Source organism: Mycobacterium sp. TY815, assembly GCF_030755135.1.
GTDB lineage: Bacteria > Actinomycetota > Actinomycetes > Mycobacteriales > Mycobacteriaceae > Mycobacterium.
In genome coordinates, this window is sequence record NZ_JAUFRX010000001.1 from 4,482,960 (window position 1) to 4,534,132 (window position 51,173).

At 65.8% G+C, this 51,173-nt stretch carries 47 protein-coding genes, 1 tRNA gene and 1 pseudogene (1 of these 49 only partly in view); 26 read left to right on the forward strand and 23 right to left on the reverse strand.

Going from position 1 to position 51,173, the window contains the following annotated elements; genetic code table 11:
- Nucleotides 1-259 carry the 3' portion of a hypothetical protein gene (locus QXK92_RS19625; protein WP_306243980.1) on the forward strand. 92 nt of this gene lie to the left of the window's left edge, so the window shows 259 of its 351 coding nt (coding positions 93-351); its start codon lies off the left edge, out of view; it ends in the stop codon at nucleotides 257-259.
- A gap of 26 nt (nucleotides 260-285) precedes the next feature.
- On the opposite strand, the gene QXK92_RS19630 is transcribed toward QXK92_RS19625, so the two are convergent.
- A complete protein-coding gene (locus tag QXK92_RS19630; RefSeq protein WP_306244545.1) occupies nucleotides 286-894 on the reverse strand; it encodes a YqgE/AlgH family protein in 609 nt (202 codons plus the stop codon).
- 101 nt (nucleotides 895-995) lie between these two features.
- Here QXK92_RS19630 and QXK92_RS19635 point away from each other — a divergent pair, with 101 nt between their 5' ends.
- Together QXK92_RS19635 and QXK92_RS19640 are read left to right on the forward strand one after the other, a co-directional pair.
- Nucleotides 996-2,324: an MFS transporter gene (locus tag QXK92_RS19635; protein ID WP_306244546.1), complete on the forward strand. Its 1,329-nt coding sequence runs from the start codon at nucleotides 996-998 to the stop codon at nucleotides 2,322-2,324.
- Nucleotides 2,321-3,094, forward strand: a complete 774-nt coding sequence (locus tag QXK92_RS19640) for a TIGR03084 family metal-binding protein (protein WP_306243982.1) — start codon at nucleotides 2,321-2,323, stop codon at nucleotides 3,092-3,094. Before QXK92_RS19635 ends, QXK92_RS19640 begins: the two co-directional genes overlap by 4 nt.
- A 301-nt stretch (nucleotides 3,095-3,395) precedes the next feature.
- Here the strand turns inward: QXK92_RS19640 and QXK92_RS19645 are convergent, their stop codons facing one another.
- The gene (locus tag QXK92_RS19645; protein ID WP_306243984.1) at nucleotides 3,396-3,962 is read right to left on the reverse strand and encodes a hypothetical protein; all 567 of its coding nucleotides are present in this window, start codon (nucleotides 3,960-3,962) and stop codon (nucleotides 3,396-3,398) included.
- A 220-nt stretch (nucleotides 3,963-4,182) separates the two neighbouring features.
- Between QXK92_RS19645 and QXK92_RS19650 the strand changes: the two are divergent.
- The 4 genes and pseudogenes from QXK92_RS19650 to QXK92_RS19665 form a co-directional block, all read left to right on the forward strand.
- Nucleotides 4,183-4,419: pseudogene (locus tag QXK92_RS19650) on the forward strand (transcriptional regulator); the annotation flags it as partial.
- A gap of 108 nt (nucleotides 4,420-4,527) precedes the next feature.
- Nucleotides 4,528-5,910: an acyl-CoA dehydrogenase family protein gene (locus QXK92_RS19655; RefSeq protein ID WP_306243985.1), complete on the forward strand. Its 1,383-nt coding sequence runs from the start codon at nucleotides 4,528-4,530 to the stop codon at nucleotides 5,908-5,910.
- A gap of 22 nt (nucleotides 5,911-5,932) precedes the next feature.
- Complete coding sequence (locus tag QXK92_RS19660) at nucleotides 5,933-6,922, forward strand: pirin family protein (RefSeq protein ID WP_306243986.1); 990 nt, start codon at nucleotides 5,933-5,935, stop codon at nucleotides 6,920-6,922.
- Nucleotides 6,919-7,260, forward strand: coding sequence for a GNAT family N-acetyltransferase (locus QXK92_RS19665; protein ID WP_306243988.1), 342 nt, complete (start codon nucleotides 6,919-6,921; stop codon nucleotides 7,258-7,260). The genes QXK92_RS19660 and QXK92_RS19665 overlap by 4 nt, the downstream gene beginning before the upstream one ends.
- 3 nt (nucleotides 7,261-7,263) lie before the next feature.
- Here the strand turns inward: QXK92_RS19665 and QXK92_RS19670 are convergent, their stop codons facing one another.
- The 3 genes from QXK92_RS19670 to QXK92_RS19680 all read right to left on the reverse strand — a co-directional run bounded on the left by QXK92_RS19670 (nucleotide 7,264) and on the right by QXK92_RS19680 (nucleotide 10,537).
- Nucleotides 7,264-8,745, reverse strand: a complete 1,482-nt coding sequence (locus QXK92_RS19670) for a PPE family protein (protein ID WP_306243989.1) — start codon at nucleotides 8,743-8,745, stop codon at nucleotides 7,264-7,266.
- A gap of 198 nt (nucleotides 8,746-8,943) precedes the next feature.
- Nucleotides 8,944-9,171 (reverse strand): YdeI/OmpD-associated family protein, encoded by a 228-nt coding sequence (locus QXK92_RS19675; RefSeq protein WP_371934568.1) that lies wholly within the window; start codon nucleotides 9,169-9,171, stop codon nucleotides 8,944-8,946.
- A 58-nt stretch (nucleotides 9,172-9,229) separates the two neighbouring features.
- The gene (locus QXK92_RS19680) at nucleotides 9,230-10,537 is read right to left on the reverse strand and encodes an ammonium transporter (RefSeq protein WP_306243993.1); all 1,308 of its coding nucleotides are present in this window, start codon (nucleotides 10,535-10,537) and stop codon (nucleotides 9,230-9,232) included.
- 311 nt (nucleotides 10,538-10,848) lie between these two features.
- On the opposite strand from QXK92_RS19680, the gene QXK92_RS19685 reads away from it, so the two are divergent.
- The 3 genes from QXK92_RS19685 to QXK92_RS19695 are packed head-to-tail and all read left to right on the forward strand — an operon-like array spanning nucleotide 10,849 to nucleotide 13,402.
- Nucleotides 10,849-11,880: a tetratricopeptide repeat protein gene (locus QXK92_RS19685; protein WP_306243995.1), complete on the forward strand. Its 1,032-nt coding sequence runs from the start codon at nucleotides 10,849-10,851 to the stop codon at nucleotides 11,878-11,880.
- A 53-nt stretch (nucleotides 11,881-11,933) separates the two neighbouring features.
- The gene (locus tag QXK92_RS19690) at nucleotides 11,934-12,566 is read left to right on the forward strand and encodes a hypothetical protein (RefSeq protein WP_306243997.1); all 633 of its coding nucleotides are present in this window, start codon (nucleotides 11,934-11,936) and stop codon (nucleotides 12,564-12,566) included.
- Entirely contained in the window at nucleotides 12,563-13,402 is an 840-nt protein-coding gene (locus QXK92_RS19695) for a hypothetical protein (RefSeq protein WP_306243998.1), read from the forward strand. Before QXK92_RS19690 ends, QXK92_RS19695 begins: the two co-directional genes overlap by 4 nt.
- Before the next feature lie 99 nt (nucleotides 13,403-13,501).
- On the opposite strand, the gene QXK92_RS19700 is transcribed toward QXK92_RS19695, so the two are convergent.
- Together QXK92_RS19700 and QXK92_RS19705 are read right to left on the reverse strand one after the other, a co-directional pair.
- On the reverse strand, nucleotides 13,502-14,614 hold the full coding sequence (locus QXK92_RS19700; RefSeq protein WP_172800361.1) for an XRE family transcriptional regulator: 1,113 nt from the start codon (nucleotides 14,612-14,614) through the stop codon (nucleotides 13,502-13,504).
- Nucleotides 14,615-14,649: 35 nt separating this feature from the next.
- Nucleotides 14,650-14,901, reverse strand: coding sequence for a hypothetical protein (locus QXK92_RS19705; RefSeq protein ID WP_306244001.1), 252 nt, complete (start codon nucleotides 14,899-14,901; stop codon nucleotides 14,650-14,652).
- A gap of 235 nt (nucleotides 14,902-15,136) precedes the next feature.
- On the opposite strand from QXK92_RS19705, the gene QXK92_RS19710 reads away from it, so the two are divergent.
- From QXK92_RS19710 to QXK92_RS19725, 4 genes are all read left to right on the forward strand, one after another.
- On the forward strand, nucleotides 15,137-15,790 hold the full coding sequence (locus QXK92_RS19710) for a multiubiquitin domain-containing protein (RefSeq protein ID WP_306244003.1): 654 nt from the start codon (nucleotides 15,137-15,139) through the stop codon (nucleotides 15,788-15,790).
- On the forward strand, nucleotides 15,765-16,949 hold the full coding sequence (locus QXK92_RS19715; RefSeq protein ID WP_306244005.1) for a ThiF family adenylyltransferase: 1,185 nt from the start codon (nucleotides 15,765-15,767) through the stop codon (nucleotides 16,947-16,949). The genes QXK92_RS19710 and QXK92_RS19715 overlap by 26 nt, the downstream gene beginning before the upstream one ends.
- The gene (locus QXK92_RS19720; RefSeq protein ID WP_306244006.1) at nucleotides 16,942-17,403 is read left to right on the forward strand and encodes a DUF6527 family protein; all 462 of its coding nucleotides are present in this window, start codon (nucleotides 16,942-16,944) and stop codon (nucleotides 17,401-17,403) included. Before QXK92_RS19715 ends, QXK92_RS19720 begins: the two co-directional genes overlap by 8 nt.
- A gap of 196 nt (nucleotides 17,404-17,599) precedes the next feature.
- Nucleotides 17,600-19,447: an ATP-dependent endonuclease gene (locus QXK92_RS19725; RefSeq protein ID WP_306244009.1), complete on the forward strand. Its 1,848-nt coding sequence runs from the start codon at nucleotides 17,600-17,602 to the stop codon at nucleotides 19,445-19,447.
- Nucleotides 19,448-19,525: 78 nt separating this feature from the next.
- Here the strand turns inward: QXK92_RS19725 and QXK92_RS19730 are convergent, their stop codons facing one another.
- The 6 genes from QXK92_RS19730 to QXK92_RS19755 form a co-directional block, all read right to left on the reverse strand.
- Complete coding sequence (locus QXK92_RS19730; protein ID WP_306244012.1) at nucleotides 19,526-21,169, reverse strand: RNA-binding domain-containing protein; 1,644 nt, start codon at nucleotides 21,167-21,169, stop codon at nucleotides 19,526-19,528.
- A 58-nt stretch (nucleotides 21,170-21,227) separates the two neighbouring features.
- Nucleotides 21,228-21,848: a DUF262 domain-containing protein gene (locus QXK92_RS19735; protein ID WP_306244013.1), complete on the reverse strand. Its 621-nt coding sequence runs from the start codon at nucleotides 21,846-21,848 to the stop codon at nucleotides 21,228-21,230.
- Nucleotides 21,841-25,296: a DEAD/DEAH box helicase family protein gene (locus QXK92_RS19740; protein WP_306244015.1), complete on the reverse strand. Its 3,456-nt coding sequence runs from the start codon at nucleotides 25,294-25,296 to the stop codon at nucleotides 21,841-21,843. Before QXK92_RS19740 ends, QXK92_RS19735 begins: the two co-directional genes overlap by 8 nt.
- A gap of 9 nt (nucleotides 25,297-25,305) precedes the next feature.
- On the reverse strand, nucleotides 25,306-26,343 hold the full coding sequence (locus tag QXK92_RS19745; protein ID WP_306244016.1) for a restriction endonuclease subunit S: 1,038 nt from the start codon (nucleotides 26,341-26,343) through the stop codon (nucleotides 25,306-25,308).
- A gap of 149 nt (nucleotides 26,344-26,492) precedes the next feature.
- On the reverse strand, nucleotides 26,493-27,947 hold the full coding sequence (locus QXK92_RS19750; protein ID WP_306244018.1) for a class I SAM-dependent DNA methyltransferase: 1,455 nt from the start codon (nucleotides 27,945-27,947) through the stop codon (nucleotides 26,493-26,495).
- 264 nt (nucleotides 27,948-28,211) lie between these two features.
- Nucleotides 28,212-28,294 (reverse strand) — tRNA-Leu (locus QXK92_RS19755).
- 236 nt (nucleotides 28,295-28,530) lie between these two features.
- On the opposite strand from QXK92_RS19755, the gene QXK92_RS19760 reads away from it, so the two are divergent.
- The 7 genes from QXK92_RS19760 to pknB all read left to right on the forward strand — a co-directional run bounded on the left by QXK92_RS19760 (nucleotide 28,531) and on the right by pknB (nucleotide 38,524).
- The gene (locus QXK92_RS19760; protein WP_306244020.1) at nucleotides 28,531-30,177 is read left to right on the forward strand and encodes a DUF3662 and FHA domain-containing protein; all 1,647 of its coding nucleotides are present in this window, start codon (nucleotides 28,531-28,533) and stop codon (nucleotides 30,175-30,177) included.
- A gap of 125 nt (nucleotides 30,178-30,302) precedes the next feature.
- Complete coding sequence (locus QXK92_RS19765; protein WP_055578126.1) at nucleotides 30,303-30,770, forward strand: FHA domain-containing protein; 468 nt, start codon at nucleotides 30,303-30,305, stop codon at nucleotides 30,768-30,770.
- A 79-nt stretch (nucleotides 30,771-30,849) separates the two neighbouring features.
- Nucleotides 30,850-32,409, forward strand: coding sequence for a PP2C family serine/threonine-protein phosphatase (locus QXK92_RS19770; protein WP_306244021.1), 1,560 nt, complete (start codon nucleotides 30,850-30,852; stop codon nucleotides 32,407-32,409).
- A complete protein-coding gene (locus QXK92_RS19775) occupies nucleotides 32,406-33,818 on the forward strand; it encodes an FtsW/RodA/SpoVE family cell cycle protein (protein WP_306244023.1) in 1,413 nt (470 codons plus the stop codon). The genes QXK92_RS19770 and QXK92_RS19775 overlap by 4 nt, the downstream gene beginning before the upstream one ends.
- Entirely contained in the window at nucleotides 33,815-35,293 is a 1,479-nt protein-coding gene (pbpA, locus tag QXK92_RS19780) for a D,D-transpeptidase PbpA (protein WP_306244025.1), read from the forward strand. Before QXK92_RS19775 ends, pbpA begins: the two co-directional genes overlap by 4 nt.
- 115 nt (nucleotides 35,294-35,408) lie before the next feature.
- Nucleotides 35,409-36,647, forward strand: coding sequence for a serine/threonine-protein kinase (locus tag QXK92_RS19785; protein ID WP_371934187.1), 1,239 nt, complete (start codon nucleotides 35,409-35,411; stop codon nucleotides 36,645-36,647).
- Nucleotides 36,644-38,524 (forward strand): Stk1 family PASTA domain-containing Ser/Thr kinase, encoded by a 1,881-nt coding sequence (pknB, locus tag QXK92_RS19790; RefSeq protein WP_306244027.1) that lies wholly within the window; start codon nucleotides 36,644-36,646, stop codon nucleotides 38,522-38,524. The genes QXK92_RS19785 and pknB overlap by 4 nt, the downstream gene beginning before the upstream one ends.
- Here pknB and QXK92_RS19795 read toward each other — a convergent pair.
- Entirely contained in the window at nucleotides 38,502-39,188 is a 687-nt protein-coding gene (locus QXK92_RS19795; RefSeq protein ID WP_306244029.1) for an aminodeoxychorismate/anthranilate synthase component II, read from the reverse strand. The two genes, pknB and QXK92_RS19795, sit on opposite strands and share 23 nt — an antisense overlap.
- A 35-nt stretch (nucleotides 39,189-39,223) precedes the next feature.
- Nucleotides 39,224-39,967: a DUF881 domain-containing protein gene (locus QXK92_RS19800; protein WP_306244031.1), complete on the reverse strand. Its 744-nt coding sequence runs from the start codon at nucleotides 39,965-39,967 to the stop codon at nucleotides 39,224-39,226.
- A gap of 98 nt (nucleotides 39,968-40,065) precedes the next feature.
- On the opposite strand from QXK92_RS19800, the gene crgA reads away from it, so the two are divergent.
- On the forward strand, nucleotides 40,066-40,347 hold the full coding sequence (crgA, locus tag QXK92_RS19805; protein WP_306244033.1) for a cell division protein CrgA: 282 nt from the start codon (nucleotides 40,066-40,068) through the stop codon (nucleotides 40,345-40,347).
- 168 nt (nucleotides 40,348-40,515) lie between these two features.
- Nucleotides 40,516-40,929, forward strand: coding sequence for a PH domain-containing protein (locus QXK92_RS19810; RefSeq protein ID WP_306244035.1), 414 nt, complete (start codon nucleotides 40,516-40,518; stop codon nucleotides 40,927-40,929).
- A gap of 38 nt (nucleotides 40,930-40,967) precedes the next feature.
- Here QXK92_RS19810 and QXK92_RS19815 read toward each other — a convergent pair whose 3' ends face one another.
- On the reverse strand, nucleotides 40,968-41,516 hold the full coding sequence (locus tag QXK92_RS19815; protein WP_306244037.1) for a peptidylprolyl isomerase: 549 nt from the start codon (nucleotides 41,514-41,516) through the stop codon (nucleotides 40,968-40,970).
- Nucleotides 41,517-41,641: 125 nt separating this feature from the next.
- Between QXK92_RS19815 and cwsA the strand changes: the two genes are divergently transcribed.
- Complete coding sequence (gene cwsA / locus QXK92_RS19820; RefSeq protein WP_306244039.1) at nucleotides 41,642-42,070, forward strand: cell wall synthesis protein CwsA; 429 nt, start codon at nucleotides 41,642-41,644, stop codon at nucleotides 42,068-42,070.
- Between the two features lie 53 nt (nucleotides 42,071-42,123).
- Here cwsA and QXK92_RS19825 read toward each other — a convergent pair whose 3' ends face one another.
- The 5 genes from QXK92_RS19825 to QXK92_RS19845 form a co-directional block, all read right to left on the reverse strand.
- Complete coding sequence (locus QXK92_RS19825; protein ID WP_306244041.1) at nucleotides 42,124-42,567, reverse strand: hypothetical protein; 444 nt, start codon at nucleotides 42,565-42,567, stop codon at nucleotides 42,124-42,126.
- A gap of 322 nt (nucleotides 42,568-42,889) precedes the next feature.
- Complete coding sequence (locus QXK92_RS19830) at nucleotides 42,890-43,303, reverse strand: DUF6262 family protein (protein WP_016895229.1); 414 nt, start codon at nucleotides 43,301-43,303, stop codon at nucleotides 42,890-42,892.
- Nucleotides 43,300-45,213 carry a tyrosine-type recombinase/integrase gene (locus tag QXK92_RS19835; protein ID WP_016895228.1) on the reverse strand — a complete coding sequence of 638 codons (1,914 nt, stop codon included), beginning with the start codon at nucleotides 45,211-45,213 and terminating at the stop codon, nucleotides 43,300-43,302. The genes QXK92_RS19830 and QXK92_RS19835 overlap by 4 nt, the downstream gene beginning before the upstream one ends.
- Before the next feature lie 82 nt (nucleotides 45,214-45,295).
- Entirely contained in the window at nucleotides 45,296-46,393 is a 1,098-nt protein-coding gene (locus QXK92_RS19840; protein WP_231752584.1) for a tyrosine-type recombinase/integrase, read from the reverse strand.
- An 11-nt stretch (nucleotides 46,394-46,404) separates the two neighbouring features.
- Nucleotides 46,405-47,106: a hypothetical protein gene (locus tag QXK92_RS19845; RefSeq protein WP_231752585.1), complete on the reverse strand. Its 702-nt coding sequence runs from the start codon at nucleotides 47,104-47,106 to the stop codon at nucleotides 46,405-46,407.
- A 270-nt stretch (nucleotides 47,107-47,376) separates the two neighbouring features.
- Between QXK92_RS19845 and QXK92_RS19850 the strand changes: the two genes are divergently transcribed.
- A complete protein-coding gene (locus QXK92_RS19850; RefSeq protein ID WP_016895225.1) occupies nucleotides 47,377-48,474 on the forward strand; it encodes an XRE family transcriptional regulator in 1,098 nt (365 codons plus the stop codon).
- Between the two features lie 15 nt (nucleotides 48,475-48,489).
- Entirely contained in the window at nucleotides 48,490-48,819 is a 330-nt protein-coding gene (locus QXK92_RS19855) for a hypothetical protein (RefSeq protein WP_016895224.1), read from the forward strand.
- Between the two features lie 72 nt (nucleotides 48,820-48,891).
- Here QXK92_RS19855 and QXK92_RS19860 read toward each other — a convergent pair whose 3' ends face one another.
- Together QXK92_RS19860 and QXK92_RS19865 are read right to left on the reverse strand one after the other, a co-directional pair.
- On the reverse strand, nucleotides 48,892-50,850 hold the full coding sequence (locus QXK92_RS19860) for a cation-translocating P-type ATPase (RefSeq protein WP_016895223.1): 1,959 nt from the start codon (nucleotides 50,848-50,850) through the stop codon (nucleotides 48,892-48,894).
- A complete protein-coding gene (locus tag QXK92_RS19865) occupies nucleotides 50,847-51,164 on the reverse strand; it encodes a helix-turn-helix transcriptional regulator (protein WP_306244548.1) in 318 nt (105 codons plus the stop codon). Before QXK92_RS19865 ends, QXK92_RS19860 begins: the two co-directional genes overlap by 4 nt.
- Between the last annotated feature and the right edge of the window lie 9 nt (nucleotides 51,165-51,173).

Consider the following 51,173-nt stretch of genomic DNA (forward strand, 5'->3'; position numbering starts at 1 on the left):
CACCCAGTTGGCGCTGCGCTCGATGGCACCCACCCAGTTCGCCGCCGCGGTGATGCTGGGCGCTGGGGGAGTGGTAGCGCTCGCCGCATCGCCGCACACCGCGCTGGTCGTGGTAATCGTCTGCATCCTGGGTGCCCTGGGCACACTGGCCACCGGTTCGATGCAGAGCGCGAAGTATGCACTGCGCCGCGAGGCGGCCCCGGTAGAACCGGCCGGATGTGCCGGCAGCTGCGGGGCCTGCACGCTGTCCTGCCACTGACGCGCCGCACGGGCTCGATCGGTTGATCAGTTGCGGCTGAGGTCGATCGGGTGAGTGGCCAGCATGGCCAACGGCAGTGGCTGGCGGCGCAACACCTGCCCCCACAGGTCCGCCCGCGGCGGTGCCAACACGTCAGATGGCAACGCCGACAACACAATCCAATCGTCGCGCTCGATTTCGCCTTCAAGCTGGCCGATGGTCCAACCCGAGTAGCCTGCGAAGATCCGCACGCCTTCCACCACCGGCGCGATCAGATCCGGTTCGGCGTCGAGATCCACCATCACCATGCGCCCCGCGACGTGCCGCAACCCCGGAACTCCGTCGGGCTCGGCACCGATGCGCAGCACCGCCAGGCACAGGGCGGCGTCCCGCTTGACCGGCCCGCCGATGAACATCGTCTTGGGCTTGGCGGCCAGCTTGGCCCATTGCGGCAGCACGTTGTAGACCGCCGTCTCGCTGGACCGGTTCAGCACCACGCCGAGCGTGCCGCCCTCGTTGTGTTCGACGATGTAGATGACGCTGCGCCGAAACGTCGGCTCCAGTAGATCGGTGTTGGCCAGCAGCAACGTACCGGCCCGCACCCGTTGGGCGGCCGGTGCGACATAGTCGTCGGGATCTTCGTGCTGCGCCACTATCACATCATCGCACCAGATGCCCGATCGCCGGTGCAAACAGCCGCGCTCGGCGAAGATTTGTACTGTGATTGGGACGGTGCAGAGCCGACCCGTCCTTGCCTGTGCCGATCGTGGAAGTGGGTTCAGTGATTCGCACCCGGATGCAGGCAAGCGCACCCGTCGAACTGTGGCGGTCGGTGCGCGCACTGCCCGACTTCTGGCGACTTATGCAGCTGCGCATGGCAAGTCAGTTCGGCGACGGCCTGTTCCAGGCGGGGCTGGCCGGCGCGCTGCTGTTCAACCCCGACCGGGCCGCTGATCCGCTGGCGATCGCACGGGCGTTCGCGGTGTTGTTCCTGCCTTACTCATTGCTCGGGCCGTTCGCCGGCGCGCTGATGGACCGGTGGGATCGGCGGCTGGTGCTGGTCGGCGCGAACAGTGCGCGGCTGTGCTTCATCGCCGCGATCGGCACGATTCTCGCGGTCGGCGCCGGCGATTGGGTGCTGCTGTGCGCCGCGCTGCTCGCGAACGGCTTGGCGCGGTTCGTGGCATCCGGTCTGTCGGCGTCGTTGCCGCACGTCGTGCCCAGGCCCCAGGTCGTCACGATGAACTCGGTGGCCACCGCGGCCGGTGCGGTCGCCGCCTTCCTGGGCGCAAACTTCATGCTGCTGCCGCGGTGGCTCGGCGGCGCCGGCGATCACGGCGCGGCCGCGGTCATCTTTACCGCGCTGGTTCCGGTGACACTGGCCCTGCTGCTGTCGCTGCGGTTCGCACCGCGGGTCCTCGGCCCGGACGACACCAAGCGGGCAATTCACGGTTCGGCGGTGTACGCCGTGATCACCGGCTGGCTGCACGGAGTCCGCACGGTGGTTCAGCTGCCGTCGGTGGCCGCGGCGTTGTCCGGGCTGGCTGCGCACCGCATGGTCGTCGGCATCAACTCGCTGCTGATCCTGCTGCTGGTGCACCACATGAAGAATGTGGACGGCGACGGGTTGGGAACTGCGTTGGTGTTCTTCGCCGCCACGGGTCTGGGGGCTTTTCTGGCCAACCTGCTGACCCCGGTGCTGATCCGGCGCTGGGGCCGTTTCGCGACGGCCAACGGTGCCCTGATCGCCGCGGCCGTCATTCAGACGGCCGGCGCCGGGCTCCTGCTGCCGGTGATGGTGGTGTGCGGCTTCCTGCTGGGTGTCGCCGGCCAGGTGGTGAAGTTGTGTGCCGACTCGGCGATGCAGATCGACGTCGACGACGCGTTGCGCGGGCATGTGTTCGCCGTCCAGGACGCCTTGTTCTGGGTGTCGTTCATCGCCTCGGTCACCATTGCCGCCATATTCATTCCCGACGACGGGCGCGCACCCGCCTTCGCGTTGTTCGGTTCGGTGATCTATCTGATGGGGCTGCTGGTGCACAGCCTGGTCGGCCGCCGGGGGCGTGCGAGGGAGGTACTGGGATGAGCGGTTTGGCTGCACTTGTCGCTGATCTGGAAGCGGAGAGTGACGACCTGGACGCGCTGGTGGCACCGCTGCCTGCAGAAAGCTGGGCGACGATGACGCCGGCACCGGGCTGGACCATCGCCCATCAGATCGGGCATCTGCTGTGGACCGACCGGGTGTCGCTGCAGTCGGTCACCGACGAGGCGGCCTTCGGTGAAACGCTGGCCGCGGCCGCCGCCGATCCGATCGGGTTCGTCGATGCGGGCGCCGAGGAGCTGGCGGCCCTGCCGCCCGCGGAGTTGCTTGCCGACTGGCGCGACATCCGTCGGCGGTTGCACAAGGCCCTGTTGGGCGTCGAGGACGGCCGCAAGTTGCCGTGGTTCGGCCCGCCCATGAGCGCGTCGTCGATGGCCACGGCCCGGTTGATGGAGACCTGGGCGCACGGGCTCGATGTCGCCGATGCCCTGGGTGTCACGCCGGTGCCGACGGACAGGTTGCGCTCGATCGCGCATATCGGCGTGCGGGCCCGCGACTACGCGTTCGTCGTCAACGGCCTGACGCCACCCAGTGAGCCGTTCTACGTCGAGCTGCGCGGACCCGGCGGCGACACCTGGTCCTGGGGGCCGGCGGACGCGGCCCAGCGTGTCACGGGCTCGGCGGAGGACTTCTGCTACCTGGTCACCCAGCGGCGGCCGCCGGCGACGCTGGACGTGAGGGCGATGGGGGAGGACGCCCAGCGATGGGTGCAGATCGCCCAGGCCTTCGCGGGCCCGCCCGGCGTCGGGCGATGAGCGCGCGCAGCGCGCGAAGAGAGCCGGCGCCGTTCAGCCGAGCGTCGGGCGATGAGCGCGCGCAGCGCGCGAAGAGAGCCGGCGCCATTCAGCCGAGCGTCGGGCGATGAGCGCGCGCAGCGCGCGAAGAGAGCCGGCGCCATTCAGCCGAGCGTCGGGCGATGAGCGCGCGCAGCGCGCGAAGAGAGCCGGCGCCATTCAGCCGAGCGTCGGGCGATGAGCGCGCGCAGCGCGCGAAGAGAGCCGGCGCCATTCAGCCGAGCGTCGGGCGATCCTGAGGCTCTGCCCCCGCCGAGCGTGCCTACCGCGGGTCGACGACGACGCGAGCGCGCGGCACGTCTTTGCCGTCGTCTCGGCCCTCGCCACCGCGCGCCAGCATGCCGGCCGGCGTCATGGGTAGCGGCGCGCCGCCGGTCGAGACCGTCGGGCCGCGCACTTCGGCAGCGTTGAGCACTCCGGCCCGCAGGCTGGTCGGTTTCCCACCGGTCTCCGGCTCGAAGCTGCTGGTGGGCCGGGTGTAACTGGTCAGTCCGGCGCCGGGGAATCCGCCCGCCGCCCCGATGCCACCGCCTGCCGAGCCAGCGCCGGCCGCGACCACGGGTTCACCGGCAGCCACCGCACCCGGCGCCCCCGCAGCGGGAAACATGCCACCGAACACCTGCGCCATGCTTTGCGGCAGGCTGCTGACGCCCTGCATGGCCTGCATCGGCGCCTGCAGCATCTCCTTGAGCGGTTCGGTGGCCCCCGACACCAGCTGCATCGGCTGTTGCATGAGCGAACCCAGCTGCCCGGTCGCCTCGGCCGGAGAGGACGCGCCCTGGCCGGCCGTCTGCGCGGCCTGACCCGACGCCTGAACCGCGTTCTGCATGCCGGTCTGCGCCGCGGCCTGGGCCACGGCTTCTGCTGCGGCGGCCGGCGCGGCCGGTGAAGCACCCATCGGCGCGATCGGCGGCGGTACCGCCAACGCCGCGATCAAGGCGCTCAGCGCAGCGGAGTACGCCCAGCCCACCCCGGAGTTGTGCGGCCAGTGCTCGCCGAAGTATTCACCGTCCCGCTCGACGATCCCCGGCGTGTTCTGGCCGAACCAAGGCGTCTGGGCCGGCGTCAAGCTGCCCGGCGGGCAGTACCGCAAGCGCGAGCAACTCGCCCACGCCCACGAGGTGCTTCGGCGCATCGCCGCCGGTGAGATCAACGCCCGTGAGCTGCCCGAGAATGCGGCACTGCTGGCGCGCCGGGAAGCCGAGCGGACAACCGACAGAATCCCGGCAAGCGGAGTAGTCGTGCATCTTCCCGCTGCCCAGCTGGGTCCGCGCTCAGCCGCCTGACCCGACGAGGGCAAGTCAGGGGATGGTCAGGGGATAGGTGGCCGACAGCCGGGGTATACGGCGCTCGACAGCAGCCCCGTCCGGGCTCGGGCTTCGAGAGGCGCACTCATGACATTCGACGTCACCCCGACCGCAGCTCAACATGATCTGGCCCGGCGAACCCATGAGTTCGCCGAGCAGGTGATGCGGCCCGTCGCACTGGAATACGACCAGCGCCAGGAGTTTCCCTGGCCCGTGCTGGAGGAGGCCGCCCGGCGTGGCTTCTACAGCCCGCTGTTCTACCGGGATCTGATCGGCGACCCGACCGGCATCTCGCTACCCATGTTCATGGAAGAGCTGTTCTGGGGATGCGCGGGGATCGGTCTGGCCATCGTGATGCCGGCGTTGGCGCTCTCGGCGATCGGCCAGGCCGCCTCCCCGGAGCAGATGCTGCAGTGGGCCCCAGAATGTTTCGGGACGCCGGGGGATCTCAAGCTGGCCGCGCTGGCCATCTCCGAACCCGAGGGTGGCAGCGATGTCCGCAACCTGCGCACTCATGCCCGCCGCGATGGTGACGACTGGATCATCGACGGCCACAAGATGTGGATCGGCAACGGCGGTATCGCCAACGTGCATGTGGTGAACGCGGTGGTCGATGAGGAGCTCGGCCATCGCGGCCAGGCCCTGTTCGTGGTGCCGGGCGGGACCCCGGGGCTGGAGCTGGTCCGCAAGCTCGACAAGTTGGGCTGCCGGGCGTCCCACACCGCTGAACTGCGGTTCAACGGCGTCCGGGTGCCCGGTGCCAATCTGCTCGGCGGACAGGACAAGCTCGAACACAAACTGGCCAAGGCCCGCGAAGTGGTGGCCGGCGCCAAGAAGTCCGGATCCGCCACGTTGGGCACTTTCGAACAGACCCGGCCGATGGTGGCGGCACAAGCGATAGGGATCGCGCGCGCCGCCCTGGAGTACGCGACGGCCTACGCCACGGAGCGAGAAGCGTTCGGCGGACCCATCATCGACAATCAGGGCATCGCATTTCCGTTGGCCGACTTGGCGACTCAGATCGACGCGGCCCGGTTGCTGACGTGGCGTGCCTCCTGGATGGCGGCCAACGGCGTCCCCTTCGAGCGCGGCGAAGGCTCCATGTCCAAACTCGCCGCCAGTGAGGTCGCGGTCAAAGCCACCGAGCGAGCCATTCAGACCATGGGCGGCTGGGGTTACATCACCGATCACCCGGTGGAGAAGTGGTATCGAGATGCCAAGCTGTACACCATCTTTGAGGGCACCAGTGAGATCCAGCGGATGGTCATCTCCAATGCGCTGGGTTCCTCCGTCGATGTCCCGCCCCTGCACGTGACGGTCGAGCCGACCGGCGGGCCCTTGAACCGGATGTTCGGCAGGGGTACACCACTGCGTTCGCGGGCAGCCGACAGAGCCCTGGCACTCAAAGACCGGATCCCCGAGCCGGTGATGCGGGTCGCCATGAAGGCGCTGCAGCCACCCGGCCGGTGATTAGGCGAGTAAGGTCGCCAGAGTGAGCAACCTGGAGACCGCCCCGGTCGAAGTTGCTTGCGGCGCTTGGCAGGTCGCGGCAAACATTCCGGCGGTGAAGATCCTTGCGGCACGGGAGGTTCCCCTGGGTGGGCCGCGGGCGATGCCGGTGCGACGCACCCTGCCGCAACGGCAGCGCTCACTGATCGGCGCCTGGTGCTTCGTCGACCACTACGGGCCCGTGACCGGAAGTGCTGCGCGGATGGATGTTCCGCCGCACCCGCACACCGGCCTGCAGACGGTGAGCTGGTTGTTCAGCGGGGAGGTGGAGCACCGCGACAGTGCCGGCGTACATGCCATGGTGCGGCCCGGTGAGCTCAATCTGATGACGGCCGGCGCGGGCATCTGTCACTCCGAGGTCGCGGTCGGCGGCGGGGTGCTGCACGGCGCCCAGTTGTGGGTGGCACTACCGGATGCGGCGCGCGACACGGGCCGCGATTTCGCGCACTACCGACCCGAACCTGTGTCCGTACCAGGGGCGCGGGCGTCGGTCTTCCTCGGTGAGTTGGCCGGAAGTCGTTCGCCGGTAACAACTTTCACCCCGCTGCTGGGTGCTCAGGTTGACCTGGACGGGCACGCGGACCTCGAATTCGAGATCGACCCGACGTTCGAGCACGCGGTGTTGTCCGACGAGGGAGACATCGCGCTGAATGAAGTTCCGCTGTCGGTTGCCGACCTGGGGTACCAGGCCCCTGGCCATTCCGCACTGCGGCTGCGCAATGTGGGCGAGCGCCCCGCCCGGGTCCTGGTACTCGGGGGTGCTCCGTTCTGCGAAGAGCTGGTGATGTGGTGGAACTTCGTCGGGCGCAACCACGACGAGATCGTCTCTTACCGACAGCTCTGGCACGACGGCGATGAGCGGTTCGGCGCCGTCCGCGGCTACCAGGGTTCGGTCAGCCGACTGCCCGCCCCACCGATGCCCACCACCAGGCTCGTCCCCCGGCCACTTCCGCACACGAAGGAGCGCACATGACAACAGACAAGACCGGCGCAGAGGTCGACATCCGGGCGGAGGACCGGCGCTACACGATCGCCGTCGCCGGCCAGGATGTCGGCTTCGCCGAGTTCGCCGACCGTGGCGATCAGCGGGTCTTTCACCACACCGAAATCGATCCCGCATACGGCGGGCGTGGGTTGGCGACGCTACTGCTAGAGGACGCGCTGCAGGCCACCCGCGCAGACGGCAAGCGGATCGTCCCGGTGTGTTCCATGGTGGTGACGGTGCTCAAGAAGCATCCCGAATACAACGACATCACCGACCCCGTGACCGCCGAAGTCGTCGGCTGGGTCAACACACAGCCGAGCAACTGACACTCACCGTCCTTCCGGCCCCCACGTGTTGGGCAGCATCGGAACGGTTGGGCCGCTGTCGAATTCGTCGGCGGGCAGGGTCACCAGCCCCGCCGCGACGGTATCGGTCCTGGCCTCGGTGCCGGTGAAGCCCATCGCCCCGGAACCGTTGCCGGACGCCGTGACCACGGGCTCTTCGGGGGGCCCCGGGTCGTAGTCGAGGACCTCGTCGGCGTACTGGTGCTCCGGCATGGTGGCCGTGCGCTTACGTCGGGACCGGCGCTTGTCCCGGGCAGCCACGCCCGCAGCGGCAGCCGGGATACCCTGCGCCGGCGCCTTGGCGCTGGATCCCTCGCGGAAGGTCGGCGTGAATCCTTCGCCCGGGTCGATTCCGATGACGGCGTACGGCACGGCCGATGCAGCCGGAGCGGGCGTCGCCGATGCCGGCGCCGAGCCGGCTGACGAGGCTGCCGAGCCGGCGGGGGCGCCGGCCGGTCCGGCGACCGTCGGGGCCAGCGTCGCCAGCGGCCAATTCGACGAATGACTCGGGGCGTTGACCGCCACGGCCGGCGTTTCCGCACCTTCGGCCACCGCGACCGGAAGCTGCTGCAGGTACTCGTAACCCACCCCGATCACCACACCCAGGGTTATCGACAGCAGCGGGTCCAGCAGGAGCTGGGGGTAGGTGAGGCTCGCCGCGATCCACGTCACGACCTGGTAGATGACGGCGAACAGGAACGGGCCCCAGGTGGTCAGCGCCTGCGCCGGGTTCGTCAGGAAGTCGGTGATCAGCTGGAAGGTGTTGCCCACCGGGTTCTGCAGAAAGTTGGTGATGGGTTCATAGATCTGCTGGATCAGCTGCACGTACTGCTGCAGCAACTGGGCGATGATGTCGGCGAGGTTGAGCTGGTTCCCGGCATCGGCGGCCGGAGCGGCCGCGGCGAGCTGGCCGGTGCCAGCGGGCGCGTCGGACTTGACGACCGTCGGAGCCGGGGATGTGGGTGGCACACCCGCCACCGCCGCTGCCGACGCTGCCTCGTAGCCGCCCATCGCGGCCGCGGCCTGCAGCCACATCCGGACATAGTCGGCTTCATTGAGGGTGATCGGAATGGTGTTGATGCCAAAGAAGTTCGTCGCCACCAACACGCCATGGACGAGGTGGTTGGCGGCCAACTCGGGCAGCGTCGGCATCAGCGCCAGCGCGGTCGTATAGGCCGCGGCGGCGGCCTCATGCTGGGCTGCAGCGGCCTGACTGGCTGCCTGTGCCTGCGTCAGCCACCCCAGATATGGCGCGTGCGCGGCAACATACTGCACGGCGCTGGGCCCCTGCCAGGAACTCTGGGCGGCACCCAGCACACCCAGCAACTCGGCAGCCGCCTCGGCGTACTCGGCACTGAGCGCCTGCCACGCACCCGCGGCTGCCACCAGCACCCCCGGGCCCGGCCCGCTGGACAGCAGCGCCGAATGGACTTCGGGGGGTGAGGCCAGCCAGATCGGCGACGTCACGGCGTACTCACCGCCGGCCACCCCCTCGGCGTCACACCCATCAGCGACTGGTCCTTCCCTACGGAACGCTGCGACCACGGCGGTGGCGCAGCGGGCGTGACCCTAAACCGGCGAAGAGGGGGTTACCAGATTAGGATCGCCTAACCAAACACTAGCGTTCGACGACCGGAGCGAGCAACGGGGCCGCCACACAGTGCCCTACTTGCCGTTGCGCTCGCGGTGTTTGCATCCGGGCCAGCAGCAGGGCCGTCGCTTGCCTTCTTCGAGCTCCTCCTGGGTGCGCCGGATGCGGCGCTCGCGGGTCGCCGCTTGTTTGGCGTCCTCCACCCAGCAGATGAACTCGTTGCGCGCCAGCGGGGTGATGTCCTTCCACAGTTCCAACGCCGTCGCGTTAGCGACCAACGCTTTGCGCAGGTCGGTGGGCATCTCGTGCACGACGCCGCCCGGCACTTGCTTGTTGCTCACGTTGGTCAGATTAGCGGCCCTATTCGTCTTCGTCGTCGATCGATCGCGGCCGGGATTCGTCGCGGTCGCCGATGGTCGGACGGCGGGGCGCCTGGTGGCCGTAGACCCCTTCGGGGTAGGCCGTCTCGGCGTGCTCGCTGAGGTCGATGCCGCTCTTCTCGTCCGCGGCACTGAGCCGGAATCCCATCACCCGGTCGATCAGCTTGCCGAGGATGAAACTCACGGCGAAGGCATACACCGCGACCACCACCATCGCCAGCGACTGCTTGCCGAGCTGGCCCAGTCCGCCGCCGTAGAAGAGACCCTTCGGGCCACCGGTCATCACCGCGGTGGCGAGCAGGCCGATCAGGAAAACGCCGACCACACCGCCGACGAAGTGCACGCCCACCACGTCCAGGGAGTCGTCGTAGTTGAGCTTGAACTTGACCAGGATCGCGTAGGAGCACACCACGCCGGCAACCAGCCCGACCACGGCGGCGCCCAGCGTGTTCACCGTGCCGCACGAGGGCGTGATCGCCACCAGTCCCGCCACCACACCGGAGGCGGCACCGAAGGTGGTGGGCTTTCCGTCGCGGAACTGCTCGACCGTGAGCCAGCCGAGCATGCCCAGGCAGCCGGCCACCAGGGTGTTCAGGAAGATCGCCGACGCCAGCCCGTTGGCGGCCAGTGCGGAGCCGGCGTTGAATCCGAACCAGCCGAACCACAGCAGTCCCACCCCGAGCAGCACGAACGGCAGGTTGTGCGGGCGCATGGCTTCGACTTTGAAGCCAATGCGCGGCCCGAGCACCAGCGCCAACGCCAAAGCCGAAGAGCCCGAGACGATTTCGACGACGAGGCCACCCGCGTAATCCAGCACGCCCATTTTGGCCAGCCAGCCGGTGGGCGCCCACACCCAGTGCGCGACCACCGCGTAGACCGCCACCGACCAGACCAGGACGAACACCATCCAGGCAGCGAACTTGGCGCGGTCGGCGATGGCGCCACTGACCAGCGCTGCCGTGATGATCGCGAAGCTCAACTGGAAGGTCGCGTAGAGCAGCTCGGGGACCTGTCCGTGCAGGGTTTCCGGCCCGATGCCGCTCATCCCGGCATGGGCCAGTCCGCCCAGGAAGCCGCCCGCCCCGCCGTCGGAAAAGGCCAGGCTGTAGCCCACCAGCAGCCATGCCACGGTGACCAGCGGTATCGAGATGAAGCTCATCATGATCATGTTGAGCACCCCGGTGGTGCGCATCATGCCGCCGTAGAAGATCGCCAGGCCGGGGGTCATGAGCAGGACGAGCGCGGTGCTGGCGAGCAACCACGCGGTGGCCGCGGGATCGATGTTCAACTCTGTGGCTCCTCGGATCGTCGCCGACGGCGGTGTCGGCGCGGTTTTGTCAGATAGACCGTAGACGGCGCCGATCGTGGCGGATACGGGCGTTGGCACTACCCGTGGATCGACCGGTAGGAACGGGCTGGGTGGGACGCCGGTGACTATGAACTCCGTCTGGGGCACGTCCCGGTCCGCGTACGGTGTTGCCTCATGACGTCGGTCGGGCCGCAGCTTCCCGGGCGCCCCGTGCCTGACCAATTCGGTGTCGCCACACCGCGGTTGGCGCAGCAACGCCTGACGCCCGGCCAGCTCCCGGAGAACGTTCCGTGACAACGGGCGACGACGCGCTCTTTCTGGCCCGTGCGTACCTGGCTTCGCGCAACAATGAACGCGCGGTCGAGGTTCTGATGTCGGCGTTGCGACACCTTCCCAACGACCCGGACCTGCTGACCGAACTGGCGCGCGCCCAGCTGCGGATGGACGAGCCCGAGCGGGCGGAGCTCAGTGCACAGGCAGCGTTATCGGTCGCGCCCGGTCATGTGCGGGCCATGTGCGTGTACGCGCTCGCCCTGGCCGGACTCGAAGAGCGTGACGCTGCGTTGCAAGTCGCCCATCGGGCCGTGCTTGCGGCGCCTGGCGAATCCCGCACGCACCACACCTATGCCTTCGTGCTGTTCCGGGCCTGGCAGTACGAGCCGGCGCTCCGCGCGATCACCGAGGCGCAACGGCTCGAGCCGGACAGCGCCGACATTCACTTCCAGCGTGGACTGATCCTGGGCAAGATGCGTCGGTGGCACGAGTCGAACGCGGCTTATGCCGAAGCTCTGCGCCTGGAACCCGGGTACGCATCAGCGGTACACAACATCGCCGTCAACCACCTCGACAGCGGTGGCTGGCGGGCCGCGCTGCGTGGTTTCCTCGGCGCCGCCCGCATGGACCCTGCACTCGGCACCGTCGCCCGACGCAGTGTGGGGGCGGCGCTGCGGACCCCCTTGAGGTGGACGACCCTGACCAGCGTGGTGCTCTGCTTCGTCGCGGCCGTCGGAGGCACCACCTCGGACATCGACGCGGGCGAACGGTTGGCATTCCGCCTGCTGGCTGCCTGCGGCGTCGTCGTGCTGCTGACGTTGCTGGGGTGGTCGGCCCGAGCGGCGCGGGAGATCCCCGGGCGCGCACGGGCCTCGGTGCTCAAAGCGCAGCCGATGCTCGTCGTGCGACTGGTGATCGCATTCGGCACTCTTGCGGTCGCGACACCGCTGACCCTCGGCCTGCGGACACCGGGGCTGATGATCGCCGCGGTGGTGCTGCTCATCGCGGCGCTACTCGTCGCGGTCGCGGGCTGGAAGGGAGGCGACTGACCGGCCCGGCCTACGGCAACAAAAAACCCCGGCCTATGGCCGGGGAAATCTGTATGCCCGACGACATGGAGAACACACCGGGGAACCGGCGGTGGCGACCAGCAAAGACGCTCCAGGAGCTTTTCGACCAGATGGACGAGTTCTGGCGGTCACCACAGGGCCGGCAGCTTCAGGCCGATCAGCACGCCGCCGAGGCCGACCTGCAAGCGTGGCTGGCCGATCAGCCGGGCGTCGTCGTGGGCCGCCACGGCGGTCAGGTGCCCGAGCAGTGGGAAGGCCGGGTCGACGGGCACAACTTCTACTTCCGCGAACGGGGCGGGGATTGGGACATCGAACTGGACCTGCACGAGCAGCAGCCCTGTATCACCAAGGGAGACCTCATCGCCACCGGCACAATCACCGCCCCCGGATATGGGCAGAGCCCCCGGGAGCGGGCGGCGTTCATCGTCACCACCATCCGCAACCATCTGCGGCACACGCGGACCGCCGAGGATGTCGCCCGGCCGGACTACGCCTACCGGGTCGAGTGGTCGCCAGCGGACAACGAGTTCGTCGGCCTGGTCGCCGAGTTCCCCTCACTGTCCTGGTTCGCACCCACCGAGGACGAAGCGTTACGCGGCATCATTAAGGTCGTCGAGCAGATCGTGGCCGATGACCCCGACACCGCCGGTGGTGGACGCCGATGACCGAGGAGAACGGTGCCGCCACGGGGGTACTGGGACACTCAGCGTTCCATAAGCTCACGCATGGCTTCACGATCCGCGACCGGCTGCGCGGTGTGCTGGCCGAGCAGCAGGCGATCGAGCGGCAGTACCGCCGGCGCGACAACAGCGATGAGTACACCTCGCGCACGGCGTGGGCGGAGTGGGTGCTGGAGTCCGATCTCGACTACACCGAGGCGGCGCTGCTTCTAGGGGATTTCATTCACAATCTGCGTGCCGCGCTGGATCACGCCGTGTGGGCGATAACCCCGGCGCACATTCAGGAGAAGCGACCGACCGAAGTGGCCTTCGGGCTGCGTTCGACCGAGCAGAGCTACACCAAGTGGGCGAAGGCCCGCCGGGACTGGTACGGGCCGGAGGTGTTCGAGGTGTTCAAGAGCAGTCAGCCGTTCAACGCCGTGGGCACCGGTACGCTGCATCCGCTGCACATCCTGCAGTTCCTGTCGAACACCGACAAGCATCAGCTGCTCAACATTGTGGCCAACACCCAGGTCGACCTGGGCGGTGTCACGATTGATCCGGAGCCACCCGGCGGGGTGGTCTCCACCGTCAACCAGGGCGTCGTCGGCAAGGGATCGGTCCTGGCCCGGGTCGAGTTCTCCAGACCCACCCAGCCGGGGAAGACAGAGGTCACGCCGAAGCCGGTCTTTGCGTTCGAACAGGTCTTTCGGTATGTCGACCAAGATGGCGCACAGCAATGGCTGGTCGTCGGCGACGCGTTGAATGAGATCGGCCCGGATGTCGTCGAGGCCGTCACCTCCCTGCTCTCTGCGCACAAGCGAGACCACGATAACCGCTGACTCGTTTCGAGTTACACGGTCCGGGCGCAGCTTTCTTCGTCACTCTCGGCGTGACGGGTGGCAACGGCCTAACGCCATCTGACGCGAATGTTGAGTTTCTTAACGCTCCGAAGGGCCGAGTATGGCCGCAGCCAGATCCACGGATTCTCGAAGTTTGCCGAACCTAGACCAGTTGCCGGTGTAGTGCCCGAACTGTCCTGCGACAACTCCGATGGACACCTTTGCTTTTCGTGCGAACGACTCGGCGTCTGCCTTCGTTTGTAGGAGGGCGAGTTCGCATCGCTGCCGGTCGTTGAAGAACGTGTCGGACGCGAATGCGTCGGCTGCGGTTTCTTGTTGGTCTGCATCGTCATCGACGCGCTTGGAACGTTCGAAGTGTAGAAACGTCACCCTTTTGGGATGTAAGAGCACGTGAGCGACCTCATGGACGAGGGTGAACCAAAAGGCGTCGACAAATCTGTATCGGCCAGTGAGCGCAATGATCGGATGCGATGGCGTATGCCACCAGGTAGCACCAGAGATGCGCGTTTCGTCGATCTCAGGAACAAAGACCAGCAATACCCCGGCGCTCAACAGCATTGCTCGGGCCGCTCGAAAACCTTCCCCCACAGGTAGTCGACTCAGTGCCGGCAGTTGATGCGCGGCGGCCCTCAGCGCACTGGCGTCGTAGTCTGCTGCGCCGCCGAGCAGCGTGTCAGCTTGGACTTCGGCGAGGCGTCGCCATAACGCCGTGGCGTAGGGGTCGACACTAAATTTCTGGCTTCGCCGATAATTGACCTGCGGCGCAAGAAATATGCGATCGAACGACTTCTCGTCGGCAACCCGGAAGAACCGCAACAATGCTTCGACTCGTGCGGAGGCCGGAGCGGAGAAGTCGACGACGCGATACTCCTGCAGGGCCTGCCTCGGAAATTTCGCAACCCAGTGCTGCATTCCTGCCAGCGTCGAGGCCGAGGTTCGGCGCACCTTGTCGGCCTGCCAGGTGGCGTCCATCTGAAGCAGCATTTCAGCGGGGATGTCGAGTACGCGCTCCAAGGCAACGGCGATATCAGGAGACAAAGGCACGTGTCCTTTGATCAGCTGATTGAAGTGCTTAGTGCTGATGTTGGTTCGAGCTGCGACGTCTGCCTGGGAATACTCGAGCGCGTCGAGTTCGGCCTGAATCAGCGTGCCAGGCGCGACGGCCCAATCCGCCTCGAGGCGGTTGGCCACGTAGCGGAGCGTGGAATCCGAGTGCGAGTCTGCCATCAGCCAGCGTGTCGCAGCAGACTGGTTCCAGCGGCGTGGACGTCGTCAACGCGTAGCGCTGCCTGCGTCGACATCCCTGTCCAGTAATTAGCCGGGTCTCCTCGAAGTACGTTCCCGGCCTTGGTCAGGACCACGGCATGCATCGCTGCCTCCTTGTGTTCGACGATGATGCGGCCCACTGCCACATCGATGGGCTGGACGTGCACACTGCGTAGCCGGCTCACCGAGCGCAGGTCGGCGGCGTGCCCCACGACTGACAGCAGAAGCCGTACGGCGTCGGCTGAGGCGGGGCATGCCCGCGTTAGCAGATCCCCAGACGTGCAGATGCGCCGCAGATCGGGTGACATCCAGGCCAAAAAAATGTTATTACCTTTCAGGTAATGAATACTGTCTGTAAGATCGATTACCAGATGCACCAAGACTACCTCGGTGCATAGCTGCATCGTCGACGTGGCGCGCATCGCGAGCCCAAAAGGAAGGATCACCGTGAACGCACCCAGGAAACTGACCGTCTACCTCGACGGATCGCCCCACGCCCTGGCCCCCGGCCGGTACACCGGCGCCCAGATCCGTGCTCTCGTAACTCCGCCGGCTCAGGACCTGTTCTGGGACATCGAAGACGCTGCAGATCCGGCCATCGCCGCCGACGTGGTAATCACGATCAGCGACGAAATGCGGTTCTACACCTCGATGCCGGTGACCATCTACCTCAACACCCAGCCGTACACCGTCCCCGCCGGCGCGATCTCCGAACAGCAGCTGCGCCACCTGCCCACGCCGCCGATTAGCGGCGACGACGCCATCTGGCGCGACATTCCCGACGCCAACGACCGTCGCCTTGCCCACGGCGAGATGCTCGAGATCACCGGCGGCGAGCGATTCTTCTCAGCGCCCGAGCGGCACCGCCCCGTCACCATCATCGTCAACACACGGCCCAAGCGCGTCGAGCACCGCGAGCTGAGCTTCGAGAGCCTCGTGGAATTGGCCTTCGACAACCCACCCACCGGCGAGAACGTCCTCTTCACAATCACCTACAGCAGGGCTGCCGGGCCGAACTCGAAAGGTTCGTTGCCCGTCGGCGGCGTCCTCACCGTCAAGGAAGGCACGATCGTCAGTGTCCAGCATTCCGATAAGTCTTAGCCCCGACCTGCGTCGCCTGCGCGATCAGGGCTACGCAGTCTCGATCGTCGGCGCGCACCTCCTGCTGTCTGATGTGCCCTACGTCACCGCCGACCGCCGGGTAGCGCGCGGCACCCTCGTCTCCGAACTCACCCTGGCCGGACAGGTCACCGCCACACCGAGTGATCACGTCGTACGGTTCATCGGCGAAATGCCCTGCCACCCCGACGGAACCCCGCTGCGTGAAATGGTCATCGACTCCCAACCCCAGCAGATCAACGCTCAGCTGACGACCAATCACACCTTCAGCCACAAGCCAGCAGCCGGCTACCCCGACTACTTCGCCAAGATGACCACCTACGCCAATCTCCTGACCAGCCGAGCGCAGGCCATCGATCCCGCCGTGTCTGCACAGACTTACCCGCCGCTCACCGACGACGCCCACGACTCGCCCCTGGTATACCTCGACACCGCATCCAGCCGTGCCGGCATCACAGCCGTCACCTCCAAGCTGGCCGTGCCGAAGGTCGCAATCATCGGACTCGGCGGCACCGGCAGCTACGTCCTGGACTTCCTAGCGAAGACACCGATCCGCGAAATCCACCTCTTCGACGACGATGACTTTCTCCAGCACAACGCCTTTCGCAGCCCCGGCGCTGCAACACTGGACGAGCTGCTCAATCACGTGGCCAAGGTCGACTACCACACTGCCCGGTACACGGCGATGCACCGCGGAATCGTCCCCCACCAGACTGCACTCGACGAGAACACGATCGATGGCATCGACGACATGGCCTTCGTCTTCGTGTGCATCGACGACGGGCCCGCGAAGAAGATCATCATCGACCGCTGCGAGCAACGCGGCATTCCCTTCGTCGACACCGGCATCGGCGTCGACGTCATCGACGAAGCACTGAGCGGCATAGTCCGCACCACCATCAGCCGTCCCTACCCACAGAGCCGCACAGCCGCGCGCTCACAGATCTCCCTCGGCGACATCGGAGATGACGCCTACCAGCACGGCGTGCAACTCGCCGAACTCAACGCCCTCAACGCGGCGCTCGCCGTCGTCGCGTTCAAAAAGGCCCTAGGCTTCTACGCAGACTTGAACCCCATCGACTCGACCAACTACACCCTGGCAACTAACGAGATCGACAACGTCGGCCCCGACCATGCCTGACATATCCCGCGCCGCATCCGTGTTCGGCCACCGCTTCGTCTCCGAGGTACCTCCATACCGGCACCTCGAACCATCAACCCTCTATGTCTGCATCGAGTACGCCACCACCGTGCACCTGTGCGCCTGCGGATGCGGACATGAAGTGGTCAACGCACTCTCGCCGACCGACTGGCGGATCACCTTCGACGGCGAAACGGTGTCACTCAGCCCATCAGTCAACAACAGCAGCTTGGCCTGCGCCTCTCACTACTGGATCAACCAGGGCCAAGTGCTTTGGTGTGAGACTGTGCCGACAGCTCGTGTCGAAGCCCTCCGCGCCGCCGACAGGCGCGCAAAGCAGCGCTTTTACGAAGACGCAGGGGACCACGACCCTGAAGCCAATAGGGCCTCGCACCAGAACAAACGGGTCAATCGCCTGTCACGCATCTGGCGTCTATTGCGACAACGCAATTGAAAGGCGCGCCTTCTCAGCATCTGAATGCGATTGTTGTCCGACCTACGGCGCGGTTTCCAGCTCGCCATGACGCGGCCACATGTCCGCTCCAGGAGCCCACCCCGCAGCTTCGGTATCCCAAGAACCGGGGTGTTTCGGAGACCACGCATCCGTCGCCGCGCCGCACATCAGCCGTTGCCCTTGACAGAGTCCGCGTGTGGGCGACCACAGTATGTTGAGCTTCGTGTACATCGACCGTATTGACGTCGAACGACTCCTCGGGTTCGAGAACCTGAGCGTCGAGGTTGATCCTGCGCTGCAGCTCATCGCGGGTCCAAACAACGCCGGCAAATCCTCGCTCCTCCGCGTTCTCGAGACATTTTTCGCGGACCCGTCGAGCGCAGACCTCCTGAGGTTGAAGCCCTTGCACGACTACTACGTAAACGGCGGGCCGCGAATGATGTCGAGCATTCAGGTGCAGTTCGGCGGCCTCACTGAGGACGAGAAACAGTTTTTCTCGGACGCTCTGGTGAGGAATGGAACGTTCTGGGTCAAGATCTCCTGTACCCGGGGTGGAACGATCGGCTATGCCGCAAGCCGCAAATCACCACGTGCCCGCGAACACTACGAACGCGTGCTGGAGTCCTTCAGCTTCGTCAAGATCCCGTCCGTCCGTGTGAGCGAGACAGGTCAGGGCGAGAACGACCAGTCTCTACTTCGACTGCACGAGACCCTCGAAGGCGTACTAGTGCGCTCGGGTGGTTCGCGAAAAACTCAGTTGCAGAGAGAGTTCGAGGACGCAATTGCTCCAGTCGAGAAACTCGTTCATAGCGTACTGAGTGACTCCATGAAGGCTGTCGCCTCCGAGTTGCCCTTCCGCGAACGTGATCTCGGCATCAAGCTGCCGGATTCCCGGCACGCGCTACGCGGCATGCTCAAAGAAGCCGTCATCACGAGCAAGGACGAGATCGAGGTCTCAATCGGCGAGCGCGGCACGGGGTTCCAGTCCGCAATGGTTCTAGGTATTCTCCGGTACGTCGCTTCTAGGAGCAGTCAGATAGCAGGCCGGGTTGTATTTGTGATTGAGGAGCCCGAGGCGTTCCTCCATCCGCAGACCCAGCGGGCGATGGCGAAGATTCTTCGCGACATCTCCCAAGACGCGCAGCTCCTTGTAACGACCCACAGCCCCGTTCTGGTGGATTCCTTCTCCGTCCGCCGCATCGTCCGACTACCGCTGAGCCCCTCCGGGATGAACTACACGGCAAAGCGCCAGGAAATGTCCGAAGCCGAAGAGGGCAGGTTGTCGAGGTACTGCGACGCGACCAACAGCGAACTGGTGTTTGCGAATGCGGTGGTCCTCGTCGAGGGGCACGGCGACAAACTGCTTATCGACTACCTGCTTCAGAAGATCACGGGCGGGCCTGGCGGCCACTATGCCCTGGGAATAACCGTGGTTGAAGCATCGAGCATTGACAACATCCCCCATCTCATCCGCCTCGCGCAGCTCTTCGGAGTTCAGGCCTACGTCGTCACAGACAAGGATGGGCTGCATAAGGCCGGCGGTAACGGGAAGCGCAAGCTGCTAGAGATCCTGAAGGCCAAGGATCCGCGGCCGCCGCAGGACGAGCTCTTGGAGCTGTGCGGCCTGGCGGACACTGAAGTCACACACCTCACCGCGGCGCTTGAGCAACAGGCAGCACTGAACGCGATGCTAGATGCATGGGATGCGTTCGTGCTTGCGTCAGATCTGGAAGGCCTCCTGCTCGACACCATGAGGCAGGCGGACCTCGCCGAGAAGCTCGGCCCGGACGGAGAGAATCAGGTCGACAAAGCCACAGCAGAGAAGTTCGCGCAAGTAGCCCAGGGCAAGGCGGACATGGCCTCGTGGTTGGGTTCCAAGGGCTGGAACTCCACAGGCAGAAAGTCCGGCAAGGTGAAGCCTCATCTGCCGTCCGCGCTACTTCGAGAGCACTTGAGCTCGCGTACGGGTCTTCCCCGCGCCATCAGGCCCCTAGAAGCGTGGCTTCGCAGCATCGTTTCCGAGCACGAGCGATCTCCGCTCTGACTGGCCAAATCCATGCGGCGCATGTCCCGTATTCCGACGAAAGAGTTAGACCCGGTTGTCGGGGACTCGTGATGGTCGCTAGCTTGGCCAGCGGCGACGTTGATAGTCGTGGGCTTCCTGCCCGGATAGTTCCTGAGTGGAGTTGTTCACACGGACGAAAAAGGCTTGGCGCTTCTCACCTTTGATCGTGGTCGCAAAAACTGGCGCTGCCGCAGGACCTACGTCGATCCTGGCGATCGTGTGGTCCTCTATTTCGCAGATCGTCGTCCGGAGGTCTGCGGCAGCCACCTTGCCGAGTGACGATGAGATGCGGTCGGTGAGCCAGAGCTCCCATCCGTCACTATCCTGCTTCTTCCCAAGCATCGCAAAGTCTTGCTCGATGCCAAGCAAAGTCCCGTCGTCCGCGACTCCGACCAGTAGTGATCCACCGTTGCCATTCATGAAGCCGGCCAGGGTCTTTACGATGGCCCACTCCATCTGCGAATCGCGCTCACCGGTTCGAAGGTTCTTGAGCGCCGTTGATTTGAACTCGACGATTCTGCTCTCCCCGGCCTTTGCAACGGCGACTATCCCTTCGGCATCGCCACTGCTGTCGGTACGTGCGAAGGGTGAATCGAATCCATCCTGGCTGCGCGTTACGGCCTTCCCCGTGGCTGACTCGACTTGCTTGATCAGACGTTCGAGGCGCTTTGTGAAGAACTCCTCAAAGTCGTCTGCTCTCAGAGCAATAGGGTCAATGTCGTGCGAACTCAGAATTGCGTCGAGTTCTTCGGGGGGGATCTTCTCATTCTTCTGCAGCCGCTCTACATAGACGCTTGGCGCACTGCCGCCGATTCGTCGATTGGTTCTTGAGTCAATAGCCGTCTTGTTGACGATACTGTTCATGATCCACCGCTGCACGCCGTTGGCGCGGCACCAGTCTTGCGGGAAGATGTGGTGAATGTCGATCGCATCGTCGAGATACGCATGCAAGTCAATAGTGTTGCCAGTACGGAAATCTCGTCCCCCGCGCTTCATCTGAAGAGCGTACAGACCCTTGTAAGCTGCGCTGTTCCTCGTTTGCAAGCGAACGAGGCGTCCGGCCTGAAGTTGCGACTCACGGATGGTTCGCGGTTCATCCGCACCGTTCTTAACCCAGCTAACAACGTCCTGAAGATCATTGGCGAACCGTGTTTCGGTTGATGTGCCGTACATTTCACCGAAGACACCGCACCAGTACCACCGACGCAACATCTCGGCGACACCGTGACTTTCAGCTCGGTCGCCCAGAATTACGAAGATCGCAGTAAGAGGTACCAACTGGGTCGGGTAAGGCAGGTCGGACTCCTTGAAAACTCTCTCGGCGTGGAGGAAACGGACCACCTTGGGCAGCGCATCGGTCACCGTGTCAGCCCAAGATTGGTAGTCATTCACCGTCAGGCGAAGCACGTCCCTTCGCTTACATGACGTCGCGGGCGCACGATCATCTCCCGGGTGGTTTTCTAGGTGTAGTGCCCGGCGATGGTATGTCGCGAGCAAGCTGATGATCTGGAGGAAGTCTGTCGACCGAAACGAACCGAGAACATGGTGTTCCGCCAGCAACTTCTCACGCTCAGCCCAATCATCACGCAGGGCGAAGTCATCTGCGGCAAAGGTCGCGGTGAGCAATTCGAAAACGGTCAGGGAAACACCGCCGGTGTTGACCTTCTCGAACACCTGGCAGACAGCCTCTTTCGGCGTCATCTTAGCCAGTTCGATTGATGGAACGGTGTATCGCTCGAAGTTGTGAACTACCGCTTCTTCAAAAGCATCCCACTGCTCGATACGTGTCCCTTTCAGCGCCGTCGGACGCGCAGAACTGCCTCATCCATTTCCTAGTCTTTGCCGCATCCAGCACAATCTCTAGCGGGAACAGTCCGGCGTCAACCTGTCCCTGCAGTGATGAGACATCTGCGCCCACCTCGCCCCTGCCTCGGAGCATGCCGTCAGCGGACACCGAGAGAATCGCCTCTTCACGATCCTGGTCGGGATCTATGCACTTCGCTATGTCCGCAAAGTACCTCCGGTGAATCGAATTGCCGCGTGCGTCTCGCGTTGGCACAGGTTCTCCGGAGCCCAGCGCTAAGTACAGTGACGTAATGCGCTGCTGGCCGTCGAGGAGCAGCAATTCAGGCTCGACCGTTGCAGCGGCTTTGGCACCCTCCAAGGCCCGTGGCTTGAACTTCACATCTGGGTTGCCCGTTCGCAACGTCATGACCGCGCCGATAGGGTAAGACAACGAGATCGAGGCCAGCAGACTGCTGATATGCCCGTCATCCCATACCCAGTTTCTCTGAAAATCGGGTAGCTGCAGGGTCCCGTGTCCGGCCTGACGAAGCAGGTCGCCTAACGGCGTGTCACCGCTGGTGAACTTCTTATCCAAAGCCGATCTCTCCCTGTTCATTGGCATGAGGTTGCGCTGCTGAACGAGTGGCAGGAGCTGCGTTGTCCCGCACGGTGTTCAGGATGGTCACGATGTTGTCAACATCCGCCTCGCCAAACACGTCGTCGGGACCCGTCGGTGCGTGGTCGATGTACGGCGTCTCGTAGAGCCGCACAGGTTCCATGAAGCCGTTGGCTGTCAGTTCGGTGATGATGAGGTTCACGAAGCGGATCTGGTCGGCATTGAACTTCGTGCCGTCCAGGTATGCGCCGAAAGCTTCAGCGGCGGCTTCGCGGTCCAGCCCGACTAGTGACCGCACGAACAACCCCAGGCCATGCGACTGCTCCTTGGCCAGCTCGATATCGGCTTGCTCTCCCGTACCGCTCTCGACGAGCATCTGCTCCAACGAGGCCAGGTCATCCGGGGTCAAGGGCCTATTGCGTCGTAACCGTTGCAGCGCAACGTGATCCTGGTGCTGTCTGAGATACGCGCGGGCCTTGGCTTGGAAGCGTTCCCAGTTGGTGCCGGGCGTGATCCCCGGGAGATCAACGAGGGTGGCTTCGCTGAGTTCGTCGGCGAAGTCGGTATAGACCTGGTTCCGTTTCGCCTTCTCCAGGAACCGGAGCAAACCGCGTAGCTTGCGCCGCACCGATTCGAGCATCGGCAGGGTGACGTCAACCCACCACTCATCCCCGCCGACCTCTTCGAGAAGCCCCTCTTGTGCCTTCACCGACGGGATCGCTGTCTGGCTCAGCAGGCCAATTGCGATGTTCTGGATCTGTTCGCGTAGCCGTTCGGCCGCGACAGCGTCGCCTTCGAGTTGGGCGAGTTGACGGCGCAAGACGAGCATGTCGAAGCGCTTGGCGTCCTCGTCCTCGTCCTTGTGCGCTGACGGCAGCCCTGCGATGTGTTCGGCGACATCGCCTGCGACATCGGGCGTCAGAGACGTCCAGGCCGGCCATTGCGAGTATTGCTCGACCAGCCGGCGGTGGGGTCGCACCAGAAAGTTGTCCAGGTTCATTCCGGTGACGGCCCGATGGAGCGACCACGCAACATCGACCCGCAATCCTCTTTCGGTCTCGGTGCCCTGCCCCTCGTCGGGTTCTGCCTCCGAAGGCGGCCAGGCGTGGTCGATTGCGGTGATCAGGCCAAGGCGCGTTTCGAACAGCCGCTGGTTCAATGACTTCTGGAACGAGCCTTCGGATCCCTGCAGGTCCTGGCTGAAGAATTCGAGGTTGCCGCAGAAGTCGAAGACGTAGAAGTTCTGCTTGTCCTTGCCGGGGCCGAAGAGATCGGGGCGTAGGCGGGTCCCGCGGCCGATCATCTGCCAAAACTTGGTCTTGGACCGAACAAGCTTAAAAAAGACGAGGTTTACCACGTCGGGGACATCGATGCCGGTGTCGAGCATGTCGACCGATATGGCGATGTGTGGGGCCTTGTCGGTGACGGAGAAATCGTCAATCAGCGACTGGGCATAGGCAGTGCTGTGCGTGATGACACGGGCGAATGTTCCGGCGTACTGCGGATATTGGACGTCAAAGCGTCGCGCGATGAACTCGGCGTGGGCTTGGTTCTTGGCGAAGATGATGGTCTTGCCGAGCCGGTCGCCCTCGGCGACGCGGTGGCCCTTGCTCATCAGTTCGGCGAGCACCTTGTCGACGGTGTCCTCGTTGAAAAGGAACCGGTTGATCTCCTCTGAGCTCACCTCGTCAGGTGGGTCCTCGTCGCCCCAGTCCAGGGCATCCCAGTCGTCCTTCTCCTCTTCGGAGAGATCGGCGTAGCGGATGCCTTGACGCAGGAACTTGGTGCCGACGGAGATTCCGACAGCTGGTACCAGGAAGCCTTCCTTGACGGCGTCGTCGAGGCTGTAGGCGTCAGTGGGTACGCCGTCTTCGAGGCGGAAGAGTCGGTAGGTGTTGTGGTCGACTTCGTCTTTAGGGGTGGCGGTCAGGCCGACGAGCAGTGAGTCGTACCAGTCGAAGATGGCCCGGTACTTTTGGTAGACCGACCGGTGGGCTTCGTCGATGACGACGAGGTCGAAGTAGCCGGGTCCGAACTTTCTAATGCCAGAGTCGGTGTCGTTGATGAGGTTCATCATCGTCGGGTAGGTGCACACGTATACCCGGCCGTCGGTGATCTTCTCGTTCACCAGATTCACGGTGGTCACATCGGGCAGATGCGTCTTGAACGCGTTGGCGGCCTGGGTGACCAGGGCTGTGCGGTCGGCGAGGAACAGGACCCGTTTGACCCAGTTGGCTTCCATCAGCTGCTTCACCAACGCGATGACGGTGCGGGTCTTGCCCGACCCGGTGGCCATCACCAACAGGGCCTCGCGCTGCTTGGCGGTGAACGCGTCGTCGATCGCGCGGATGGCGCGGTGTTGATAGTGCCGTTCCACGATGGCCGAGTCGATCGGCATCTCGGTCAACGATTTGCGGGTGGCGCGGCGCTGGATCAGCAGCTCCAGCTCGTCCCGGGTGTAGAAACCCTGAATCTCCCGCGGCGGATAGCCGCCGGTGTCATCCCAGATCCCGTGCTCGAAACCGTTGGTGTAGAAGATGAGTGGCCGCCGCCCTGTCATCCTCTCCAGGCAATCCGCGTACAGCTTGGCCTGCTGCTGGCCGACCTGCGGGCTCTTGGTCGTCCGTTTGGCTTCCACGATCCCCAACGGGAGACCGTCGGCACCCCACAGGACGTAGTCGACGAACCCCTTGCCGTCGCCATTGGGCATGCCGGTGACCGGGTACTCGCGATCCTTGGAGTCTGCAAGGGGCCAGCCGGCTTCGGCGAGCATGACGTCGATGAACCGGTCCCGGGTGTCTGCTTCGTTGTAGTCACGGTCATCGGTCTGCTGGTTGGCGGCCTGGGCCTTCTTGACAGCCTCGCGCAATGCGGCGATCTCGGTGGCCTGCCCAGCGGCGAGTTCGTCCTTCTCAGCCAGCGCCTTGGCGTGGGCTTCATCCTGAGCGGCGAACTTCGCCGCAAGCTGCGCGACCTCCTGCCGGGATAACGGTGCGGCCTTCACCGCGATCTTCGGATCGAACGCGGCCTTTATCGGAACTGACTGCGGCTGAGTCGAATACCGGAATGCCGCCCAAAGCATGACGTGGTGCAGTTCGCGAAGCGCATCCAACGCCACCCGTGGCGGGATGGGCTGCGCCTCGTGGACAGCGGTGTTGCCAAGCTTGCGAATCAGGTTGAGCTTGGTGGCGATCCCAACGCCGACCTTCGACTTGAACTTCGGATCATTGATCTTGGCGATCAGGTCGTTCTTGTACGGAATCGGCAGCGCCAGAACGTCATACAGGTAGTCGATCAGCAGCTCGACGGTTCGACGGCTATAGAAGCACGCCGACCGGGGGTCACTGGTGGCGTAACTCTCCGCCCGCGTGCAATCGGCGTGCATCTCCGGCCAGCCGACGGATTGCAGGAAGGCGAAGTTCGACATGTCCCTACCTCACAACTGCCCAGAGAACGCGCGGGATTGAAGCGAAGCAAGTAACTGGTCGTACCACACCGTTCGGTGTGACTCCGAGATTACTTGCAGCTGATCTCTTTTCCGACAGTATTCCGCCTGCACATCCAAATCCGGCAAAGGAAACTTCATAGAGGCAAACCGAGACTTTCCTAGATGTGCCACGCTACTCGTCTTTGACGAAAGCCTGGCGAACCTTCCTCGGCGGAAATAATCCAAGAAGACGCCCAAGGCGAAGCCTGGACATACCTGGGCGGTATCCACCTGCACTCGCAGGAGTGTGTTCTGGAAGCAGCATCCCTCCAGCTCACCATTGAACATCGCCGGGCGACCGACAAGTTCAGTACTCTGACCTTCGTTGAGCAGAATGTCCCCCGGCCGCAGGACATACTCCGCAAAGTCTTTTTCGTTGAAATCCATAGTCAGGACATCGCCGAGATCTAAGCGGTCTTCATAAACATTCGCAACGCGCAGGTAGGGGCGGGTGTGCTGCCCGGTTTGATACTTCGGTGACCGCTGTCTGCCTAGTTGTACGAGCGCGACCTCATCTATCCGCTTGGTCGGCCACTGTCGCTCATTTTCAAATGGATCTCCGAACATGTCGGTGAAGATTGCTTGCGCGAGGGCGTCAATCCGATCCTTAACCCTGCTTCGCTTGTGGCGGAGGTCATCCGCAAGGTCCAGAACGGTTGCAATGCGCCGTTGTTCGTCGATTGGAGGTAGTGGTACCGGCCATTTGGCCAGTGCCTCTCGGCCAAGGTGCTTAATACCTACCCCGCGAGAACCCCGCGCGAATGCGCCGGTTCCGGCTTGGTAGCGAAAGTATTGCAGCAAATAATCCGGATCAGTCTTGGGGCCAGGGCGGACCCGCAGAAGTGTGTTCTGGAATCCGCAGTCGTCGAGTTCACCCCTCCACATCGCTGGCTTACCTACTTCTCCTGGTGAACCGGAAGCCTCATTGAGAAGTATGTCGAATGGCTTCAACCGAAACGTATCCATCTCAGCGTCGCTGAAGTTCATCGACTTGACGTCGCTTAGGCGAAGTCCAGACCACCCCACGTTCGCTGCACGCAGATACTTTCGCATCGTCGGACCTGTGTGGTGCTGCGGTGACCGCTGCCTGCCCAGCTTGACCTCGGCCACAGATTCCAAAGGAACGGTTGGCGGGGTCATGACAACAGCGCCTTCAGATCAGCCAGGCCGGAGATGATTTCTTCCTCAAGCTTCTCGATTTCTCGCAGAATCTCCAAGGGGCTCGCATGCTCGATCTCATCGTCAATTGTCTCTCTGTACCGGGTTAACGACAGGTCGTACCCTTCTTCGACGATGTCTTCTTTCACTACGCAAAAGGACTGCTCCGTTCGCGCCCGCCTTAGTTCTGAACCGGTTCGGTTACTCCAACGCAGGAGTACATCGGGAAGATCGTTGGCTTCTACCGCCAGCCGTTTGTCATCCAACGAGAACCCGTCAGCCGTAACGTCATAGAACCACACCTGGTCGGTTCCGCCGGAGTTCGTCTTGGTAAATAGCAGGATCGCTGTCGAGACGCCCGCGTAGGGCCGAAACACACCCGCTGGCAGTTTCACAACCCCATCAAGCTTGTGGTCCTCGACGAGCGTCCGTCGCAGTTCCTTGTGCGCCTTCGACGACCCAAACAGAACACCGTCGGGCACTATGACCGCAGCGCGGCCGCCCGGCTTCAGTAGCTTCAAGAACAGCGCCACGAACAACAGCTCGGTCTTCTTTGTCTTCACGACCCGCTGCAAGTCCTTCGATGTTGACTCGTAGTCTAGCGACCCCGCGAACGGTGGGTTTGCGAGGATCAGCGTGTATTTCTCAGCGTCTTCAGTAGCACCCTCGGACAGCGAGTCCCGATAGCGAATGTCGGGCGACTCGATGCCGTGCATCAGCATGTTCATGCTGGCGATTCGCAGCATGGTGTTGTCGAAGTCGTAGCCGTGGAACATGCTGGCGTGGAAGTGTTTACGTTGCGTAGCATCGGTGAGTACCGATGGATACCAGTCGCGGATGTACTCCGACGCAGCCACGAGAAAGCCCGCTGTGCCAGCTGCCGGATCACAGATCTCATCGGTTGGCGTCGGCGCCGTCATATCCACCATCAGCTTGATGATGTGGCGAGGCGTGCGGAACTGACCGTTGACACCGGCGCTCGCGATCTTCGACAGCAGGTACTCGTAAAGATCTCCATTGGTGTCGCGGTCGTTCATCGGAATATCGTCGAGAAGGTCGACCACCCTAGAGAGCAGCTGTGGCGTCGGGACCGTGAAGCGGGCGTCCTTCATGTGCTCGCCATAGGTTGAGCCATCGCCACCGAGGGTCCGCAGGAAGGGGAAGACCTTCTCGCCGACCGTCGCGAACATGACCGCCGGCTCCTCATTCTTGAAGCGCGACCACCGGAGCTCTTGTTGGTCCGAACCGAATCGGAGCTCGCCGGCTGCGCCAAGGCGAGCTTTGCGCTCTTCCAGAGTCTCTAGGTCATCGAGGCGTCGGATGAACAGCAGGTAGGTGATCTGCTCGATGACCTCCAGCGGGTTGGAGATGCCGCCAGACCAGAATGCGTCCCAGACCCGGTCGACTTTGCTCTTCAACTCACCGGTGATCACGGCGGACGCCCCCTCAACTCATAGTCTTGAACTGAACGGAACTGTATATAGAACCCGGCCGACAAGTGGCGCACAACGCTGACGAGCGACCTGCAGATCGAGCGACATGGCGTCACTCAACCGGGTCTAGTGGGGACTTGGCGCTAGGAATCCCGCGGCACCGCCGTCGGGAGGTTCATCCCGGCATGCTCCAGAAAACACAAAGGTCACGACCCATATCTGGATCGTGACCTTTGCGTCGCGGTTACGTAGAACCGCTCTCTGTGGGCGAAGGGGGACTTGAACCCCCACGTCCCGAAGGACACTGGCACCTGAAGCCAGCGCGTCTGCCATTCCGCCACTCGCCCGAAACAACCGGAGGACCATATCACTGTAGAGGCCGTAGACCCCAACCGTGCGGTCGGGGGCCACCGCGCTTGACGCCCACCAAGGTCTCTGAACAGTATCGATGTGATTCTCAGGATTCTGACGGTGCCGCCGCCTCACGCTGGCCCGATACGATTGACGGTTAATACGTCACCGGGCCGAGCTCTGCGACCTTCGGCCGACGTCCCCGTGCACAGTAGTGAGGCGAGCGCCAAAAATGGGTAGCCAACGAGGGCTGGTTCAGCGCATCGAGCGCAAACTCGAATCGACGGTTGGTGATGCGTTTGCCCGGGTCTTCGGGGGATCGATCGTGCCGCAAGAGGTGGAAGCCCTGTTGCGCCGCGAGGCTGCCGACAGCGTCCGGTCCCTGCAGGGAAATCGCCTTTTGGCAGCCAACGAATACATCATTACCCTCAGTGTGCACGACTTCGAGAAGTTGGGCGGCGACCCGGAGCTCACGTCGAACGCTTTTGCTCGGTACTTGGCGGACTATATCCAGGAACAGGGGTGGCAAACGTATGGTGAAGTGGTCGTCCGGTTCGAGCAGGCCTCGAACCTGCACACCGGCCAGTTCCGCGCCCGCGGGACTGTCAACCCCGACGTCGAGCCCCGCCCGACGACTACCGATTCCGCCCAGCCACAATCACATCATGCGTTTGGCGCAGAACCAGGAGTACGACCGATGACTGACAATCCAGGCTACCGCGGCGGCCAGGGGCAGGGGCGGCCCGACGAGTACTACGACGACCGCTACCAGCGGCCGCAGGAGGGTGGCCAGCCCCCCTATCCGCCGGAGCCCGGCGGCTACCCGCCGCAGCAGGGCTACCCGCCGCCCCAGCAGGGTGGTTACGGTCAGGGCGGCTACCAGGATCAAGGCGGCTACGGCCAGGGTCAGGGCGGCTATGGCCAGCCGCAGGGCGGACCTCCGGGGCAACCCCAGGGCGGTTACGGCGACCAGCGCGGCTATGGCGACCAGGGCGGCTACGAGCAGCGCGGTTACGGCGAGCAGCGCGGTTACGGCGACCAGGGCCAGAGCAACTACGCCCCCACCTACGAAGCACCTCCGCCCGCGGCGCCGCAGGGCCCGCCCGCCGGCGGTTACGGCGGTCAGGGCGGTTACGGCCAGGACCAGGGCTACCAGCAGGGCGGGTACGGCCAGCCCCAGGGTGGCCAGCAGGGCTATGGCGGCGGCTACGGCGACTACGGCCGGGAGCCGGCCCGCCAGGACGAGGGGTACGGCGCACCCAGCGCGCCGGCGGCGCCCCCCGAGCCGCAGCGGCCGTCCTATGAGCAGGGTGGCGGTTACGGTCAGGACCAGGGCTACCAGCAGGGCGGCGGTTACGGTCGCCAGGACTACGGCAGCGGCGACTACACCCAGTACGCCGAGGCGTCGGCGCCCGGCGGGTATGCGCCGCAGGGCGGATACGGCGAGCCGCAAGGCTACGGCGAACCGGCCGGCCGTGAGTACGGCGACTACGGTCAGCCGTCGGCTCCCGATTACGGCCAGCCTCCGACGCAGGATTACGGCGCGGCGGGCGGCTACGGCGGTTACGGCCAGGGCGGCTACGGCGCCGTCGGGGCACAGGTCACCCTGCAGCTCGACGACGGCAGCGGCCGCACCTACCAACTGCGCGACGGCTCCAACATCGTCGGCCGCGGCCAGGACGCCCAGTTCCGGCTGCCGGACACCGGTGTGTCACGCCGGCACCTGGAGATCCGCTGGGACGGTCAGGTCGCGTTGCTCTCCGACCTGAACTCGACCAACGGCACCACCGTCAACAACGCCCCCGTGCAGGAGTGGCAGCTGGCTGACGGCGATGTGATCCGCCTGGGTCATTCCGAGATCATCGTCCGCATTCACTGAACCCACTGACCGGAAGCTGCCGCGCATCTCCCCGCGTCGGTCACCGTCGAAGTATGGTGACTTTGCTGAGGTGCACGGCATCAGGTGCGCGGGGTGGGCAGTGCCGGGACGGAAAGGACCGCCGGATGCAGGGGTTGGTACTGCAACTGACGCGTGCCGGGTTCTTGATGCTGTTGTGGCTGTTCATCTGGTCGGTGCTGCGGATTCTGCGCACCGACATCTACGCGCCCACCGGCGCGGTCATGGTGCGTCGCGGGCTGACGCTGCGCGGCAACCTGCTGCCGTCGCGGCAGCGCCGCGACACGGCTCGGTATCTGGTTGTGACTGAAGGGGCGCTCCAAGGCGCTCGGATCACGTTGAGCGGGCAGCCGGTGCTCATCGGCCGCGCGGACGACTCAACCTTGGTATTAACTGACGATTACGCCTCGACTCGGCATGCCAGGCTGTCTCAGCGCGGCTCCGAATGGTATGTGGAAGATCTAGGATCGACCAACGGCACTTACCTCGACAGGGCCAAAGTGACAACTGCTGTGCGAGTTCCCATAGGTACGCCGGTTCGGATCGGCAAGACCGCAATAGAGTTGCGCCCGTGACCCGCGCCTACGACGACGATTCCGTCTGGGTAGCCGGGGTCGTGGGGGCACCACCCGCTAGCGGGGGAGAGTTGCGCCCGTGACCCTGGTCCTGCGATATGCCGCCCGCAGCGATCGCGGCCTGGTACGCGCCAACAACGAAGACTCGGTCTATGCCGGCGCACGCTTGCTGGCCCTGGCCGACGGCATGGGGGGGCACGCGGCCGGTGAGGTCGCTTCTCAGCTGGTGATCGCCGCCCTGGCCCACCTCGACGACGACGAGCCGGGCGGCGACCTGCTGGCCAAGCTCGACTCCGCGGTGCGGGCCGGGAATGCCGCGATCGCCGCACAGGTCGAAATGGAACCCGACCTCGAAGGCATGGGCACCACGCTCACCGCCATCCTGTTCGCCGGCAACCGCCTCGGGCTGGTGCACATCGGCGACTCGCGCGGCTACCTGTTCCGCGACGGCGAGCTCACTCAGATCACCAAAGACGACACCTTCGTCCAGACGCTGGTCGACGAAGGGCGCATCACCGCGGAGGAGGCGCACAGCCATCCGCAGCGCTCGCTGATCATGCGGGCGTTGACCGGGCATGAGGTCGAACCCACCCTCACCATGCGCGAGGCACGCGCGGGTGACCGCTACCTGCTGTGCTCCGACGGCCTTTCCGACCCCGTCAGCAACGACACCATTGCCGAAGCTCTGCAGATTCCCGATGTCGCCGAAAGTGCGTACCGCCTGATCGAGCTGGCACTGCGCGGTGGCGGCCCGGACAACGTCACCGTGGTGGTCGCCGACGTCGTCGACGACGAGTTCGGTCAGACCCAACCGATCCTGGCCGGCGCCGTATCCGGCGACGGTGACGACGACCAGTTGACGCTGCCCAACACCGCGGCGGGGCGCGCCTCGGCGATCGGCCCGCGCAAAGGCGAGGTCACCAAACGGGTTGCCCCGCAGGTCGAGGCGCCGCCCAAGCGCCGCTGGTCACGCAAGCGGATCGGGCTGGTGGTCGGGTTGTTGACCCTGGTGTTGATCGCCGGGCTGCTGATCAGCCGCGCGGTCATCCGGAACAACTACTACGTCGCCGACTACAACGGCACCGTCGCCATCATGCGGGGCATCCAGGGCTCGCTGCTGGGGCTGTCCCTGCATGAGGTTTATTCGCTGGGCTGCCTCAGCGCCAACGACGAGATCTCCGACATCAGTCCCAGCCAGCCGCCCGAGCGCAGCAACTGCCACCTGATGAAGGTCGACTACCTGAACGGCCCCGCGCGGGCGTCGGTGCAGGCCGGGCAGTTGCCGTCCGACACCCTCGACGGCGCCCGCAAACAGTTGCAGCAGCTCGCCAAATCGCTGCGCCCGAAGTGTCCCCAGGGTGCCACCTCGGCGCCGGAGCCGTCGGCCCCGTCCACCAACAGCAGCGGGACACCCGAATCGAGTTACACGCCGTCCTCGCCGGCCTCCGCGACCCAATCGACCACGCCCTCCTCGGCGCCGAGTTCGGCACCGAGTTCCGCTTCCACCACCACACCCTCGACCCGCCCCAGCACCACCTCGGCCGCGCCTGCTGCGCCGTCGTCGACCACGCCCAACAGCACAGCGCCGACCACGAGCGAGAACCCGCCACAGCAGGCCGATTGCCGACCCGCGGCATGACCACAACGGAACTGCCGGCACCGGTAGCGGTGACCCCTCCGTTGCCCACCCGGCGCAACGCCGAGTTGCTGCTGTTGTGCTTCGCCGCGGTGATCACCATCGCCGCGCTGTGCATCGTGGAGGCCAATCAGGAGCGCGGGCTGCACTGGGACCTCGCGACCTACGGGCTGGGATTCCTCAGCCTGTTCGGCATCGCGCACCTGGCGATCCGGCGCTTCGCGCCCTACACCGATCCGCTGCTGCTTCCGGTGGTGGCGCTGCTCAACGGACTCGGGCTGGTGATGATCCACCGCCTCGACCTGGTGGACAAGCAGGGCAGCCGGCACGGGCATCCCAGCGCCTATCAGCAGATGCTCTGGACTCTGCTCGGCGTCGCGGCGTTCGCGCTGGTGGTGACGTTCCTGAAGGACCACCGTCAGCTCGCCCGCTACGGCTACATCTGCGGCCTGGCCGGTCTGATCTTTCTGGTGATACCTGCGCTGCTGCCGGCGTCGCTGTCCGAGCAGAACGGCGCCAAGATCTGGATTCGGTTGCCGGGCTTCTCGATTCAGCCCGCTGAGTTCTCCAAGATTCTGCTGCTGATCTTCTTCTCCGCGGTGCTGGTGGCCAAGCGCAACCTGTTCACCAGTGCGGGCAAGCACGTGCTGGGCCTGACCCTGCCCCGGCCGCGCGATCTGGCCCCGCTGCTGGCCGCCTGGGTGATCTCGGTCGGCGTCATGGTCTTCGAGAAGGACCTCGGCACGTCGCTGTTGCTGTACGCGTCCTTTCTCGTCGTGGTGTACCTGGCCACGCAGCGGTTCAGTTGGGTGATGCTCGGCCTGGTGCTGTTCGCCGGCGGCAGCCTGGTGGCGTATCACCTGTTCGCCCATGTGCGGGTTCGCGTGCAGACGTGGCTGGACCCGTTCGCCGACCCCGATGGCACCGGCTATCAGATGGTGCAGGCGCTGTTCAGCTTCGCCACCGGCGGCATCTTCGGCACCGGACTCGGCAACGGCCAGCCCGACACCGTTCCCGCGGCCTCAACCGACTTCATCATCGCCGCGTTCGGGGAAGAGCTGGGCCTGGTGGGCCTGGCCAGCATTTTGATGCTGTACACGATCATCATCATTCGCGGCATGCGCACCGCGATCGCCACCCGCGACAGCTTCGGCAAGCTTCTGGCCGCCGGCCTGGCCTCGACGCTTGCGATTCAGCTCTTCATCGTCGTCGGCGGCGTCACCAAGCTGATCCCGCTGACCGGGTTGACCACGCCGTGGATGTCCTACGGCGGCTCGTCGCTGTTGGCCAACTATGTGCTGCTCGGCATTCTGGCCCGAATCTCCGACGGCGCCCGCCGTCCGCTGCGTACCCGCCCGCGCAAGAAGGCACCGATCGCGGCGGCCAGTACCGAGGTGATCGAGCGCGTATGAACACCTCGCTGCGCCGAATCTCGATGACCGTGATGGCGTTGATCGTGCTGCTGCTGCTCAACGCCACGATGACGCAGGTCTTCACGGCTGACGGGTTGCGGGCCGATCCGCGTAACCAGCGCGTGCTGCTCGACGAGTATTCGCGCCAGCGCGGCCAGATCATCGCCGGAGGCCAGTTGCTGGCGTATTCGGTTGCCACCGACAGCCGGTTCCGTTTCCTGCGGGTGTATCCCAATCCGGCGGCCTACGCGCCGGTCACCGGTTTCTACTCGCTGCGCTACTCCAGCGCCGGCCTGGAACGGGCCGAGGACTCGCTGCTCAACGGGTCCGACGAGCGGCTCTTCGGGCGTCGCCTGGCGGACTTCTTCACCGGGCGCGACCCGCGCGGCGGCAACGTCGACACGACGATCAACCCGCGCATCCAGCAGGCGGGATGGGACGCGATGCAGCAGGGCTGCGCGGGCCTGCCCTGCAAGGGCGCCGTTGTCGCGTTGGAACCGTCCACCGGCAAGATTCTGGCGCTGGTGTCGTCGCCGTCGTACGACCCCAATCTGCTGGCGTCGCACGACGCCGACGTGCAGGCGCAGACCTGGCAGAGCCTGCGCGACAATCCGGACAACCCGCTGATCAACCGGGCGATTTCGGAGACCTATCCGCCGGGGTCCACTTTCAAGGTGATCACCACCGCGGCGGCACTGCAGGCCGGGGCGACCGAGACGCAGCAGCTGACGGCCGCGGCGAGGATCCCGCTGCCCAACAGCACGGCGACGTTGGAGAACTACGGTGGCACCCCGTGTGGCCCCGGCGAGACGGTGTCGTTGAGCGAGGCGTTCGCCAAGTCCTGTAACACCGCGTTCGTGCAGCTCGGGCTCACCACCGGAACCGACGCGCTGCGCAGCATGGCGCACGCGTTCGGGCTGGACAACGCGCCCGATCCGATTCCGCTGCAGGTTGCCGAATCCACCGTCGGCGCGATCCCGGACGCCGCCGCGCTGGGGATGACCAGCATCGGGCAGAAGGACGTCGCGCTGACCCCGCTGGAGAATGCGGAGGTGGCCGCGACCATCGCCAACGGTGGCGTCATGATGCAGCCGTACCTGGTAGAAAGCCTCAAGGGGCCGGATCTGGCCAATATCAGCACCACGGCCCCGTACCAGCAGCGGCGCGCGGTGTCGCCGCAGGTCGCCGCTAAGCTAACAGAGCTGATGGTCGGCGCCGAGAAAGTCGCACAGCAGAAAGGGGCCATCCCCGGCGTGCAGATCGCATCCAAGACGGGTACCGCCGAGCATGGCACCGACCCGCGGCATACTCCACCGCACGCGTGGTACATCGCCTTCGCTCCGGCGCAGGCTCCCAAGATTGCCGTGGCGGTGCTCGTGGAGAACGGTGGCGATCGCCTGTCCGCGACCGGGGGCGCGCTGGCCGCGCCCATCGGGAGGGCAGTGATCGAAGCTGCTTTGCAAGGGGGACCATGAGTCGCCATAGGCGAGTGAGGATCGCAGCGACGGAACGTGCCGTGGCGATCGCAAGCGCGGCGAAGCCGGGTGCCGCGGGTCGCCACTGTGCGATCGGACCGGAGCGAGGCGAAACATGAGTCCCCGCGTTGGGGTGACGCTGTCCGGCCGGTACCGGCTGCAGCGGCTCATCGCCACCGGTGGCATGGGCCAGGTGTGGGAGGCGGTGGACAGCCGCCTGGGCCGGCGCGTCGCGGTCAAGGTGCTCAAGCAGGAGTTCTCGCAGGACCCGGAGTTCATCGAGCGCTTCCGCGCTGAGGCGCGCACCACCGCGATGCTCAATCATCCCGGCATCGCGCAGGTGCATGACTACGGCGAGAGCGCGATGGACGGGGAAGGCCGCACGGCCTACCTGGTGATGGAGCTGGTCAACGGTGAACCGTTGAACTCAGTGCTCAAGCGCACCGGCCGGCTGTCGCTGCGGCACGCACTGGACATGCTCGAGCAGACCGGTCGCGCCCTGCAGGTCGCGCACGCCGCCGGGCTGGTGCACCGCGACGTCAAACCGGGCAACATCCTGATCACCCCCACCGGACAGGTCAAGATCACCGACTTCGGCATCGCCAAGGCTGTCGACGCGGCACCGGTGACCCAGACCGGCATGGTGATGGGCACCGCGCAGTACATCGCACCGGAGCAGGCGCTGGGTCATGACGCCACCCCCGCCAGTGACGTGTACGCGTTGGGAGTCGTTGGCTACGAGGTTGTTTCGGGCAAGCGCCCGTTCACCGGCGACGGTGCGCTGACGGTGGCGATGAAGCACATCAAAGAGCCGCCGCCCCCGCTGCCCGCCGATCTGCCGCCCAACGTGCGGGAACTGATCGAGATCACGCTGGTCAAGAATCCCAGCCAGCGCTACCGCAGCGGTGGGCCCTTCGCCGACGCCGTGGCCGCGGTTCGGGCCGGGCGGCGTCCGCCGCGACCGAGCCAGTCGCCGCCGCCGGGGCGGGCCGCCCCGGCGTCCATCCCGTCGGCCACCCCGGCACGGATCGCCCCCGCTCCCGCCACCCGGACCACTGCGCCACGCCGCGCCGCCAGCGGACACCGCCCGCCGGCGCGTCGCACGTTCTCCTCGGGTCAGCGGGCGCTGCTGTGGGCCGCCGGTGTGCTGGGCGCGCTGGCAATCATCATCGCGGTGCTGATCGTCATCAATTCCAAGGCGGACAATCAGCCGTCTCCGCCGCCGACGGTCACCAACACCGGCAGCGCGCAGATCGGGCCGGCACCGAACTCCGGTTTCAACTGGACGGAAAGTCCATTAACCGGTAATTCTGTACTGCACGCCTCGCCGGCCCGATATGAGAAACCTCGATGACCACCCCTCGGCATCTGTCCGACCGCTACGAACTGGGCGACATCCTCGGCTTCGGAGGGATGTCCGAAGTTCACCTCGCCCGTGACTTGCGGTTGCACCGCGACGTCGCGGTCAAGGTGCTGCGCGCTGACCTGGCCCGCGACCCCAGCTTCTACCTCCGTTTCCGGCGGGAGGCGCAGAATGCCGCGGCGCTGAACCATCCGGCCATCGTCGCGGTGTACGACACCGGCGAGGCGGAAACCCCGGCCGGGCCGTTGCCCTACATCGTCATGGAGTACGTCGACGGCGTCACGTTGCGCGACATCGTGCACACCGAGGGTCCGATGACGCCCAAGCGGGCCATCGAGGTGATCGCGGACGCCTGCCAGGCGCTGAACTTCAGCCATCAGAACGGCATCATCCACCGCGACGTGAAACCCGCGAACATCATGATCAGCTCCACCAACGCGGTGAAGGTGATGGACTTCGGTATCGCCCGCGCGATCGCCGACGGCGGCAACAGCGTCACCCAGACCGCCGCGGTGATCGGGACCGCGCAGTATCTCTCGCCCGAGCAGGCCCGCGGCGACTCCGTCGACGCCCGCTCCGACGTCTACTCGCTGGGCTGTGTTCTGTACGAAATGCTCACTGGCGAGCCACCTTTCACTGGTGACTCACCGGTATCGGTCGCGTACCAGCACGTGCGTGAAGACCCGATTCCGCCCTCGGAGCGCCACGAAGGAATCTCCGCGGACCTCGACGCCGTCGTGCTCAAAGCGCTCGCCAAGAACCCGGAGAACAGATACCAGACCGCGGCGGAGATGCGCGCCGACCTGGTCCGGGTGCACAACGGTGAAACGCCGGAGGCGCCCAAGGTGCTCAGCGGCGCAGAACGCAAGGCATTCATGTCATCCTCGGGCGGGCCGCACGGGGGTCCGCGCACCGACCCGCTGCCGCGCCAGAACTTCGACAACTCCGACCGTGACCGCGGCGCCGGTTCGGTGGGCCGGTGGGTCGCGGTGGTCGCCGTCCTGGCGGTGTTGACGATCGTGGTGACCATCGCCATCAATACGTTCGGCGGCAACACCCGCAGTGTCCAGGTGCCCGACGTGCGCGGCCAGACGTCGGCCGATGCGATCGTGGCGCTGCAGAACAAGGGCTTCAAGACGCGCACGCAGCAGCGGCCCGACTCACAGATCCTGCCGGATCACGTCATCGGCACCGATCCGGCGGCGAACTCCTCGGTGGGCGCCGGCGACGAGATCACCATCAATGTCTCTACCGGGCCCGAGCAGCGCGAGGTGCCCGACGTGTCCTCGCTGACGTACTCCGAGGCCGTCAAGAAGCTCACCGCGGCGGGATTCAACAAGTTCAAGCAATCGAACTCGCCGTCGACCCCGGAATTGCAGGGCAAGGTCGTGGGGACCAACCCGCCGGCCAACCAGACTTCGGCCATCACCAACGTCATCACGATCATCGTGGGCTCGGGTCCGGAGACCAAGCAGGTCCCCGACGTCACGGGCCAGACGGTGGACACAGCGCAGAAGAACCTCAACGTCTACGGCTTCACCAAGATCACCCAGACTCAGGTGGACAGCCCCCGGCCGGCAGGTGAGGTGATCGGCACCAATCCCGCCAAGGGCGAGACGTTGCCGATCGACACCGTCATCGAACTGCAGGTCTCCAAGGGCAACCAGTTCATCATGCCCGACGTCTCAGGCATGTTCTGGACCGATGCCGAACCGCGATTGCGGGCGCTGGGCTGGACCGGAGTGCTGGACAAGGGACCCGACGTCGACGCGGGCGGCAATCTGCACAACAAGGTGGTCTATCAGAGCCCGTCAGCGGGCAGCGGCGTGAACCGCGACGGCGTGATCACGCTGAAGTTCGGTCAGTAGCTCCCGAGTCGGTGGGGAAGTGCGGCCGGATGGCGGTGAGCACTTCGTTCTCCAGCCGGCGCACCAGGGTGTCGTCCCGCGCCCAGCCGCAGTAGCTGAGCCAGTTGGCCAGCATCCGGTGGCCGCCCTCGGTGAGGATCGACTCGGGATGGAACTGGACACCGTGAATGGGCAACGACGTGTGCCGCACCGCCATGATCACCCCACTCTGGGTGTGTGCGATGGCCTCCAGCTCGGCGGGCAGCGACTCGGGCAGGATGGTCAGAGAGTGGTACCGCGTCGCCGTAAAAGGGTCTGGGAGTCCTTGCAGCACACCAACATTGGCGTGGAACACGCTGCTGGTCTTGCCGTGCAGCAACTCCGGGGCGCGGTCGACGGTGGCCCCGAACGCCACGCCGATGGCCTGGTGTCCCAGGCAGACACCGAGCAGCGGCGTGTTCGCGGCGGCGCACGCACGCACCAGGCTGATCGAAGCGCCGGCCCGCTCCGGGGTGCCGGGACCGGGGCTGAGCAGGACGCCGTCGAATTCGCCCGCAACGGCGTCAGCGTCAGCGAGCCGGGTGTCGTCGTTACGCCACACCGCAGCCTCGACGCCCAGCTGGCCCAGGTACTGCACCAGGTTGAACACGAAGCTGTCGTAGTTGTCGACGACCAGGATCCGCATCGTGACAGGTTACCGTCCGCTGCGCAGGGCCGCCGTCAGTAGCCGATCGGACCGATGGGCTGCGCGAAGTGCAGCCGTACCGGTTCGGCATGCCCGGTGACCGCCACGTCGGACTTGACGTCCTCCCGGTAGCCCAGGCCGAAGCGCACCACGTACTGCTTGTACAGCGTCACCAGGGGAGCGGCGGCCAGCGCGGCCTGCATGGCCGTCGCGTCGCCGATCGCGGTGATCGAGTAGGGCGGGCTGTAGGTGCGGCCGTTGAGCAGCAGCGTGTTGCCGACGCACCGGACGACCGAGGTGGCGATGATCCGCTGGTCCTGCATCTGGATCGCCTCGGCGCCTGCGCTCCACAACGCGTTGAGCACGCCGTCGATGTCCTGCTGGTGTACGACCAGATCATCCGGGGTGGCGTCGCGCGGGAACCGCCCGTTGGCGTCGCGCTGGGCGTCGTTGAGGACGACCACCAGGCCCGGGCCGTGCACCGGGTTCATGTCGGCATCACCGGCCAGCTCGGCGGCCCGCTTGAGCATTGCCTTCAGCGCGACGTCCGAGGACCGGCCGTGCGCGGCGTCGATCTTCCTGGTCAGCGCCTCCCGCTCGGCATCCAGGTGATCGACCGAGGAACGCGTCTCGCGCACCAGGTCGACCAGGCGCGGCGCGTCGCTGCGGCGGATCTCCGCGCCCCCGGAGACGCCGTGCGTGGCAGCCAGCAGCAGTCCGGCCAGCAGGCAGACCAACGGGACACCGAAGCGCCACGGCGAACGGCGCCGGTCAACCATGGTGTCTCCTGTGGGCTAGTCTCATATCCGAGCTCTACCTGCATGCAACCGTAATCGTTGCACCCGTCCCGCTCTTTGTTGAGGTATCTGAGGTACACATGCCCAAGTCGAAGGTCCGCAAGAAGAACGACTTCACTGTCACCGCGGTCAGCCGCACTCCGGTGAAAGTGAAGGTCGGGCCGTCGAGCGTGTGGTTCGTCGCATTGTTCATCGGCCTGATGCTGATCGGCCTGGTGTGGCTGATGGTCTTCCAGTTGGCGGCCTACGGTCCGCAGGCGCCGACGTGGCTGCACTGGATGGCGCAACTGGGCCCGTGGAACTACGCGATCGCCTTCGCGTTCATGATCACCGGGTTGTTGCTCACGATGCGCTGGCACTGAGCGGCCGGCACCGGGGTTGACGCACACGTAATGCATTCATTTCGCGGTCCATCCGATGGCGTCCCAGCAACCTTGCTGCCACCCAATCACACGCGTGTGATTCATCCCCACTGTTGATAGCGTCTGTGGATAACCGCGTCTGCCGTGGTAAGGGGGTGCTGGTAGCGCATGCAGCAAACTGAGTGGGCGCCTCAGACGGCGGGAATCGCTGGTTGTGGCATCGGTGGCGCAGTACTGGCTATCGCCGCTGTGACGCTGGTCACAGATCCACCGGGCCGGGTCATCGCGGGGATCGCCGCGGTGGGCCTGTTGTTGTTTGCTGCGGCATCGTGGCGCGCCCGGCCGAAGCTGGCAATCACGCCCGAGGGGTTGGCGGTGCGCGGCTGGTTCCGCACGCAGTTATTGCGACGCGACGTCATCAAGATCATTCGGATCTCGGAGTTCCGCCGGCACGGGCGCAGGATCCGGCTACTCGAGCTGGAAACCGTCGACGGCGGGCTGCTCATCCTGTCCCGCTGGGACCTGGGTACCGATCCGCTGGACGTGCTGGACGCGCTCACGGACGCGGGTTACGCGGGGTAGCGTTTCCCGGTCCGGCGAGCGTCCGCGTTACTAGTGCGTCAGGAGATGGTGATCGACTCGATGACGACGGGCTCGGTGGGGCGGTCGTTGCCGTCGGTGGCCGTCGTGGCGATCGCGTCGACGACTCGTTGCGAGTCGGGGTCGACAACCTCACCGAAGATGGTGTGGCGCCGGTTGAGGTGCGGGGTCGGGCCGACGGTGATGAAGAACTGGGAGCCGTTGGTGCCCGGGCCGGCGTTGGCCATCGCAAGCAGGTACGGCCGGTCGAACTGCAACTCGGGGTGGAACTCGTCGGCGAACTTGTAGCCCGGGCCGCCGCGGCCGGTTCCGGTCGGGTCGCCGCCCTGAATCATGAAGCCCCGGATCACCCGGTGGAAAACCGCGCCATCATAGAACGGCCCCGACGGTCCACCCGAGGCGTTCTGGGTGGAGTACTCCTTGGTGCCCTGCGCCAGGCCGACGAAGTTGGCGACGGTCTTGGGCGCGTGGTTCCCGAACAGGGCGACCTTGATGTCTCCGCGGTTGGTGTGCAGCGTGGCGGTAGCGGTCTGAATGGGGCTGTTAGTCACGGGGTCACAGTCTGCCACTACGTGTGGCCCGTCCCGCAGCCGGTGCCGTCGGCGGCACGCCAACGGCACTCAGCCTCTAGCTCCAGGGCCTCGGTACCTGATAGGACTGCGTAGAACTTGCGCGATACATCGAAAGGCGGCAGATGAGCCAGAAGGCGGATGCCTCATTGACCCCACGTGAGCGGCTGACCCGGGGCCTGACCTACTCGGCGGTGGGACCCGTGGACGTCACCCGCGGCGTGGTCGGTCTCGGGGTGCAGTCAGCCCAGTCGACCGCGTCGGAAGTGCGCCGCCGTTACCGGGAAGGCCGATTGGCGCGGGAACTCGCCGCTGCCCAGGAGACGATCGTGCAGGAGTTCGCGGCTGCGCAGGAGGTGGCCGCCAATCTGCCGCAGCTGCTGCAGGAGGCGCGCCGCAACCAGCGCCACAGCAAGAAGCCGTGGCTGATCGCGGGAGCGGCGACCGTCGTGGTTCTGGCCGGCGGCGCGGTCGCCTTCAGCGTGGTGCGGCGCTCGTCGAAGCCGGAGCCTTCACCTCGCCCGCCCAGTGTGGACGTGCAGCCACGTCCTTGACGACGCTGGTGGCCCGCACGTGTCAATGGGCACGAAGGGGTCGACGCCTGGTGCTATCCGGCCGGAGTGAGCGTGAAATGGTCGTGATGGTCGCCGATTTCGCATGGCCCCGTGGTCGCCAGAAAGTGAACTTCGCCCTTGAGCGTCGTCGGATCCCACCATTGCCATACCTGGACCGGATGTTCACCGGCGTCCCACAACAAGTCCCCGAGCATGTAATCGGGGCACGACAGGCCGGCGGGAACCGACCGGTTGACGGTGTACACGCCATCGACCAGAACAGCATCGAAGCCGCGCCCCGGCCCTGTCGCCACATGCGCGACGCAGGTCGGTGCGCACGTGGTGTTCACGGTCCACGTGCCGAAGTCGCCGTCCTCGTCCACGTAGCTGTACACACCGTTCATTTCCGGCCCCTCGGCGTGGGCAACCGGTGCGGTTGCACCGGCACCCATCACCGCCAGGATGACTGCGCCCACTACATACGAAATATGTTTCATGATTCGATATTAGCGAATTGACACTCGCGGGCGGAAGGGTCAGTCGTAGCCGCGGTCAACGATCAGGGGGTCCGACAGAGACACGGTCCGCGACTCATCAGCAGGGAGTGTCAGCGTCAACCGACGTCATACGGGAAATTTGTGGAGATTTGTGGAGCCTAGGGGAATCGATATCTCTAGGTGAGCGGCGTGTGGAGTCGACGTCTACGACGGGGCCGCGGCTTGGCGTAGGTCCGTCGTCGTGGCCGGGTTATCTGTAGGAAGTCGTCGACGGTGGTGGGCTGCGCTGTGGCCCCGTTGGTTCTGGTTGGGTCCGGTCCGGCTATGACGGATGCGGTGTCGCCGCAGGGATGCGGGATTCGAGGAGTCGGCTGCGAAGTGCTTCGTTCTCGGTGCGAAGCTGCGCGAGTTGTTCGGTGAGTTCACGGTTGCGGGCGATCGCGGTGGCGAGTTTGGTGCGTAGCGATTCCAGGCTTGCCGCGCGCCCTGTTGCGGCCGTCGCCGTGGTGGTCGTGGTGGTGCGGAGGTTGGTGATGTCGTCGCGTAGTTGGCTGTGCTGGTAGAGGAAGCTGGTCGATACACCGGCGTCGCGGGCGACGTCGACGAAGGTGACGGGCTGACCGGTGTTTCGCAGTCGGGTGATCGCGCGGCGGGCGCGGGCGGTGGCGTCGGTGGTGCGGGCGGCGGCTGCTGCGGTCAGGCGTGCGGTGCGGCGTTCGCGGTCGTCGGCGCTCACTGAGGTTCCTGCGTGGTGTTCGGGTCGATTTCGCTGATCAGTTTGGAGACCTTGTCGAGCATCGCCGTGTTCAATTCGACGGCGGCTGCGTCGCCGCGCTCGTGAGCGTCGGCGGTGAGGCGTTGCAGTTGGTCGCGGTGCGCGATATGGGCGCCGAGGAAGACCCGGCCGCCGGGGTCGTGGAAGGAGCAGTCGAGGCAGGGGTTGGGCCGGAATTCGCAGCGTTGCGCCGTTGGGAGAGTGCAGAATCCGTTGGGCAGCGCGGTGGTGAACCGGGCCCGGAGCCGCTCCACGTCGGCGTCGGTGTTGGTCGTGTCTGTTGCGGCGCTGTTCCAGAATTCACGTGCTTTGCGGGCCAGGGTGTCGTCGGTGATGCGGGCGTATGCCGAGGTCATGGTGTCGCTGTGGTGGCCGAGGAAGTCGCGCACTTCTTGTTGGGTCCAGCCGTTGTTGAGCAGTGTGGTTCCGATGGTGTGCCGGAAGCGGTGCACATCGCCGCCGGAGATCGGCTCGCCGGTGATGGTCGAGGTGGTGATGCCGTGTTCGGTGAACAGTGCGGCGAGGCGGTGCCGCAGGCCGCTGGTCGACCAGGGTTGGGTGCGGCCGGCGGCGGCGTTGGACCGGGCGCCGGGGAATAGGTGCTCGGCGTCGGGGCCGTAGGTGTCGCGCACGCGGGTCTGCTGGTCGAGGACGATGGTTGCGAGGCTGTCCGGGATGGGGAATCGGCGCCAGGCCCGGGTTTTGGGCATCCAATATTCGATCCAGTAGCCCGCGTCGGAGCGGTGCAGGCAGTCGATGGGCAGGGCGACCAGTTCGGAGATGCGGCAGCCTGCCCACCGGGTGGTGGCGATCATCGACCGCAGGGTGGGGTCGGTTGCGGGGTTGTCGACGATCAGCGTGTCGACGCGTTCGATTACGTCCGGCGGGAACGGGCGGGGGCTGCGGGTCTTGCGGTGCACGTTCTCGCCTCGTCGGAGGAACACCGCCGACCCGAGAGCGGGCACGATCTGGGTGTCGTGCAGCGACTCCAGCAGGTAGGCGGCGGTATTGGCCAACCGCGCGTCCGCTTGGGTGTCCGGTCGCCGGGTCCACGCCAGGTAGTCAAGGAAGACCGGCCTGGTCACCGCGGACGGTTCCGGTGATTCGTCGTCGCGGGTGAGGAACCGGGCGAGCTGGCGGGTGGCGCGCACCCACTGGGTCAGCGTGCCCCAGGCCAGGGTGGCGGTGGTGAGCTGCCGGCGTGCGAGTTCTTTGACCGCGTCACGCAGCCACGGCACGGTCACCGTCGACCAGTCCACGGCGGTGTGTGTCGATCCGGATTGGGTGGCGTCGAGAACGAATTCGAATCCGTCTCGCCAGTGCCAGTGGTCGTCGGCCCACGGGTCCGGGTTGGTGGCGCCGTCGAGGAGTCGGAAGAAGCGCCGAATGTAGGGTGCGCACAGGGAGTCGAACGAGCTCGCGTGCGGCCAATGCTGCCGGCACAGCAGAAGCCACTCGCCGGCGGGTCGCTCGGTGAGGGAGTCGGTGATCCGGCCGTCGGCGGTGTCGATGAGCACCATCAAGAAGCGGCGGAGGCTGGTGTTGGGGGTCCAGTCGCCGCGGCGCACCTTGGTGGCGACGACGAACCGGATCTCATCGGCCGCGATCTGCGGTAGCCGCCGGAAGTCGACGATCTGGGCCGAGAGGTGGCCGCGCGGGGCGCCGACGGGTTGGGCTTCGAAGGTTGCCCATGCGGTGAAGTCGGCGGGCTGGCCGGCGCGGAACCATTGGAAGTAGTGCGCGTAGCACAATCCGCGCCGCTCGGCGCCTGCGGAGTGGGGGCCGCCCAGCCAGTACCGCTCGCTGTTGCATGCGTCGACGGCGCAGGGGTCCGCCGCCTGGCGGCGGCGGTCTCCGGCCGGTTCGACCACCTGCCACGTCGGCTGACACCACGGCCCGTCGGGTACCCGTAGCGGCGAACGGCGGCCTCTGCGCGTGGAGTCAGGGTGGGAATCAATGTTTCTCATGGCCTGCCTCGCGCTGCGGTGGCGCCCACACCAGCTGCTCGGTGCGGCGCAATCGGTCTGCCAGATCGTCGCTGGCGAGGTGGATGTAGACGTCGGCGCTGGCGGCGTGCGACTGGCCAAGCCGGGCAGCGATCTCAGCCGACGTCCATCCGGCCTTGGCCAGCGCAGTTGCGTGGGTATGGCGCAGCATGTGTGGGTGCAGCCCGTCAAGGCCCGCTACGGAGCCGATGTGCTCGATGATCTGGTAGGCGTTCGAGTACGACAGCGGCCCGCCGACCGGGGGCCGGGACAGGTTGACGAACACGTAATCGCTGTCCAGGTCGGAGATCTCACTGAGGAGGTAAGCGGCGTACAGGTCGAAGAACCGGCGGGGCGCGGCCACCGCGAATTGCGCTCGCTGCTTTGACAGCGCCCCGTTGGCGTTGTCCTCCCGGCGGCACACCTGCACTCGCTTGCGCATCGGGTCCAGGTCGGCGTGCCGTAGGCCTAACGCCTGCCCGACCCGCAGGCCCAGGTCATAGAGCGCGGAGAGCAGCAGCCGGTCGCGGTGGGTCGACGCCGCCGCCAGCAACGTCGCGAAGTCGGCCTCGAAGTCGATCAGCTGCACGGTCTCTGCCGGCTGCTTGCCCGGCCGGGTCAACCGGGAGACCGCGCTGGGGTGGCGTTGCTCGATGTGGGCCAGGAAGCTGTGTGCCCGGCGCGGGAGCCGCGACGGGTTGCGGGTCAACACCAGATCCTGCGGTCCGCGGCCTTCGACGCGGTGGAACTCGTAGAACTCGCGCACGGCCGCGCTCACCGCTTTGACCGTTCCCGGCGCCCGGCTACCGGACCGGGTCGGCAGCGGGGGCAAACCGGCCGACAGCGCCCCCACGAAATCACACAGTGCGTCGAATACTACGGCGTCCCAGTCGATTCCGCGTGCGCCCAGCCACCGGTAGAACAAGCTCAGGTGGCGCGCATACGAGCGGACGGTGTTCTGCGACCGGCCGATCGCACGCAGCCAGTGCAGGAACTGCTCGACCTCCCCGACCGGTAGGCCTGAAGCGTCTACGACCGTCCACGACGCCCGTCCGTGGATGGTCACCGGTGCCGCCTTCACTCGGCATCCCGGGTTTCCTCGGGGCGCCGGGGCCGCACCTGGATGTCGGGCCGCAGGTCTTCCTGCGGTTGGCGGGCCGGCATCGGCGCGGCTGCGGCGGTGTCGGCAGGAAGTGCCCCGGGCAGCCACTTCATGTCGCGCTTGCGCCACGTCGCGTATTGGGCCTGCACCTTGGCCATCGGAACCTCGAAGCGGTCCCAGTCGACGCCCGGCGCGCTGACCCAGATCCGGCGGATATGGGTGTCGGTGACGATGTCGTAGTCCCAGGTCAGCTCGCAATGGGTGGGATCGCCGATCAGGCCCAGGGTCGCCGAATCCTGGGTGAAGAACGCGGTCCGCCGCGGGGTGGTCGGTTCCATCTCGTTGTGGTGGATCATCATGTGCGTCTTGCCGCGGCTGTTGATCTCGGGCCAGCGGTAGGGCTTGACGACCGTGTGTCCGGGTGGATGCATGCCGCGGGTGCTCAGCCACACATCGGTGCCCGCCGCGACGGCGGCCGCAACATATGTGCCGCGCCCGAGCCCTTGCATCACGGTTCGCAGATGTGCGGAGTGCCGGGCCGACAAGGCGTTCCAGTCATCGACGGCGGCCAGCAGCATCGCCCCCACCCCGACCGCCACCTGGTTGAGCAGCCGTCGGGCCTCCTTGCGGGAGACCGGACGGTCGGGTGTGTTGGGTTGATCCATCGGAGCTGTCACGACCCCGCCTTTCAGCCGAAAACCTTGCATAGAATCGTGCGGACCGGGGTAAAGTTTGAGGCCGGAAGACACGCCGATCGCATACGGAGCAGCCGGTCTGCAGGCGTCACGGGCTGGAGTTGCGCTATCGTCACACCAGCCACACACGCCCCACGTCCGTTAGTGGGCGTGAACTGGGAAAACGCAGATCAAACGGTGTTTCTGCGCGAATTCGCGGCGGCGGCGGGCTAGTGTCGAAAGACAGCACCGAGACGGTTGGGGAGGCGATCTGTGACGGCACCGGACCCGTACGACGACGCGGCGAACAGCGTGATGGTGCAGTTGACCCGGTTGTCGCGTGGGTGGTCGAAAAAGCGCCTGGCCGACGAGGCCGGGGTGTCGGCCTCGCACGTCAGCAGGGTCGAGGCGGGGCTGCTGCCCCTGGCAGGGAAGGCCTTGCTCGACTACGCGCAGGCCATGGAATGCCGCCCGGAAGCGCTGTGCGTGCCCTTCACCCGGTCCCCGGCCCAGGGCAGCCACTTCCGGGCCAACCTGAGTGCGGCCGAGTGGAAGCGTGACCGCGTGTGGGCGCGCGCGAATCTTGTCGCGATGCGGATCGGCCGCCTGGTGTCCCGCGCCGACATCAACCCCAAGCTTGCGCTTCCCGATCTCGACCCGGCCGACTACGCCTCCGAGCTCGGAGAGATCACCGTCGCCCAGGTTCTGCGCCGCCTGTGGCGCGTCGCCGGCCCGATCCGCTCGATGACCGAATTGCTCGAAGCCGCAGGGGTGTTCGTTGTGGTCGATGGTTTCCTCGACGACGAGATCGACGCGGTGACCCTGCGAGCAAGCGAGTATCACCCGCACCTGGTGTACGTCAACGCGGCCCGGCCGCCCGACCGCATGCGGATGACGCTGGCCCACGAACTCGGCCACCTGGTCATGGATGCGATGACGCTGGTCAGCCCCGCCGAGGCCGAGCGGCGGGCCAACAGTTTCGCCGCCGAGTTCCTCGCCCCCATCGCCGACATCGGCTTTGACTTGGACCGCGTGTCAGTGCGGGCCGTGCATGAACTCGATGAGCTGCGCCTCACCTGGGGTGTGAGCGCGTCGTCGCTGGTCGTGCGGGCCCGCGAGCGAGGTGTGCTCTCCGACTACCAGTACCGCTCGATGTTCCGGCTGCTCAACGAGACCGGCCGCATGTATGGCCCCCGCCCCGGCGTGGCCGAGGAGATGCCCCGTCTCGTCGGCGACGTACTCGGCCAACTCGCGGCCGGCGGCTACACCGCCAGTGAACTCGACGACATTACGCTGCTCACCGGCGCGCAACGCGGCGCGCTCTTCGGCGTAAGCGACAGGCCCGGCGCCCGGCACCTCACGATGGTCTAAACACCGGGCGCGATCGTGGGCTGGAATCGCACCCCGGTCCGCGACGAGCAGTGGAAAGCGCCGGTCCACTGGACCAAGCAGGGGCAAGCCCTTGAGCAGGACCACGCCGCAGGCGGCCGCCGATGCCGTGTGGTGAACGACAGTGGTGGTGCGCTCGGACGGGTCGTCCTGCGGCGCAGATACCTGCGTATCTACGCCGAACTGCGGTGGCAGACCAACAACAAAGAATGCAGCACGTACCTCTGCCAGGTATCAGGCAAGAGCCGAAGCGCAAACCTGGCGGCCGCCTGGCGGCGAGCGCACAGTCTCGGCCTGACCGCTGCCGGCCGTGACGCAAAGGCGTGATAAGTCATCGGCAAACACCACACCTTGCTGACCTCCTCGCCTGGCTGGTTACGCGATGGATGATGCCGGTGGTCAACGCGATATCGCGGAGGCGGCTACTTCGGCCACCGGATCATGGTCCCGGCCTGGCTGTGCCAGTGGTTTGGTGCGCCCGGCCCGGACACCGTTGGCGATGACGACGATTTCGGCGAGTTCGTGCACCGCGACGACCGCGGCCAGGCCGAGCACACCGGTGAGGGCGAGCGGGATGAGCACTGCGATCAATCCCAGTGAGAGGCCGACGTTTTGGAGCATGATGCGCCGGGCTCGCCGCGCGTGGGCCAGGGCCTGGGTGAGGTGGCGCAGGTCTTCACCCATGAGGGCGACGTCGGCGGTTTCGATGGCCACGTCGGTGCCCATCGCACCCATCGCGATCCCCAAATCGGCGGTGGCCAGAGCGGGGGCGTCATTGACGCCATCACCGACCATGGCCGTCGAGGAGCGTTGGCGCAGTTGACCGATCAGCGCCGCCTTGTCTTCGGGCCGCAGATCGGCATGCACCGTATCGATCCCCACCTGGCGGGCCAGGGCTTGGGCGGTCGCTTGGTTGTCGCCGGTGAGCATGGCGACCTGATAGCCGCCGCGGCGCAGGTGTTCGACGACCTGGGCGGCTTCGGGCCGCAGTTCGTCGCGCACCGCGACCGCCCCAATGACCTGACCGTTGTCTTCGACCAGCACGGCGGTGGCGCCGGCGGCCTGCATGGCCGCGACGTGTTCGGACAAGGGTCCGGGGTCGAGCCAGCCGGGGCGCCCGAGCCGTAGCCGGTGGCCGTCACGGTGGCCGAGCAGTCCGGCCCCGGTCACCGCCTCCACATCCTCAGCTGGTTGGACCGGCCCCTCGGTGGCGGCGAGAATCGCTGCAGCCAGCGGGTGTTCGCTGCGGGCCTCCAACGCCGCCGCCACATCTAACACGTGGTCGCGGCTGTTGCCGTTGGTGGTGGCGACGTCGATGACGGTGGGCTGGTTGGCGGTCAGGGTGCCGGTCTTGTCTAGCGCGACGGTGCGCACCGCGCCGAGGGCTTCCAGCGCGGCGCCGCCTTTGACGAGGACGCCGAGCTTGGAGGCGGCGCCGATCGCGGCGACGACGGTGACCGGCACCGAGATGGCCAGCGCGCACGGGGAGGCGGCCACCAGCACGACCAGGGCACGTTCAATCCACACCAGCGGATCACCCAACACGGAACCGATGGCGGCGATCAGCGCGGCCGCGACCATGATCGCCGGAACAAGCGGTTTGGCGATGCGGTCGGCCAGGCGCTGGCTGGCGCCCTTGCGGGACTGCTCAGCCTCCACGATCGCCACGATGCGGGCCAACGAGTTATCAGCAGCGCTGGAGGTGACCTCGACTTCGAGCACCCCGGTGCCGTTGATCGATCCGGCGAACACATCACTGCCGGGTCCGGCCTCCACCGGAACGGATTCGCCGGTGATGGCCGAGACATCCAGTGCGGTGCGCCCCGAGGTGATGGTGCCGTCGGTCGCGACCCGTTCGCCGGGCTTGACCAGCATCCGGTCACCGACCCGCAACTCCGCTGGCGGGATGGTGATTTCGGCGCCGTCGCGCAGGACGGTGGCCTCGTCGGGCACCAGCGCCAACAACGCGCGCAGTCCCCGGCGGGTCCGGGCCAGTGAGTATTCTTCGAGGCCCTCGCTGATGGAGAACAGGAACGCCAGCATGGCGGCTTCGCCGACCTCGCCGAGGATCACCGCGCCGATGGCAGCGATCGTCATCAGCGTGCCGACCCCGATCTTGCCTTGCGCTAACCGGCGCAGCGTCGAGGGTACGAACGTGTAGGCCCCGATCGCCAACGCCAGCGCATACAGGCCGATTTCGACCACATGGGGGCCGCCGGACCAGCCGACCGCATAGCCGGCCAGCAGCACCACCCCCGCGGCTGCGGCCGCGCGTAGTTCGGTGATCTCCCAGAGCCGTTCGGGTTCCTGCTCGCCTTCGTTGCGGTCGTCGCTGCCGCAGCCGCACGCCTCGCTCATCGCGCTACCTTCCGTTCAGTCGGGTGGCCGTAGTTGGGGCACAAGGCGACGGCGTTGCCGGTCGCCTCCAACACCGCCTCGGCCTCGCGAAACATGTCCAGCAGTTCCGGCCGGGCCAGCCGATACACCGAGGCGCGGCCCTGGGGCCGGAAATCCACCAGCCCACAGTCGCGCAGGCACGCCAGATGCGACGACACCGTCGATTGCGCCAATCCCAACTCACCGGTCAGATCCACCACCCGAGCCTCACCACCAGCTAGGCGGCGGGCGATCGCCAACCGGGTGGGATCGGACAGACTGTGAAACAACGCCACCGCCCCCGC

Excerpts from the sequence above, each read along its gene's own strand:
- pknB (WP_306244027.1), top strand. The coding sequence starts at position 36,644 with ATGACCACCCCTCGGCATCTGTCCGACCGCTACGAACTGGGCGACATC.
- QXK92_RS19800 (WP_306244031.1), bottom strand. The coding sequence starts at position 39,967 with ATGGTTGACCGGCGCCGTTCGCCGTGGCGCTTCGGTGTCCCGTTGGTC.
- QXK92_RS19795 (WP_306244029.1), bottom strand. The coding sequence starts at position 39,188 with ATGCGGATCCTGGTCGTCGACAACTACGACAGCTTCGTGTTCAACCTG.
- QXK92_RS19740 (WP_306244015.1), bottom strand. The coding sequence starts at position 25,296 with ATGTCGAACTTCGCCTTCCTGCAATCCGTCGGCTGGCCGGAGATGCAC.
- QXK92_RS19645 (WP_306243984.1), bottom strand. The coding sequence starts at position 3,962 with ATGCAGAACGCGGTTCAGGCGTCGGGTCAGGCCGCGCAGACGGCCGGC.
- QXK92_RS19825 (WP_306244041.1), bottom strand. The coding sequence starts at position 42,567 with ATGAAACATATTTCGTATGTAGTGGGCGCAGTCATCCTGGCGGTGATG.
- cwsA (WP_306244039.1), top strand. The coding sequence starts at position 41,642 with ATGAGCCAGAAGGCGGATGCCTCATTGACCCCACGTGAGCGGCTGACC.
- QXK92_RS19760 (WP_306244020.1), top strand. The coding sequence starts at position 28,531 with ATGGGTAGCCAACGAGGGCTGGTTCAGCGCATCGAGCGCAAACTCGAA.
- QXK92_RS19745 (WP_306244016.1), bottom strand. The coding sequence starts at position 26,343 with ATGAACTTCAGCGACGCTGAGATGGATACGTTTCGGTTGAAGCCATTC.
- pbpA (WP_306244025.1), top strand. The coding sequence starts at position 33,815 with ATGAACACCTCGCTGCGCCGAATCTCGATGACCGTGATGGCGTTGATC.
- QXK92_RS19860 (WP_016895223.1), bottom strand. The coding sequence starts at position 50,850 with ATGAGCGAGGCGTGCGGCTGCGGCAGCGACGACCGCAACGAAGGCGAG.
- QXK92_RS19730 (WP_306244012.1), bottom strand. The coding sequence starts at position 21,169 with ATGACGCCGAAAGAGGCTGTCTGCCAGGTGTTCGAGAAGGTCAACACC.
- QXK92_RS19665 (WP_306243988.1), top strand. The coding sequence starts at position 6,919 with ATGACAACAGACAAGACCGGCGCAGAGGTCGACATCCGGGCGGAGGAC.
- QXK92_RS19675 (WP_371934568.1), bottom strand. The coding sequence starts at position 9,171 with ATGCCCACCGACCTGCGCAAAGCGTTGGTCGCTAACGCGACGGCGTTG.
- QXK92_RS19785 (WP_371934187.1), top strand. The coding sequence starts at position 35,409 with ATGAGTCCCCGCGTTGGGGTGACGCTGTCCGGCCGGTACCGGCTGCAG.
- QXK92_RS19655 (WP_306243985.1), top strand. The coding sequence starts at position 4,528 with ATGACATTCGACGTCACCCCGACCGCAGCTCAACATGATCTGGCCCGG.
- QXK92_RS19695 (WP_306243998.1), top strand. The coding sequence starts at position 12,563 with ATGACCGAGGAGAACGGTGCCGCCACGGGGGTACTGGGACACTCAGCG.
- crgA (WP_306244033.1), top strand. The coding sequence starts at position 40,066 with ATGCCCAAGTCGAAGGTCCGCAAGAAGAACGACTTCACTGTCACCGCG.
- QXK92_RS19810 (WP_306244035.1), top strand. The coding sequence starts at position 40,516 with ATGCAGCAAACTGAGTGGGCGCCTCAGACGGCGGGAATCGCTGGTTGT.
- QXK92_RS19720 (WP_306244006.1), top strand. The coding sequence starts at position 16,942 with ATGCCTGACATATCCCGCGCCGCATCCGTGTTCGGCCACCGCTTCGTC.
- QXK92_RS19775 (WP_306244023.1), top strand. The coding sequence starts at position 32,406 with ATGACCACAACGGAACTGCCGGCACCGGTAGCGGTGACCCCTCCGTTG.
- QXK92_RS19640 (WP_306243982.1), top strand. The coding sequence starts at position 2,321 with ATGAGCGGTTTGGCTGCACTTGTCGCTGATCTGGAAGCGGAGAGTGAC.
- QXK92_RS19690 (WP_306243997.1), top strand. The coding sequence starts at position 11,934 with ATGCCCGACGACATGGAGAACACACCGGGGAACCGGCGGTGGCGACCA.
- QXK92_RS19765 (WP_055578126.1), top strand. The coding sequence starts at position 30,303 with ATGCAGGGGTTGGTACTGCAACTGACGCGTGCCGGGTTCTTGATGCTG.